Source organism: Nostoc sp. PA-18-2419 (genome assembly GCF_005869855.1).
Taxonomy (GTDB): domain Bacteria; phylum Cyanobacteriota; class Cyanobacteriia; order Cyanobacteriales; family Nostocaceae; genus Nostoc.
On record NZ_SZNH01000012.1, the window covers coordinates 57,672 to 115,342 of the forward strand.

General features: G+C 40.9%; 52 protein-coding genes and 4 pseudogenes (2 of these 56 cut by a window edge). 26 read left to right on the top strand and 30 right to left on the bottom strand.

The features are described from left to right. Positions 1–1,723, bottom strand: the 5' end (the start) of a protein-coding gene (locus FCR06_RS14545) for a filamentous hemagglutinin N-terminal domain-containing protein (RefSeq protein ID WP_138500824.1). 2,030 nt of this gene lie to the left of the window's left edge; only the first 1,723 of its 3,753 coding nucleotides appear in the window; its start codon is at positions 1,721–1,723; the stop codon falls past the left edge of the window. A 319-nt stretch (positions 1,724–2,042) separates the two neighbouring features. Between FCR06_RS14545 and FCR06_RS34270 the strand changes: the two genes are divergently transcribed. After that, the gene (locus FCR06_RS34270) at positions 2,043–2,177 is read left to right on the top strand and encodes a hypothetical protein (protein WP_262984673.1); all 135 of its coding nucleotides are present in this window, start codon (positions 2,043–2,045) and stop codon (positions 2,175–2,177) included. A 290-nt stretch (positions 2,178–2,467) separates the two neighbouring features. Here the strand turns inward: FCR06_RS34270 and FCR06_RS14555 are convergent, their stop codons facing one another. From FCR06_RS14555 to FCR06_RS14585, 6 genes and pseudogenes are all read right to left on the bottom strand, one after another. Beyond that, a complete protein-coding gene (locus tag FCR06_RS14555) occupies positions 2,468–4,384 on the bottom strand; it encodes a ShlB/FhaC/HecB family hemolysin secretion/activation protein (RefSeq protein ID WP_138500829.1) in 1,917 nt (638 codons plus the stop codon). Positions 4,385–4,680: 296 nt separating this feature from the next. Beyond that, positions 4,681–5,764: pseudogene (locus tag FCR06_RS14560) on the bottom strand (IS630 family transposase). A gap of 69 nt (positions 5,765–5,833) precedes the next feature. After that, positions 5,834–6,136 (bottom strand): acyl carrier protein, encoded by a 303-nt coding sequence (locus FCR06_RS34600; protein ID WP_317616823.1) that lies wholly within the window; start codon positions 6,134–6,136, stop codon positions 5,834–5,836. 93 nt (positions 6,137–6,229) lie between these two features. Next, positions 6,230–7,075 (bottom strand): annotated as a pseudogene (locus FCR06_RS14565) (acyltransferase domain-containing protein); the annotation flags it as partial. A gap of 402 nt (positions 7,076–7,477) precedes the next feature. Further along, a pseudogene (locus FCR06_RS33555) lies at positions 7,478–10,256 on the bottom strand (amino acid adenylation domain-containing protein). A gap of 370 nt (positions 10,257–10,626) precedes the next feature. Beyond that, entirely contained in the window at positions 10,627–10,776 is a 150-nt protein-coding gene (locus tag FCR06_RS14585) for a hypothetical protein (RefSeq protein ID WP_223280143.1), read from the bottom strand. 514 nt (positions 10,777–11,290) lie between these two features. Here FCR06_RS14585 and FCR06_RS14590 point away from each other — a divergent pair. From FCR06_RS14590 to FCR06_RS14675, 19 genes are all read left to right on the top strand, one after another. Beyond that, positions 11,291–12,628, top strand: a complete 1,338-nt coding sequence (locus FCR06_RS14590; protein ID WP_189523428.1) for a coproporphyrinogen-III oxidase family protein — start codon at positions 11,291–11,293, stop codon at positions 12,626–12,628. A gap of 47 nt (positions 12,629–12,675) precedes the next feature. Continuing rightward, on the top strand, positions 12,676–12,912 hold the full coding sequence (locus FCR06_RS14595) for an acyl carrier protein (protein WP_138500837.1): 237 nt from the start codon (positions 12,676–12,678) through the stop codon (positions 12,910–12,912). Further along, on the top strand, positions 12,909–13,427 hold the full coding sequence (locus tag FCR06_RS14600) for an SRPBCC family protein (RefSeq protein ID WP_138500839.1): 519 nt from the start codon (positions 12,909–12,911) through the stop codon (positions 13,425–13,427). Before FCR06_RS14595 ends, FCR06_RS14600 begins: the two co-directional genes overlap by 4 nt. Continuing rightward, the gene (locus FCR06_RS14605; RefSeq protein ID WP_138500841.1) at positions 13,424–13,879 is read left to right on the top strand and encodes a hypothetical protein; all 456 of its coding nucleotides are present in this window, start codon (positions 13,424–13,426) and stop codon (positions 13,877–13,879) included. The genes FCR06_RS14600 and FCR06_RS14605 overlap by 4 nt, the downstream gene beginning before the upstream one ends. 2 nt (positions 13,880–13,881) lie before the next feature. Beyond that, positions 13,882–14,355, top strand: coding sequence for a hypothetical protein (locus FCR06_RS14610; protein WP_138500843.1), 474 nt, complete (start codon positions 13,882–13,884; stop codon positions 14,353–14,355). 108 nt (positions 14,356–14,463) lie between these two features. Then, positions 14,464–15,714, top strand: coding sequence for an NAD(P)/FAD-dependent oxidoreductase (locus tag FCR06_RS14615; RefSeq protein WP_138500845.1), 1,251 nt, complete (start codon positions 14,464–14,466; stop codon positions 15,712–15,714). 29 nt (positions 15,715–15,743) lie between these two features. Next, on the top strand, positions 15,744–16,499 hold the full coding sequence (locus FCR06_RS14620; protein ID WP_189523429.1) for a DUF2461 family protein: 756 nt from the start codon (positions 15,744–15,746) through the stop codon (positions 16,497–16,499). After that, positions 16,481–17,236: a cyclase family protein gene (locus FCR06_RS14625; RefSeq protein ID WP_138500849.1), complete on the top strand. Its 756-nt coding sequence runs from the start codon at positions 16,481–16,483 to the stop codon at positions 17,234–17,236. The genes FCR06_RS14620 and FCR06_RS14625 overlap by 19 nt, the downstream gene beginning before the upstream one ends. 87 nt (positions 17,237–17,323) lie before the next feature. Then, entirely contained in the window at positions 17,324–17,815 is a 492-nt protein-coding gene (locus FCR06_RS14630) for a hypothetical protein (protein ID WP_138500851.1), read from the top strand. Positions 17,816–17,847: 32 nt separating this feature from the next. After that, a complete protein-coding gene (locus FCR06_RS14635) occupies positions 17,848–19,128 on the top strand; it encodes a beta-ketoacyl-[acyl-carrier-protein] synthase family protein (RefSeq protein ID WP_138500853.1) in 1,281 nt (426 codons plus the stop codon). After that, positions 19,121–20,323 (top strand): beta-ketoacyl-[acyl-carrier-protein] synthase family protein, encoded by a 1,203-nt coding sequence (locus FCR06_RS14640; RefSeq protein ID WP_138500855.1) that lies wholly within the window; start codon positions 19,121–19,123, stop codon positions 20,321–20,323. The genes FCR06_RS14635 and FCR06_RS14640 overlap by 8 nt, the downstream gene beginning before the upstream one ends. Beyond that, the gene (locus FCR06_RS32640; RefSeq protein ID WP_189523430.1) at positions 20,316–20,453 is read left to right on the top strand and encodes a hypothetical protein; all 138 of its coding nucleotides are present in this window, start codon (positions 20,316–20,318) and stop codon (positions 20,451–20,453) included. The genes FCR06_RS14640 and FCR06_RS32640 overlap by 8 nt, the downstream gene beginning before the upstream one ends. Positions 20,454–20,493: 40 nt before the next feature. Continuing rightward, the gene (locus FCR06_RS14645; protein ID WP_138500857.1) at positions 20,494–21,129 is read left to right on the top strand and encodes a glutathione S-transferase family protein; all 636 of its coding nucleotides are present in this window, start codon (positions 20,494–20,496) and stop codon (positions 21,127–21,129) included. Positions 21,130–21,238: 109 nt separating this feature from the next. After that, positions 21,239–21,964, top strand: a complete 726-nt coding sequence (locus tag FCR06_RS14650; protein WP_138500859.1) for a glutathione S-transferase family protein — start codon at positions 21,239–21,241, stop codon at positions 21,962–21,964. A gap of 283 nt (positions 21,965–22,247) precedes the next feature. After that, a complete protein-coding gene (locus FCR06_RS14655) occupies positions 22,248–23,249 on the top strand; it encodes an acetylserotonin O-methyltransferase (protein ID WP_223280144.1) in 1,002 nt (333 codons plus the stop codon). A gap of 14 nt (positions 23,250–23,263) precedes the next feature. Then, complete coding sequence (locus tag FCR06_RS14660; RefSeq protein WP_223280145.1) at positions 23,264–24,178, top strand: glutathione S-transferase family protein; 915 nt, start codon at positions 23,264–23,266, stop codon at positions 24,176–24,178. Positions 24,179–24,449: 271 nt separating this feature from the next. After that, on the top strand, positions 24,450–25,661 hold the full coding sequence (locus FCR06_RS14665; RefSeq protein ID WP_223280146.1) for an ABC exporter membrane fusion protein: 1,212 nt from the start codon (positions 24,450–24,452) through the stop codon (positions 25,659–25,661). Positions 25,662–25,687: 26 nt separating this feature from the next. Continuing rightward, entirely contained in the window at positions 25,688–26,869 is a 1,182-nt protein-coding gene (gene devC / locus FCR06_RS14670; protein ID WP_138500861.1) for an ABC transporter permease DevC, read from the top strand. 6 nt (positions 26,870–26,875) lie between these two features. Beyond that, a complete protein-coding gene (locus tag FCR06_RS14675; protein ID WP_138501053.1) occupies positions 26,876–27,604 on the top strand; it encodes a DevA family ABC transporter ATP-binding protein in 729 nt (242 codons plus the stop codon). Between the two features lie 301 nt (positions 27,605–27,905). On the opposite strand, the gene FCR06_RS14680 is transcribed toward FCR06_RS14675, so the two are convergent. Further along, a complete protein-coding gene (locus tag FCR06_RS14680) occupies positions 27,906–28,661 on the bottom strand; it encodes a DUF1822 family protein (protein ID WP_138500863.1) in 756 nt (251 codons plus the stop codon). Between the two features lie 3 nt (positions 28,662–28,664). Further along, positions 28,665–30,203, bottom strand: coding sequence for a hypothetical protein (locus tag FCR06_RS14685; protein ID WP_138500865.1), 1,539 nt, complete (start codon positions 30,201–30,203; stop codon positions 28,665–28,667). A 616-nt stretch (positions 30,204–30,819) separates the two neighbouring features. Here FCR06_RS14685 and FCR06_RS14690 point away from each other — a divergent pair. Continuing rightward, positions 30,820–32,172 carry an AAA-like domain-containing protein gene (locus tag FCR06_RS14690; RefSeq protein ID WP_138500867.1) on the top strand — a complete coding sequence of 451 codons (1,353 nt, stop codon included), beginning with the start codon at positions 30,820–30,822 and terminating at the stop codon, positions 32,170–32,172. A 135-nt stretch (positions 32,173–32,307) separates the two neighbouring features. Here FCR06_RS14690 and FCR06_RS14695 read toward each other — a convergent pair whose 3' ends face one another. The 6 genes from FCR06_RS14695 to nifH all read right to left on the bottom strand — a co-directional run bounded on the left by FCR06_RS14695 (position 32,308) and on the right by nifH (position 39,420). Further along, positions 32,308–33,315, bottom strand: coding sequence for an LLM class flavin-dependent oxidoreductase (locus FCR06_RS14695; protein WP_138500869.1), 1,008 nt, complete (start codon positions 33,313–33,315; stop codon positions 32,308–32,310). Positions 33,316–33,493: 178 nt separating this feature from the next. After that, positions 33,494–33,700 (bottom strand): molybdopterin-binding protein, encoded by a 207-nt coding sequence (locus FCR06_RS14700; RefSeq protein ID WP_138500871.1) that lies wholly within the window; start codon positions 33,698–33,700, stop codon positions 33,494–33,496. Positions 33,701–33,713: 13 nt separating this feature from the next. After that, positions 33,714–34,781 carry a type I restriction endonuclease gene (locus tag FCR06_RS14705; protein WP_138500873.1) on the bottom strand — a complete coding sequence of 356 codons (1,068 nt, stop codon included), beginning with the start codon at positions 34,779–34,781 and terminating at the stop codon, positions 33,714–33,716. A 530-nt stretch (positions 34,782–35,311) separates the two neighbouring features. After that, the gene (gene nifN, locus FCR06_RS14715; protein WP_138500875.1) at positions 35,312–36,622 is read right to left on the bottom strand and encodes a nitrogenase iron-molybdenum cofactor biosynthesis protein NifN; all 1,311 of its coding nucleotides are present in this window, start codon (positions 36,620–36,622) and stop codon (positions 35,312–35,314) included. Next, entirely contained in the window at positions 36,622–38,040 is a 1,419-nt protein-coding gene (nifE, locus tag FCR06_RS14720) for a nitrogenase iron-molybdenum cofactor biosynthesis protein NifE (RefSeq protein WP_138500877.1), read from the bottom strand. Before nifE ends, nifN begins: the two co-directional genes overlap by 1 nt. A gap of 411 nt (positions 38,041–38,451) precedes the next feature. Then, on the bottom strand, positions 38,452–39,420 hold the full coding sequence (gene nifH, locus FCR06_RS14725; RefSeq protein ID WP_138500879.1) for a nitrogenase iron protein: 969 nt from the start codon (positions 39,418–39,420) through the stop codon (positions 38,452–38,454). A 91-nt stretch (positions 39,421–39,511) separates the two neighbouring features. On the opposite strand from nifH, the gene FCR06_RS14730 reads away from it, so the two are divergent. Then, positions 39,512–39,733, top strand: coding sequence for a hypothetical protein (locus FCR06_RS14730; RefSeq protein ID WP_138500881.1), 222 nt, complete (start codon positions 39,512–39,514; stop codon positions 39,731–39,733). Between the two features lie 251 nt (positions 39,734–39,984). Here the strand turns inward: FCR06_RS14730 and FCR06_RS14735 are convergent, their stop codons facing one another. After that, entirely contained in the window at positions 39,985–41,118 is a 1,134-nt protein-coding gene (locus tag FCR06_RS14735; RefSeq protein WP_138500883.1) for a substrate-binding domain-containing protein, read from the bottom strand. Between the two features lie 719 nt (positions 41,119–41,837). Between FCR06_RS14735 and FCR06_RS14740 the strand changes: the two genes are divergently transcribed. After that, positions 41,838–42,203, top strand: a complete 366-nt coding sequence (locus FCR06_RS14740; protein WP_138500885.1) for a hypothetical protein — start codon at positions 41,838–41,840, stop codon at positions 42,201–42,203. Positions 42,204–42,398: 195 nt separating this feature from the next. Next, a complete protein-coding gene (locus tag FCR06_RS14745; protein WP_138500886.1) occupies positions 42,399–42,773 on the top strand; it encodes a hypothetical protein in 375 nt (124 codons plus the stop codon). Between the two features lie 447 nt (positions 42,774–43,220). On the opposite strand, the gene FCR06_RS14750 is transcribed toward FCR06_RS14745, so the two are convergent. Further along, the gene (locus FCR06_RS14750) at positions 43,221–46,367 is read right to left on the bottom strand and encodes a pentapeptide repeat-containing protein (RefSeq protein WP_223280147.1); all 3,147 of its coding nucleotides are present in this window, start codon (positions 46,365–46,367) and stop codon (positions 43,221–43,223) included. A 398-nt stretch (positions 46,368–46,765) separates the two neighbouring features. Continuing rightward, a complete protein-coding gene (locus FCR06_RS14760) occupies positions 46,766–47,812 on the bottom strand; it encodes a phosphotransferase enzyme family protein (protein ID WP_138500888.1) in 1,047 nt (348 codons plus the stop codon). Positions 47,813–47,861: 49 nt separating this feature from the next. Between FCR06_RS14760 and FCR06_RS14765 the strand changes: the two are divergent. Beyond that, positions 47,862–48,225, top strand: a pseudogene (locus FCR06_RS14765) (IS4 family transposase); the annotation flags it as partial. Between the two features lie 69 nt (positions 48,226–48,294). On the opposite strand, the gene FCR06_RS14770 reads toward FCR06_RS14765, so the two are convergent. From FCR06_RS14770 to FCR06_RS14790, 5 genes are all read right to left on the bottom strand, one after another. Then, a complete protein-coding gene (locus FCR06_RS14770) occupies positions 48,295–48,483 on the bottom strand; it encodes a hypothetical protein (RefSeq protein WP_138500892.1) in 189 nt (62 codons plus the stop codon). A 48-nt stretch (positions 48,484–48,531) separates the two neighbouring features. Then, positions 48,532–48,891: a hypothetical protein gene (locus FCR06_RS14775; protein ID WP_138500894.1), complete on the bottom strand. Its 360-nt coding sequence runs from the start codon at positions 48,889–48,891 to the stop codon at positions 48,532–48,534. Positions 48,892–48,961: 70 nt separating this feature from the next. Then, positions 48,962–49,444 (bottom strand): hypothetical protein, encoded by a 483-nt coding sequence (locus FCR06_RS14780; protein ID WP_138500896.1) that lies wholly within the window; start codon positions 49,442–49,444, stop codon positions 48,962–48,964. Between the two features lie 41 nt (positions 49,445–49,485). After that, complete coding sequence (locus FCR06_RS14785; protein ID WP_138500898.1) at positions 49,486–49,719, bottom strand: hypothetical protein; 234 nt, start codon at positions 49,717–49,719, stop codon at positions 49,486–49,488. A 2-nt stretch (positions 49,720–49,721) separates the two neighbouring features. Further along, positions 49,722–50,309, bottom strand: a complete 588-nt coding sequence (locus FCR06_RS14790; protein WP_138500900.1) for a hypothetical protein — start codon at positions 50,307–50,309, stop codon at positions 49,722–49,724. 138 nt (positions 50,310–50,447) lie between these two features. Here FCR06_RS14790 and FCR06_RS14795 point away from each other — a divergent pair, with 138 nt between their 5' ends. Beyond that, complete coding sequence (locus FCR06_RS14795) at positions 50,448–50,948, top strand: hypothetical protein (protein WP_138500902.1); 501 nt, start codon at positions 50,448–50,450, stop codon at positions 50,946–50,948. Here FCR06_RS14795 and FCR06_RS14800 read toward each other — a convergent pair. The 7 genes from FCR06_RS14800 to FCR06_RS14830 form a co-directional block, all read right to left on the bottom strand. Continuing rightward, positions 50,923–51,801, bottom strand: coding sequence for a hypothetical protein (locus tag FCR06_RS14800; protein ID WP_138500904.1), 879 nt, complete (start codon positions 51,799–51,801; stop codon positions 50,923–50,925). The two genes, FCR06_RS14795 and FCR06_RS14800, sit on opposite strands and share 26 nt — an antisense overlap. After that, on the bottom strand, positions 51,773–52,678 hold the full coding sequence (locus tag FCR06_RS14805) for a hypothetical protein (RefSeq protein ID WP_138500906.1): 906 nt from the start codon (positions 52,676–52,678) through the stop codon (positions 51,773–51,775). The genes FCR06_RS14800 and FCR06_RS14805 overlap by 29 nt, the downstream gene beginning before the upstream one ends. A gap of 104 nt (positions 52,679–52,782) precedes the next feature. Continuing rightward, positions 52,783–53,418 (bottom strand): hypothetical protein, encoded by a 636-nt coding sequence (locus tag FCR06_RS14810; protein ID WP_138500908.1) that lies wholly within the window; start codon positions 53,416–53,418, stop codon positions 52,783–52,785. 1 nt (position 53,419) lies between these two features. Then, positions 53,420–54,205 (bottom strand): hypothetical protein, encoded by a 786-nt coding sequence (locus FCR06_RS14815; RefSeq protein ID WP_138500910.1) that lies wholly within the window; start codon positions 54,203–54,205, stop codon positions 53,420–53,422. Positions 54,206–54,245: 40 nt separating this feature from the next. Next, positions 54,246–55,037, bottom strand: coding sequence for a LamG domain-containing protein (locus FCR06_RS14820; RefSeq protein WP_138500912.1), 792 nt, complete (start codon positions 55,035–55,037; stop codon positions 54,246–54,248). A 9-nt stretch (positions 55,038–55,046) separates the two neighbouring features. Next, positions 55,047–55,793: a hypothetical protein gene (locus FCR06_RS14825; protein ID WP_138500914.1), complete on the bottom strand. Its 747-nt coding sequence runs from the start codon at positions 55,791–55,793 to the stop codon at positions 55,047–55,049. A gap of 393 nt (positions 55,794–56,186) precedes the next feature. Then, on the bottom strand, positions 56,187–57,671 hold the 3' portion of the coding sequence (locus FCR06_RS14830; RefSeq protein WP_138500916.1) for a VapE domain-containing protein. Its footprint extends 1,080 nt past the window's final position; the window shows 1,485 of its 2,565 coding nt (coding positions 1,081–2,565); its start codon lies off the right edge, out of view — the gene reads right to left on this strand; the stop codon is at positions 56,187–56,189.

The following is a 57,671-nucleotide window of genomic DNA, read 5'->3' on the forward strand; positions in this document are numbered from 1 at the left end:
CGATTGTGCCTGCATCCCCCTGTCCGGAAGTACTAGCACTGAGTTGAGCGCCATTGGTGATGGCAACACTACCCGCGTTAATCTCAATACCGCCTGAGTTGCCAACAGCATTTTGTTGCACTTGGCTAAATACTGTACTCAAGAAATTTTTCTGGGATTCGCCATCTACCACTACCCCATCGCGGGCATTAATGGCAATTGTGCCTGCATCTCCCTGCCCAGAAGTACTAGCACCAAGTTGAGCGCCGTTGGTAATAGCAACACTACCCGCGTTAATTTCAATGCCGCCTGATTTACCAACAGCTCCGTTTTCCACTTGACTTTGTACTGCACTTAGGGAATTGTAACGAGATTCTCCCCCAAAGACTGCCTGACCTGCGGCAGTAATGCGAATCTTCCCTGAATCTCCTCTGCCTAAAGTGTTGGTATCGAGGAAACCACCATTCGTTACTTGAACGCTACCCGCATTAATCTCAATCCCGCCGGAATTGCCTTGGGCATTTTCTCTAACTTGACTCAGTAGCGAGCTGCGCGGATCGATGACAGATTGCCCATCAATAACCACTCGATCACTGGCGATCGCTCGGATTGTACCTGAATTTCCCTGACCTTGGGTACTTGCATTCAGTTGAGCGCCATCACTCACTTCCAGAGAATTAGCTTTGATATTGATGTCACCAGAGTTACCTTGCGCTCCAGCCTCTACTTGATTGAATGCTCCACTAATCGACCTATTGACAGATACGCCACTAAAGACTACGTGATCGCTGGCATTAATTTCAATATTTCCTGCCTCAGTTCCAGGTGAACCTAAACCTGGGGCTATTCCGGCTAATAACCGACCTCCTCCCTCAATATTGACGTTACGACTGTTAATTGCAATACTACCGCCACCTCCAGCGGCAACATTCACCACTGCTTCTTTAGAGAGGGACACATCACCTCGTTCAACATTATTGGGAAAACTTAGAGAAGCAACTCTTGGTATTCCTTGGGACTCTTGAATATTAAAACCAACTGTTCCCGCACCAGTCAATCCTCCTAACTCAATGCGACCCCCAGCTACCTGTAAGTTTCCCCCATCAAGAATGACATTTCCACCGACTAGCGCTAAAGTATTTTCCGGCAGTAAGTAAAGACCAACAGATTGATTGACGATGCTTTCGGGATTTTGTCTCAATTGCAAGGCTACAGGAATATTTACTGTTAAAAGTGGTGGGGCTTGGGGGTTTGTAGCGCTAAACTTCAATCCATTATCAAACACTAGACTATCTGCACTAGAAGCTACAAACGAACCTCCTAAATCCAAACGAGCATTGGGACCAAAGACAATTCCATGAGGATTAATGAAAAATAAATTGGCATTGCCTAAAACTCCCAGAGTTCCTAGAATATTCGAGGCATTATTCCCTGTCACCCGCGTCAAAATATTACTAATTCCACCAGGATTTGTAAAATAGGCTTTTGCTCCGTCGTTAATGTTAAATTCCTGGAAGCTGTGAAACAAATTGCTTCCTTGAATTGCTCCCCCATTAATTCTATCGATGGGACTGCCGTTGAGATTATCTGGTACTACAACTGAATTTTGATTGCCTAGAGTTCCATCAGGGATGATTTGTGCTTTTACCGAACAAGAAACAATACCAGACAACAAAACCAACACAAGATTCACCTCTAGAGTTAGAAGTAGATGAGACAGGAGCTTACGCTTGAGGTATTGCATAACTTTTGACTAAAAATTAAGGGTGTAGGGGTATAAGGGGGAAGAGGGAATTTTCTTTTTGGCGCACCCTACTCTCGAAACAGAGGGGTACAATACTAAGTTACAGGGATTCTTATTTGCATGAAATACAAGATACTTTAAGTAAGTAGCTAGGAAAATTTATTGTTGAGGTAAGGCAGGAGGCAGGGGGCAGAAGGCAGGAGGAAAAAGAGTTTTAGTCTAGTTAATCTTTGTTGGCATAGTTTGGTTTTATTCTACCGACTTACTTACTCTGTTTTATCCACATACCTCTATTTTTGGAACTAAGGTGAGTTAAATTTTGCAAGCCAATGCATTAACAATGCAAGCTAATACATTAACAATGCAAGCCGATGCATTAACAATGCAAGCCGATGCATTAGCAATGCAAGCTAATACATTAACAATGCAAGCCGATGCATTAACAATGCATTGACTTGCATTAACAATGCAAGCTAATACATTAACAATGCAAGCCGATGATTTCAAACAACTGAGAAGCGCTATAATCGCATCCCTTATACCAAGTCCGGCTAATTAGTTATGGCTAATTAGTTATAATTCCCGAATCTATGCAGAAAGCTCAAAAACCTTTCCCCTGTACCCCTCTGCTCCCCTGCCCCTAGAGCGGTCTAAATGATAAGTCTTTAACCGGACACGATATTACATCTCTAGTTTGTTGACTCTTAAACTTTTGCTAATCAGAGATTTCTAGGCAAAAAATTTTTAGAAAGGACTTCCCACTATTGAGAAATAAAAACCGTCTTCTTGTAAAGTCCTGCCTGTGTCTTGAATATCAGTTAATGGAATCCCATAATCAAGACGAGCATTGAGGCGATCGCTCATTTGCCATTGTAAACCCAATCCCAACCCCAGCAAGGTATTAGGATTGGGGTTGGGATTGCCGGAACTATTCCAACCCACACCAAAATCAATAAACGGCACTACTTGCAAAACTCCTCCAACATTTTTTACCCGCAGTACTGGTAATTGCACTTCTGCTGATGCAAAAAAGCCGTTATCTATCAACAGAACATCCTGTCGATAACCCCGGACACTATATAATCCACCCAGCGCAAATTGCTCTAGAGGTACAAGGGCGCGAGTTGACAATTGCAGGTCAGAACGTATCACTAGTAAAGTCTGTGGTGCTAAAACTCGCACGTATTGTCCTTGCCCTCGCCAGGAAAAAAACCGAGTATCAGGAGGGTCATTGTTGACTGTAGCATTAAAGATATCTAAACCCAAGTTAAATTGAGAGCGCAAAGCTAAGGCTTGTCGAGAATTCCGCTGCTGATATTCCTGGTAGAATTGCAAGGCTGAGATCCGAGTCTCTCCTTTTTCATCAGCACCCGCTGAAAGAGGAAAACCACTACCTAGCAGTTGAGATTTGCTTTGTTGTCGTAACGCGGATAGACCCACAGCAAATTCTTTGTTGGGAGATAAGATTAAAGGTTGGCGAAAACCTAACTCGAAGTAATTAGAATTACCAATAATATCTATGCGGTCAAAGGGTGGTTCGACAATTTCGGTATTTGTCAATCCACCTCTAACGGTAATTGTGCCATTACGAGCATTAACAGGTATGTTGTACCGCAAGTCAAGAGCGTTGCTACCATCAGTATTGATATATTCTAAATTCAAGGCATCCCCAAAACCGAATAAATTTCCTTGGTTAATCCGGACACCACGGCGTAAGCTACCGACGCTAGGCGCACGACCATTATCTATAAAAAATTCTGTATGAAATGAGTCTGCTTCTACTACCTTGACTGTCAGTATACTTAATTCGGGACGCGACCCAGCAGACAATTCGGCTGATATATTCTGAATTAGGGGGTCGAGTTGTAATAGTTGCAAAGCTGAGAGCAAACGCTTTTGATTTAGGGGTCTAGTTGTGGCTAATGCTAATCTGCTCTTGATGTAGTTCGAGTTCAACCGTCGTGTACCCGTGACCGCAATTTCTTCTAGTCCTCCTTCAATAATCTGGATTTTGACGACAGACCCTTGTTGAGACAAGGTTTGACCAGCTGGAATCACAGCACCGCAATTAATATACCCCGCATCGGTATAGAGTTTAGTAATAGCAGCCTCGACTTGAAGTAATTCTGCAAAGGTTAGCGATCGCTTGGTAAATTGAGCAGTAACTTCGGTTAACTTTTTGTCACTAAATGCTGTATTTCCATCAAACTCGAATTTGCTCACAATAATAGTTTGGGGAAGGTCTAAGCGTTCTTCAGAAGGGGGAGTTTGAAAAGGAAGCTCAAGGTCAGGTTTTAGTCGTGGTTGCGGGATAGGGATTGGCTGTTTTGGCGGTTTTGAGTCGAGAACCTGAGACAAAATTGGCAATGATGTCAATTGATTCGATTTTAATGAGCCTATTGTTCCTACTTGGCTGTGATGGAGTTGAGGCTTGCTAGTTAACAAGCTTTCTCGCACACCTACGTTTTCAATTTTGTTAACAGACAGTCCCTTGCTTTTAACGTTGAAACTGAAGCGCGAACCGTTAGCACTTTGGAGTTTATCAAGCGAAATATGAGCCAAAGCGCCACCTTTATCGAAGGCAATTAACACTCCTAGTATTACCAACATTTTTAAAGCTAGTGTTAAACACCAGAAGGATGGACACCATACTTTCGTCATTATTAATAATGCAGAAGTTTTGTACTGTACAAATTAACCAAAGTCTGAATGATAATATTTGGTCATTGCCAGCGTCATAACAAGTTTTATCATGATTTTGCAGTCCTTGTATTAACAAGTTGATGCATTAGGGCCAGTTAGATTGGAAAGTGCATTATTTTGACAAATCTAGTAATCTTAAATCATTTATGATAAATTTAGAAACAATTAGACGAATATAATTCGCTACTTAATAAAATTTTACTATATTATTATTCGTATTTTTTCACAATTAATTTAGAACTGCTATAGGACTCCTATTTGATTTTTGAAAAAACACCGTACATCTGGAGAGTAGCGAAATCAAAGGYAGTGTGTCGGATAAACCACTTCTTCCATCCACTTTAAATGAGAAAATGTTGGAATTAAAGCACAAAAACGTCGAACCCATGTTTTAGCCTGCAACCAAATATCCTCAATGGGATTTTGTACTGGGCAATTAGGAGCAAAGCGAACGCAATGTATTTTCCATTGTTCAGATGACAACCCAAGATTTACCTCGTCCAAAAAACCTCGAACTTCTTTAGAACGGTGGTAACTAGCGCCATCCCAAAAAATTAGTAATTGCTGGTCGGGAGAGTCAGCTAGCAGATATTGTAGGTAATCAATAATATTTTTGGAATTTCCGGCATCATAAGCTTTGAGAACTAATTTTCCTTGCAGATAGTCAATTGCCCCATAGTATGTCTGCTTATCTCGCTCGTTAACAACTGGGACTGCTATTTCTTGGTCACTTTTTCCCCATACGTAACCACTTAAATCTCCCTACATTAAATGGCATTCATCAATTAGCAGTACTCTCAACTTTCCTGTTTCGATTTCCACGCTTGTGATGTGCCAGCAATGTCTCAATCTCTTTTTTTTTGCTGCAACAGCATCAAGGTCGGCTTTGGGATTCAGCTTTGTGGTTTTCTTCCAACTGATGTCAGCGGCATCAAACAAGTCATAGTAACTTTGTTTTGAATCATAAACTACGTCGTACTCAAAAGCTAGTTTGTACTCCAGTTCACTCAGTTCCCAACAGTTCTTAGTTTGCAGCCAACTCAATACTTCTTCTCGCTGTTCAACACTCAGGTAGCTTTTTCTTCCTTTGTAGTTCAAGCACAGTCCATTAATTACATTCTGCTCATAGGCTTGTTTCCAAGCTGTTATTCAGCCTAAAGACACATCTAAAATAGCTTGAATTTTTTCGTACAAGTAATCTTGGTAAACCAATTTGACTGCCAAAGCTTTTCTTGCTTCACGAGCATCACGACAAGCTGCTATAAAATCTTGTAATTCAGCGATCGCAGTTGCCACTCCTCTAGGTAGTGTTGCCGTTTGTAGATGCTGATCGTTCATTGTCTTCTATTACACTTTTACACTCATCCGTATTATCTCGTAATTTTTTTCAAAAATCAAATAGGATTCCTATAGCTTTAATTCAGCTTGAATGCGGTCTTTTAATTCCAGACACATTAAGGAATCCATTCCCAAGCTACTTAAAGATTGCTGTATATCTAGTTGAGCAACAGGAATCTGTAAGGTTTTTGCTATTTCTGCCAACAAATAAGAACGTAATGATTGAGGGCGATCGCTATTATTAGGTATTACTGTATGAGAAATCAAACTATCATTTCTTGCTACTGTTTGATTGCGCTCAACTTTTACTGTTTCCACCCAATAGCGTTGACGTTGCCAGGGATAAGTCGGTAAATTAACTCGTTGTCGCACATACTCTTGGTCAAAACCCAACCAATTTACTGATACCCCCCGGACGTAAAGTTCTGCCAAGCTTTGGAGTAAAACTCGCCATTCCTCTTGTCCTTGACGCAAGCTAGGAAGCCAAGTTGCTGTCACTTCTGCCAGACAATGACGACCCATACCTAATAATATTGGTTTTGGCCCGATCTCTACAAACACGTCATAACCATAAATATGCAATGTTTCCATACTGCGGGCAAATTGTACTTCCTGACGTAAATGACGACACCAGTATTCAAGAGCAAGCATTTCAGTCGTTAGCTGTCCAGTAACATTAGAGATGATGTCGATTTCTGGAACGTTATAGGTAACAGTCGCAGCAATCTGACAAAACTCTGCTAACATTGGCTCCATCAAAGGTGAATGAAAAGCGTGGGAGGTTTGTAGCTTTTTAGTCTTAATCCCTGCGGCTTCTAACGCTATACAAATTTCTTGAATTGCCTGTTTTTCTCCAGAAATTACTGTGTTTTACAGTCCATTGCAGGCAGCAAAGCTGACTTTTTGCTCATCGATTGCTGTAATTGTCTGAATGGTTGTCTTGGAAGCAAATACTGCTACCATCTCTCCGGCTTGCGGTAGGTTCTGCATCAGGCGTGCCCTTTGTGCAACTAGCTTCAGTCCATCCTCCAAGCTCAAGACTCCTGCCACACAAGCCGCTATATATTCGCCGAGACTATGACCCATGACGGCACTTGGCTCGACTCCCCAAGACTTCCAAAGTTGCACCAGGGCGTATTCTAGAGCAAATAAGGCAGTTTGAGTATACGCGGTTTGCTCTAGAGGTGAAGAAGCCTCTTCTGGATAAAGGACTTGTAGCAGTGGTTTTTCTAAGTAGGGACGCAGAATTTCATTACAATAGTCCAGGGTTTGTTGAAAGAGCGGCTGGGTTTCGTATAATTGACGACCCATGTTTAAATACTGAGAGCCTTGTCCAGTGAATAGAAACGCTACTTTTGGGTGTTTTTTAGCGTTGTGACTAGTTTCATTTCAATATCCTTGGTATTAATTATACCTATTGCACAAATATTAGAAAATAAGAGTTTCAGGTTCAGAGGTACGCAGAGTAATATCGTGTTCAGTTAAAGACTTATCATTTTGACCGCAGGAGGGTAGAGGGGCAGAGGTGCAGAGGGGAGGGGTTTTCGGGTTTTATGCATAGATTCGGGAATTATAACTAATTAGCCGGACTTGATATAACAAGAATCTTCTAGCAATCCTAAATTATTTATGAAACACTTTCTTTGTTTGGCGGTTCGTGAAAAAAGTAATTTTTCCAAATGACATAGGATTGCTATACCTGTTAAGCCTTTATTATTTGCTCAACAAACGATTTTGAGACCTTAACTGCCTTTGTTGATTCATAGAAGTTCTGCGAACATGACGATTATGAGATTGTTCGTAACTTGGCACAGAAACAGACTTTTCATTTAAATTCTGGGTTAAGCGTTTAGCTAAAGAGTGAATAGTCGGGTATTTAAACATTTCAACCATCGATAATTGAGAAAAAATCTTTTCCAGTTTGTGATGAATCTGCACCATCAGTAATGAATGACCGCCCAAATCGAAGAAGTTGTCATTAATACCCACCTTTTCTAATTGAAGTATTTTTTCCCAGATAGCTGCAATCAAGATTTCGGTTTCGGTTTGAGGCATTTGATAATTAACTGCTATCTCTGGGCGCAAACTTTGAGGAGCTGGTAAAGCACGGCGGTCTACTTTGCCATTAGGTGTCAGTGGTCAAGCTTCCAGCATGACGAAAGCGGATGGAACCATGTAATCAGGCAGTTTTTCTTTGAGAACGCGACGCAATTCAGTAGTTGTTGGTGCTAGTTCCTGCGGTACGATGTAGGCGACTAAGCGGCGATCGCCAGGAACATCTTCGCGGGCAATAACTAGCGTCTGGAGTACACTTGGCTCTTGACTGAGTACAGCCTCTATCTCTCCTAACTCAATCCGGAAACCACGTATTTTTACGAGAAAATCGATACGTCCCAGGTATTCAATACTATAGTCGTTCAGATAGCGAACTAAGTCCCCAGTTTTGTAAAGCCGTGCGGAATTAGAGAATTGGTCTTCTCTTACCCCTCTGCTCCCCTGCTGCCCTTTCCCCCCTATTCCCAGAGGGGACCCCGAGTCCTCCCTGCCTCTATAGAAGGGATTGCGGATAAATTTGTCTTGTGTCAACTCAGGACGGTTAAGGTAGCCTCGCGCTAAACCTGCGCCACCGATATGCAATTCTCCAGGTACGCCGATGGGAACTGGTTGCAGGTGCCGGTCTAAGATATAAACTTCAGTGTTGGCAATCGGATGACCGATAGAAATCAATTCTTCTTGAGACTCGACTTGAGAAACTAGCGACCAGATGGTAGTTTCCGTTGGGCCATAAACATTCCACAAGGAAGTACTCCTTGCTTGTAATTGATTGGCTAGCTTTTGAGGTAAAGCTTCACCCCCGCAAAGTATTTTTAATTTATGGGAGTCTTGCCATCCAGCTTCTAGCAGTAATCGCCAGGTTGCTGGGGTAGCTTGCATAACTGTAGCGCCGGAGTCGATTAGCAAATCTAACAACTGTTTACCATCAATTGTGACTTCACGCTTTGCCATCACTAAGCGGGCACCTACAATTATTGGCAGAAAAATTTCTAAAGCAGCAATGTCAAAGGTAAAAGTCGTCACTCCCAGAAGTACATCGTCTGCCGTCATTCCTGGCTGTTGGCGCATACTACATAAGAAATTGACCACAGCACTATGTAAAATTTGTACGCCTTTGGGTTTGCCTGTAGACCCAGAAGTGTAGATGGTATAAGCCAAGTTGTGGGATGTCACCTCAGCGATCGCATTTTTCTGACTTTGCTGGGCGATGCTAATCACTGTCTAGACAGACAACAGCCTCATGCTTGGGTAAACCTGCCACAAGGTGCTGTTGCGTCAACAGTACTGACACTTGAGCATCCGATAACATGAAACTCAAGCGTTCATCTGGATAATCTGGGTCTAGAGGTACATAAGCTCCACCCGCCTCGACCTGAGAAACTATCGGTGGTGATTTTTTGCCACCTCCAGAAACAAATAAAGTGCTTTCAGCCATACCATAACAGGGGTAAAACGCTTCTCGACGGAAACCGCAAGCTGCGAAAGTGGCTGCAAATCGATCTAGCGTTTGGGCACGAATGTACTCAGCACCATTGAAAGCTAAACTCCAACTGCTCAAATCTAGACCCTGACGCTGTTCTGGTGTAATCTTGTGAACGCACAAGTCATAAGCAAAATTAGGGCCGCCACTGGTAGTTGCTTTGTAGCGAGAAATTGCTTTGAGCCAACGCAAAGGTTGCTGGAGAAATTCTACAGGTGACATCAGAATGCTTGGTACCCCTAGATACAGGGGTTATAGCACATTACCAATCAATCCCATGTCATGGAATAGCGGCAACCAACCAACAACTAAACTTTCTTCTGTATGTTGGAATGACCTGCGGATCATTTCCTCGTTGTGTAGTAAATTACCATGAGTAAGCATTACACCTTTTGGTGTACCTGTAGAGCCAGAAGTGTACTGGAGAAAAGCTAAGGTGTCGGCATTCACTTCTGGTTTTTGCCAATTTGATGCCAATTGACTGTTGACATTATCAGTAGCCAACCATTGCAGAGATGCCAATTCTGGACTTTCAGCCAACCGACCTTGCAAATTAGTCAACACTCAGGTTGTGGTGAGTGCTACCTTTGCATCCGCATCTGAAACGATCGCTTGCAGCCTTGATAGATTCTGATTGCGTCGTGGCGGATAAGCCGGAACAGCCACCGTTTGAGAATACAAACATCCAAAGAAAGCGGCAATAAATTCTAGTCCTGGTGGGTAGAGCAACAAAGCACGAGAACCTGCAACTCCCAAGGATTGTAATTGTACTGCGAGCGCTCTTGCCTGCCGATCTAATTCTTCATAAGTCAGGCTTGCTTTTTTTATTTCTCCATCCTCTAGAAAGGTAAAAGCTACTTTACTTGGTTGAACAACAGCTTTATAGCGTAGAAGATTTACGAGAGTGGTGATGTCTTGAGAAAATTCTAAATTCAAGTAATGAGATGTAATAATCATATGCGATTTCTCTAAAAATTGAATACAAGGTAACTCTGGACTCTCCATTTTAAGAATTAGTCCAAATAATATTKAGGRAAATGAGATTACTACTAGTACTAAATCAAGTTAAATTTGACAGCGAACATTTATCATTACTCAGCTTATTCTTATTCCCAGGCTGTTAACACCCGTTCCAGAGAATTAACACAGGACTTACGCAACTGGCACAAATAGCGGGCGGGGCTACACCCCGCCACACAACAATTTAAATCAAACCAAGCACATAGGAATACTTGGGCGTTTTAGTTGCTGAATTAAATAATTAGACAGCAAATTATGCTTGATTTGATAAACAGTTTGGCCAGTTTGATAGGGGAAATTCTTTAATCTAACCCAAACCAACATAACCATTGGTATCAGGCTCAACTACCTCTTTCACGTTATCCCAAAGTAATCGAGGTCTTAATTTTTCTCTCTTCAAATAGTAGTTAATTGCATCATGACTAATAGTCTCTAAATCCTCTGCCAAATTGGTCATCGTATAATTAATTTGACTACTTAATAAGTATTGGCAGTAATTAAGCTTGAGTTATCTCATTACCGTAAACAACATTTATCTCATACAACCTCTACCTATTTTCTCATGAATATTTCATGCTTTGCTTTCAATACACCAGCTTCTATTACGAATTCAAGACTTTTAAAATCAGATTAAACTAATACCTATGTACTATTAATTAGCGATCGCTCTGTGCCAGTTGCGTAAGTCCTGGAAATAATGCGACAGTGACAAGCCGACAACACTAACTTTTTGCTGGACTATGTAAAGTTATATTAATTGCATAAAAAAAGCTATAAGTCAAGCTCTGTACTAGTTTCAGCTATTTAAAAGGTATAAATAATGTTTCTCACTCTGTGCATTAAATCTCTAGATTATTTCCAATGCTGTCTATAGAAATAAATCATTGATAGTTATGTTGACCTTAGACAGTAACAGAACCAAACCTTATCCCGAGAAATGTAGACTCCCATTTATTTTATACCCTCCTGCCATGTGGGAAAATCCCTTAGGCAGCAATTTTGTTCAATCGCACTTAGGATTAAACGAATCGGCAGGAGACTATGTTGTTTACATTTCCATTCCCTTCTGTCGAGTTCGCTGTAAAGCTTGTCCCTACTTCGTGCAGATATTAAGTGAAAACGATTCAGCTGATTACGAAGAGCGGTATGTAGATGCGCTCATTAAAGATATTCGTCGCTGGGGTAGTTATCCACGCTGGCGTGATGGTTCCTTACGAGCGATTTATATTGGTGGTGGAACTGGTTCAATTCTCAAAACCTACAACCTTAAGCGCGTTGTTGATGCTTTGTTTGAAAGCTTTCCGGTGGCAAATGACTACTCTTTGACATTAGAAGGCAACGCCAGAGACTTCACCGAAGATAAGCTAGATTACGTTGCCAACTCACCCATCAACCGTGTAAGTCTTGGTGTGCAGTCTTTTGATGAAACCGTATTGCGTATTGTCGGGTCCCCCCATGCGGCGGAGTCCAGCCTTGCAACCATCAATGGTCTCAATAAGCGTGGCTTCAACAATATCCAGATGGACATGATGTACAACATGCCAGGTCACACCATTGAAGCCTGGAAACGTGATTTGAAGATGTTGGAGAGTCTCGATATTAAACATTTCACCATCTATCTCTACCGCATCCATGAAGGGACACCGCAGGATATGTTAATCAAAAAGGGAGAAGTCCCTCCTGTGTTTGACCCCGATTCTGAATATGTAATGAGTATGTATCAGGAAGCGGTGAAGTACGCTGACAAGCTGGGGTACAAAATGTACATGTTCGACCATTTTGCTCAGTCAGGGTATGATAACCCGTACAATTGGTATACGTTCAAAGAAGCTCGTGATGCTTTAGGCATTGGGGCGGGAGCATATAGTTTTATCAACAGTTACCGCACCGGCACCAAAAAAGACGTTGACAGTTACATTGAGACGGTCAATCGAGGTGAGCACATGATTACGGCGGTTTCTAACCACATGTCTCCTAGAATCCGTAAAGAGCGTTACGCAATCTTTGCCTTCCAATATTTTGACATTGAGTTTGCCGCTTATCGCCAACAGTTTGGCTGCGAATTTTTAGACGATTTTGGCGATATCGTTACGAAATTGCAAAATAAAGGATTAGTCGAAATTCTCAGCGATCGCATCATCATGACCGAATTAGGCAAAGAGTGGCGTATGAACGTCTTACTAGAATTTGTCAACCCCAGCTTCTGGGGAGACATCTCAGCCATTGAGCAACCCAACTGGGCAATGAATATCTCTATGGTCGATTTAGTTGCCAGTAAACGTGAACGCTGGCTAGGTGAAGTATTTTAATAACCTGATTTGACTATTTCACAAATAAATCAGACAAGGAAAACAAGATGAGCATCGCAGAGATTTTGAGTGTTCTCAAAGGAATGGACATTGAAACAACCGATCTAAATGCTTCTTCTATGCTAGGAGAAAACATCGGTATGGATTCTCAAGAGATTGTAGAGTTGCATTGCAATCTAGAAGAATATTTTAGTGTTGAACTTCCTCCTAATATTTTGAGCAAAAGCTTTTCTCTAGGAGAATTAACTCAGTTTGTCCAACAGTTTATCGGAGTTCCCCAATGACCACAGATAAGGGTTTTGAGTTCAATTGTCAAACTAGTATTGTCATTGATCGCGAGGTTGAAACAGTTTATCAAGCACTATTTCACCTCCAAGACTGGCCGAAATTACTGCCCCACGTTAAGCAAGTGAATGTGCTTTATGATGACGGCAACTACCAAGAATTTACCATGACTGTACTCTCTGAGAAAGATGCTGGAGCTTTAAAAGTCAGGTCAGTACGGTTGTGCGATGCTGACAAGCGGCAGATTGGATTTTTCCAACCAGAACCACCACCATTTCTTAAACACCATGCCGGCGGTTGGCAATTTATTCCTCTAACAGACAAACAATGCCAGGTAATAACCTTCCACAACTGGAATCTCAATCATGAAAAGTCCGCAGATATCTTTGGACAAGATGAAAGTAACTATGAACAAAGAGTATCTAGCCTACTGTTAAATCATGCTAACTTTGCTCTAGAAAACTGGAAACGCATTCTCGAAACTGACATAGTAGCAAACGGGAGACAATCGTGATTGCTGAAACCATTTTTATTGAACAAACCATCGACAAGGTGTTTGATGCATTTGCCAATTTGAGTAATTGGCAAAAGGTACTTCCAGATGTCTTAGACGTGCAAACTCTTTACGACGACGGCTATCATCAAGAGTTTTTAATGACCGTTGATCGTCCTAACGGGGCTGAGACAATCCGAGGTATCCGCTTTTGCTGTCCTAATGCTCGCATTGAATTATTTCAGCCTGTCCCACCACCTGGTTTTAAAAGCATGACAGGTTGCTGGACATTCGAGGAGCATCAAGGTGTGGTTCAAGTCACAGCCCAACGCTGGTTTGAACTCCTACTTCCCGACGCAACTACCAAAGATGAGGACAAAGCAACAGCTTATCAAGACGTAGAAACAAAATTACGCGGCTATCTACACCACAATCTGGGTCTGTTTAAAACCAGTTTAGAGGGGGTGAGATAAGAATGAAAACCTTGTGTGTCAAAGCTACTGTCGCTGCACCCGTCTCTCAGGTTTTTAATGACTTGTGGCAGATGCAACAGTTCCAAAATATTTGGCAGCCAATCACACAAACAGTTATTAAATATGACGATGGAACCCATCAAGAGTGCGTGATGTGGGTAGAGCGAGCAGGGCGACAAGAAAATCTGCGTGTCATCCGCTTTCGTTGTGGACAAGACATTCTCTTTTTTAATCCTGAGCCACCACCAATGATGAGTTTTCATCAAGGTGCTTGGCGATTATTCCCAACCTCAGATGGGGGATGTGTGATTGTTGCCGAACGCAAGTATGAATTGCTGTGCCATCCCACAGAAACAGATGAAGAATATTTGGGCTGGACAGAACAATTTCACGCATCTTTTCAGGTACGCCTAGAAACCTTGCTGAAGACTTTTCAGCATCACTATGAACAATATTTCAGTAGTAGAGCGGCATAAAATCTACTCGGCGAAGTCGGCATTAGTTAACTAAGGTAGCATCCCAGTTTCAACCTAAATATTCCAAAATGGGATGCTCCCATTCATATACACTATTAGTGCTTAGTTATGTCTAGTGAATTTCATGATGTTATTGTCATTGGGGCTGGGCCAGGCGGAGCGACAGTTGCCAATCTTCTTGCCCAACAAGGGTTAGACGTGCTGATGATTGATCGGGGTGTCCAACCCACTCCTCAAATTCCTCAAACTTGCTTTGGTCTGCGATCGCCATTATTGTCACGTCTAGGCATTGCTGAAAAGTTTCCAACAGCTATTAAAGAGCCTCAGCCAGTTCGTTTTGTGGTCCCAGATGATACCTGTGACATCCAAATGACAGTCAAACTGAGTCAACCCACTAATGACTATCAAGGGATGTGTCTTAATCGGTCAGAATTTGACCAAATGTTGGTGAATAGCGCGATCGCTCATGGAGTTACCTACGCCTCAGCCAGCCTAGTAGAAGCATTGATCTCAACAGACAAACAAATTACTGGTGTTCGTTGTCGAACATCAGAAACTGTACAGGAATATCAAGGCAAGGCTGTAATTGATGCTAGTGGAAAGTTTTCCTTAATCCCTGCTTATCTGGGTTTGAAAGAAGAAAGCAACCAACTTGATGAACGGATTGCTGTGTTTTCTCACTTTGTCCATCCGGCGTTTCAGGAATTGCTTCCTGATGGGGGAATGACAGTGATTGCTGTCGATGGTGGCTATATTTTAATTGCTCCATTGCTTGGCGATCGCGTTAGTGTGGTGACAGTGCTAGCTCAAGCCAAAGCTACTGCTTATGACAGCGATCGCACCCAATTGTTTTATTCTCTGATTGCCACTTGGAAGCCATTAGCCCAAGCGATCGCTGTTTCTGAGCAAGTTCTGCCAGTCTTACCTGTGATTAATAAAACTTGGACGTGCCGACAATTTTCTGGTTCGGGGTTTCTCATTGTGGGAGAAGCAGGCGTATTTGCCGATCCTTTCTTCTCCAATGGGGTAGCCGTGGCGATGGATAGTGGAGAAATAGCCGCCGACACTTTAGCCGCTTGTCTTAAACAAGGTAAGGCTTGGACACACGAGGGTTTTGCCGCCTACGACGAACAACTACGGACACTGTTCCAGCAGCGACAACAAGAAGCAAAAACTTGGTTAGATAGCTTACCATTGCAGCAATTAAGAATGTCCTGTGCCGATCCGCATCTGCCTTGGGGAGTACCTTTGGCTTTCCTGAATTTAATTGCAGGTATTGGCTCTACAAACCAGACAAGGCTAACTACACCAACTTCCGCTATGACAGTAGCGCGTCAAGCTTATGCAACTATTAGTTAAAGAGAGTTTTTGTAGTAGGCCTTATATCTGTGTATCAATCTGTACCAACTGCCTTCCCGCTTCGTCAGCCAACATTTCAATTCTTGCAAGCATTAGCTGAAAATAATTCTAAAACATGGTTTGATGAACAGCGTCAACGCTACCAGTTTGAAGTTGTTACCCCTATTCGCAATTTGATTGAGTCTTTAGCACCGTTTCTCACCAAGCTCAATCCTGATTTGGATGTTTCCTATCGCGTCAATACCACTGTGATGCGGATCAATCGCGATCGCCGTTTCGCCCCAACATCTCCTCCCTATCGCACCTATATCAAAGTCTCCTTTCCCATTCGAGGGCGTAAGTGGTCAGAAGACCCCGTATTTGGATTTGGGATCTTCCCGAATTATTTTTATGTAGCTTTCCGTAATGCTGGCAAACAAAGAAAATCTTTTATACAACAATATGCTCACAATCTGACAGCCCATCAACAACTATTTGAGCAGTGGTTAGAGTGCTGTCAAGTCTCTCAAAAACTGGCTTTCTTAGGCGGTGAGCATGATGCTATTGAAGTGCTATCTCCCTGTAGCCCCGCATTTGAGGATTGGCGTCAGCATTTAGAACCTACAGTTGGACAAGTGTGGACTTGGGAAAAATTGAGACAGGCAGAGGGGTTGTCTCTCAATCAAGTTGTCGATCTTTTGGTAAGGCTTTACTTTCTCAAGTTAATGGCACTTAGCGACAATCTTGAACAAGATGCTGACCATTATTTCACTGTGGTGAGGGAATTATGCAGTTCTTCGATTTAAGTGTGACTTTAGAACCAACCCCTAGTGAACCAGTTCCGGTTGAAATCGACTATGTTAGTCATGCTGAAGGAGCGGATATACTAGGGAAACCGATTGGTATTGACCGACAGGCATTCCCTGACCAAATGGGCTTGTCCTTGGAATATGTGCGGTGTACCACTCACTCCGGTACTCATTTAGACGCTCCTGCCCACTACGGCCCCCTTTGTGCAGGAGAAATAGCCAAAACGATTGAAGAATTACCTCTAGAGTGGTTTTTTCGAGATGGTGTACTCTTGGATTGTTCTGGAGGCCCTGCTAATCAGCCCGTGAGTTGCAGTGAAATTCAACACCAGTTGGAAGCGATCGCTTACTCACTCAAACCCTTTGATATTGTTTTAGTGCGGACGGGTGCTGAACGACTTTGGGGCAAGGCAGAGTATTTTACAGATTTTCGGGGAGTTAGCCGTGAGGCAACTGCTTGGTTAGTCAATCAAGGCATCAAAGTGATTGGAGTTGATAGCTTTGGGTTCGATCCACCCTTTCACCGGATGCTAGAGGACTATCATCATACCCAAGATTCTGATGTCTTATGGCCAGCTCATCTTTACGGACGCAAACGGGAGTATTGCCAAATTGAGCGGTTGACTAATTTGGAGAAGTTGCCTGTCTATTCAGGTTTTACCGTGGCTTGTTTCCCGATTAAGTTGCGTCGCTGTGGTGCAGGTTGGAGTCGGGTTGTTGCAATGATTTGTTGAGTGTCATTTTGTGTTTAAAAACACAAAGGTACGCAGAGTTTGTTTCAGAGTCAAAATTACAGATTTTTGAGTTGAGAAATTGTAATTATGAATTTTACCGTTTATTTTTGTTCTGTCTCGATCGTGGCAACTGCTAATTCTGTTGCCAATTTTCTCTGCCTTGTTCCCAATTTACCCCGGTGGACGAAGTTTTTCTTGCAAGTTGGTTCGGCTAACCAGGGACGTTATGCTGTCCAAACCAAGTTTGGTGAAGCTACAACTTGGATCGAACAAGTTCAGACTGAAGCTGGAAAACAACTGATTATTAACTCTTTAATCGGAAATCGACTGGAGTCTGCTTATATCAACCTGACTGGAGAGAATGACAACACTCAAGTAACTTTTGAAATTCGTCTACCAGCAAATTGGACATTTGAACAGATTGAATCTCAGTTAGATCAATTACAGCAGGAATTATACCAACTCAAAGCTCTTGTTGAAATTGAGTATGGTTTAGCCCAGGTGAGCCGAGAAATCAACAAACAAGAGCGATTACTTGCACTTTCAGAAAATCGTCTCAACCCTACCCTTTTGGCTTGATTTCGTATAACTGCTAAGGAACTGTAAAGACTATGAGTCAAAAAGTTGTGATTACAGGGATGGGAACTCTTAATCCCAATGGTAAAAGTGTAGGGGAGTTTTGGAAAAATTGTTGCCAAGGACGTTCTGCTGTTCGTCAGATTACTGCCTTTAAAATCCCCCAAACCCAAAGCCAAATGGCAGGGATTGTTGATGACTTTGATCCTTGGGAAAGTATTCCTCACTTACCCCCTACCCTAGATCGGAGTACGCTTTTTGCCCTAGTTGCCACTCAAGAAGCCCTCAAATCAGCAGGGTTGTTTAACCTAGAGCGTTCTTGGAATCACCAACGTTGTGGTGTGTTTATCTCGACAGCCATTGCTCAGATTACCAAAATGGAGCAGTCATTTGTCCATCAAAGTCGGGGAGGACACAAGCCTTTACAAGCTATACAGCCCTTTGCAGCATCTCGCTCTCTATTGGATGCCTTTGGCTTCAATAGCACGGCTAAATGTCTCGCTCGCCACTTTGGTTTGGGAGGGGGATACACAACAGTGACCACAGGTTGCACAGGTGGACTGGATGCCATTGGCTACGCCCTAGAAGCAATTCGCTCAGGAGTAGTGGATGTGGCAGTAACTGGCTCTACAGAAGCTCCGATTACCCCCCTAACCGTGGCTGCCTTTGGTAAAATTGGTGCAACCTCCCTACGTAACGCTGAACCCCAGCAAGCGAGTCGTCCCTTTGATTACGATCGCGATGGCTTTGTTTTGGCTGAAGGCTGTGGCATCTTAGTAGTGGAAAGCTTAGACCATGCCCAGGCGCGGGGAGCCACAATTTTGGCTGAAGTTGCTGGCTTCGGCAGTGTCAATAATTATTATCACATGACAGATATTCCCCAGGATGGACTGCGGATTGCTAAATCAGTACAATTAGCGCTCCAAGATGCAGGTATTACTACTGATGAAATTGACTCGATTAATGCTCATGGTTCTTCTACGCCTCAGAATGATGTAGCGGAAGCCAATGCATTTAGACATCTGTTTGGAGACCGTGCCTCTACAATTCCAGTCACATCTACTAAATCGCAAATTGGTCATCCCCTCTCAGCTTCTAACAGTATTGAAGTCATTGCTTCGGTTCTTTCTCTGAGGACAGGTATCATTCCACCAACGATTAACCTAACGCAACAAGACCCCCTCTGCCCTCTGAATGTGGTAGCCAATGAAGCTCGTCAACAATCGAGCCGTTGCCTTCTCAAAACTAGTAGTGGATTTTCAGGTATTCATTCGAGCTTAGTAATCCGTAAATATGAGGAGGTAGGTAATGTCTAACCAACACCGTTGCGTTATTTCTGGAATTGGTTTGGCTACACCTGCTGGTAGCGATTTAGAAACAGTTTGGCAAACTCTGGCTAAAGGTACTCCTCTTTTTCAACCTCTAAAAATATTTAACGACGAGCCAGCTGAGCAATGGGTTGCCTGTGTCGATGATGACCAATTAGACCACAATCTGAGCAAGCGTCAGTTAAAAAAATTGGATCGGTTTACAATTTTGTCTTTAGCTGCTGTCAATGGAGTTTTACAAGATTCCCAGTTTCCTTTAAATGACCAAACGCGCGATCGCCTTGGCATTTTGATGGGGAACTGCACGGGTGGGTGGTCTTATGTCGAACCGATGATGTACCCGCTTTACACCGAGGGTATGCAAGCGATTAACCCTTATGTGGCGACAGCTTGGTTTCCCGCAGCTCCTCAAGGTGAAATCTCGATTTTGTATAGCATTGGCGGTTACAGCAAGACGATCGCCGGGGAACGGATCAGCGCTGGTCTAGCCCTCGAACAATCGATGTGGCTGATTGAAAGGCAGCGATTGGATGCCCTGTTAGTAGGCGGTGCGGAGTCCCCTTTGAGTGCCTTAGTGTTAAACGCCTTTCGAGAAGATGGGCAAACCTCAGCACAAAATCAATATCGACCTTTTAGCCAAGAAGCAGATGGCTGTTTGTTAGGAGAAGGCGCAGCGATCGTACTGTTGGAATCTCAGGAACAGGCGCAAGCACGGGGAGCCAAGATTTACGCAGAAGTTCTAGCAATCGCTAGGGGAATGTGCCTAGAAGGGTGCTTACGTCGTTGCTTAGAAATTGCCCAGCTATCCCCCCAAGACATTGATTATGTTTTGTTGGATGCGTTCGGAACGCCCGAAAAGGATGGTGAGGAATACCATGCTCTCCACGCAGTCTTCGGAAACCATGAGCAGTTGGCTATGAGTTCCCCAAAATCCATGTATGGCAATTTAGTGGGGGCAAACATGGCATTAGACCTGGCGCTAGCTTGTCTGAGTTTAGAGCGGCAGACTGTTCTACCGACTTGTTTGCAGACAGGTTCGCTGAAAGTACCACCTCTAGGTCAGCATATCGTAGGAAAGTCTCAGCCTCGTCTGTTAAATCATATCTTGGTCAATGGACGCGATCGCGATGGACAGAGTGTTGTGGTTCTTCTGGGGCAACCAGCCTCTCAACCCCTTGATTAAACAATTCGCAATTACGTTTTGTGATAGCGAAGCGTTAGCGAGTCTTGCCTACGGCACGCTGCGCGAACGAGCGTCTGGGGATTTAGACCCCAACACAAAACAAGCTTTGGCATTGGGGATGGGGTTTTAAACCCCTTTTAGTAGGATAATTTTCATTACAAAGAATTGCAATGCATCAACTTACCCTCCACTACTTTCCTAAATCTTCTTGCAGCCGTAAAGTTCTTTTAGTTCTGCTCTATAAAGGTATCCCTTATGACGAAATTATTGTCAACCTAGAACAGGGACAACAAAAAAGTTTAGATTTTCTACGGCTGAACCCCCACGGTCAAGTGCCTGTCCTTCAGTACCGTGACCACATCATTTACGACTCAGCCGTCATCAATGAATTTTTAGAAGAAAAATTCCCCGAACCTCCGTTATTACCACAAGATGAGGTTGAGCGAGCCAAGGTACGGATGAGTACGGTATATGCCGATCAGGTTTTTTATCCTCACATTTCTCGAATCTTGCGCGAGTTCCGCAAGCCAGTTGAGCAAAGAAACCAACCGTGGATTGAGACTGAACTAGCTCAATTTAAAAATAACGCCTTGTTGTTTTTAGAACAGAGTTTGCAAAAGCAAGCTAACTCCTTCCTGTTTGGCTCGTTTACATTAGCAGATATTGCTTATGCACCGGGTTTGGACACCTTACTTTGCATCAGTGGACTGACGCTAGAGGCTTACCCTGCTACACGGGTATGGTTACAAACAATAAGGCAATTGCCTGCTTTCAGGAAAACCTTGTCTTTAAGTTGTAGCAATTAAGGTTCACTGAAACATTCACTGTTGAGGCTCTGTGTAAAACAATCTTAAGAAATTCAACAAAGGGTTGTAGAAATAAGAAATGTGACGATACTTTCTAGGAAGATTAGCCATGAAAAAAATTGAAGTGTTTGTTTGGTCTGGAATTAATGGCCTCCCCTCTTCTTCTCCTTTTTGTTTGAAAGTCATTGCAGCTCTGCGTTATAAGCAAATTGACCATCAGATCACCGTTGTTGATCGCCCTCCTAGCTGGCTCAAACGAGGTAAACTTCCTGCGATTAAAATTGATGGCCAAATCGTTGAAGATTCTACCAATATCTTAAACTTGCTTGACGAGCTAGTCCCTAATCGCGCTCTGTTGTATCCAACCGATGAACAAAAACGAGCTGAAACGCTCTTATTAGAAGACTGGAGTGACGAATCTTTTTACTGGTTTTTAGTCTATTCTCGCTGGGTCATCTTAGAACATTTTAACCAATTTAAGGCAGCCGCTTTTAAAAACCTTCCTGCCCCACTACGCCCGATTATTCCTACACTTATCCGTCAGAAGGTACTCAAACGACTTGAGGCCCAAGGCATTGCTCAACTACCTTCATCAGAGCGGCTGAAGCGTTTTCAAGAAGCCTGTTGGTGTTTGGAACAGAAACTTGGCGAGCGATCATTTTTAATCGATGAAGCGATCACCGCCGCAGATTTGGCAGTCTTTTCGATTCTGCAAATTATTAAACAGTCCCAACTCGATGATTTATCAGCAGTGTTGTCTGAGTATTCGTTACTCACTCGGTGGTTAGACCAAATCGACACGACGATCAATCAGCCTACTCTGGCTTCTCTTTAGAAGATTTCCGATAGCTGAAGAAGCAATTATGAGAATCATTGGAACAGAAAACCGAGTTGATCTGAAAAATCTTATTGCATGGGGATTTTCTGAAGGGTTGTAGTAGCTCATTTGGAAAATAGCCAAGTAACTGCATAACCATAAAGTAAGGGTTTGAGCGTTTAAAAACTTTTGTAGTGTTCATGTAATATGACTTATCCCGGTTTTCTGTTCCGATGCTACTAATACCCAAATTGAATTACTTAGTAAAACAACCAAAAGTTACAAGAGGCAAGGATTTGTAATGGAAACACGTAATGAATTTGAACTGATCAAAATGATTGCGGCTCCCTGGATCTCCCAATCTATCTACGCTGTGGTCAAGCTGGGAGTGATTGATTTGTTAGTAGATGCGACAGATTATCAAGCTCTAGCTCAGAAAGTAAACGCGAACCCAGAAGTACTGTATCGCCTTCTTCAAGGACTGGTAAGCGTTGGGATTGTATCTGAAATTCGTCTTGGGACTTTTGTCTTAACTGATATTGGGTCACTGCTACTTTCAGGAGCAGCAGGAGGACTAAGTAGCCTTGCCTTACTGTGGGGAGAGGAGTTCTATCAAGCTTGGGGTAACGTGTTGGAGACTGTGCAAACAGGAAATACTGCTTTTGATCGCGTCTACAATACCAACTTATTTCAGTATCTCCATAGCAAACCAGAAGTAGCCAAGACCTTTAATGATGCGATGACGGGACTAGCTGCATTCCTCTACCCAAAAGTACTTACCACCTATGATTTTTCCAGTTGCAAACGACTGGTGGATGTTGGTGGCGGGTGCGGCACTTTGATCGGGCTAATCCTGGCCGCAAATCCTAGCCTCAAAGGAGTTCTATTCGATCAACCAGATGTCGTCACCCAAGCAAATACCGTATTGTCAGCTTACGGTGTCTTAGATCGCTGTGACATTGTTGGTGGGGACTTTTTTGAAACAGTTCCTACCGGAGGTGATACTTATGTGTTATCAAACATTATTCACGATTGGGACAACGACCGATCTCTATCAATATTAAACAATTGCCGCCGTGCAATCGATGAACAAGGACGCCTCTTACTGGTGGAAATGGTTTTATCTAATCAGCAAGAGCCAACATTAGCCCGGATGACAGATTTGAATATGCTTGTTCTGACTGGAGGTCGGGAGCGAACTCAAGAAGAGTTTACTTCTCTGCTGAGTAGTTCTGGCTTTGCTTTGAAGCGATTTTTACCTGTAGAGCAGGTAACTTGCATTGTTGAAGCAGTCCCAAATTAATCAGAGGACACAAAGTGGGTTACTTTGTTGACGGAAAGTGGATTATTGAAAGTAAACCTCCTAGCAAAAAAGGTGAGTATATGCGTACTCCGACAACTTTTCGGGAGCGCATTACCGCAGACGGCTCATCATCTTACCCTGCGACACCTCATCGTTATCATCTCTATGTAACTCTGTCTTGTCCTTGGGCGCATCGGGTTTTGTTGATGAGAAAGCTGAAGGGGCTTGAGAAGGCGATCTCGGTTTCCATTGCAGATCCAGTTGCTAGCAAGGATGGATGGGAGTTCACTGATCGACTAGGGTGTTTACCGGACACGGTGAACAATGCTAGGTTCTTGCGGGACATTTATATTCGTGCAAATTCTAATTATACAGGCAGAGCAACGGTTCCTGTTCTCTGGGATCAATTGACACAAACGATTGTCAATAATGAATCTCTAGAAATAATGAGAATGTTGGATTTGGAATTTGATGCTTGTGCTGAATCGTCAGTACATTTTTGTACTCGTGAGACAGAAGCGGCGATCGATGAGACTATTCAAGCACTTTACCCAATCAATAACGGTGTCTACCGTGTAGGCTTTGCCCAAACGCAGTCAATTTACGATGAAGCAATCGCCCAATTGTTTGCTGCTTTAGATTACTGGGAACAAGTTCTGGCTCACAATCGTTTTATTGGTGGTGAGGCTATTACTGAAGCAGATTGGTGTTTTTTTGTGACCTTGATTCGTTTTGATTGCGCTTATTATGAGGCATTTGAGTGCAACCAACGCCGAATTGTTGAGTATCCCAATTTGTGGCGTTACCTCCAAGAGTTATTTGCTATGCCTGGGGTAGCGCAGACATGTAATTTAGAGCATATTCGCCAGCATTATTTCCTTTCTTATCCTATGCGGCGCGATCGCTCTGTTACTGTTGGAGCTTGGTAATGATGTTTGATGTTAGTTAACAGATGCAAGAAATACAAGTTTTTTTGTTGCAGTATTTGTAGTTGCACTGTATTAGGAGCAATCTGAATTCTCACTTATTCAGGACTTATGCAAAATCATGAAAAAACGAACCACAGAGGGCGCAGAGGACACGGAGAAATAAGAGTTTCAGAGAGTGATTGCGTAAGTCCTATTCTTTACGAATGATGATTGCTCCACTGAGACGTTAATCGAGAAATTTAAAAGTTAAAAGCATAAAGGAGATTGTCTTGTGAAAAAGGCTACCATCTCACAGACCCCTCGCCTCAGACTGGGATTTTTAATCAATTTGATCGCACTAATTGGGTTGATTGGTGGTTTGTCAATTGTTAGTTTATACTATTTTCTGACTCGTTCTAGACCTGTAGAATCTAGCCTAGCCGCTAGTGCAACTCCTGTGGTTGTACCTCATAAAGTCACCGCTTTAGGTCGTTTAGAACCGCAAGGGAAAGTAATTGCTTTGGCAGCTTCCCCAGCAGGTGGAACCCGAATTGCTCAACTTTTAGTTGAGGAAGGCGATAAAGTTCAAGTTGGTCAAGTTGTGGCTATTTTGGATGGACATGACACCCTTGTTGCAACACTTGAGCAAGCTAAACGTCAAGTCAAGTTTGCCCAATCTCAATTAGCGCAAGTAAAGGCAGGGGCAAAAACAGGGGCTATTGAAGCACAGCATAAAAAAGTGGCGAGTTTAGAGGCAAATCTCCAAGGACAAATTGCCACTCAAAAAGCCAAAATTGCGCGTTTAAAAGCTGAATTTAGCAATGCAAAAGCTGAGAATCAACGTTATGAACTTTTACATCAAGAAGGAGCTATTTCTACGTCTTTATCGGATAGTAAACGACTAACAATGGATACCTTTAATTGGCAAATTCAAGAGGAGAAATTGAGTCTTGAACAAATGGTTAATACTTCCGAAAAGCAGATTCAGGAAGCTAGTTCAACTTTAGATCAGATTCGTGAGGTTCGTCCTGTTGATGTTGCTGTTGCTCAAGCTGATGTGGAAAGTGCGATCGCTGCTTTAAAAAAAACCGAATCTGATTTGAAGTTAAGCTATGTTCGTTCACCGATTAATGGTCAAGTTTTAAAGCTCAATACGCATCAAGGAGAAGCTATTAACAGTGCTACCAATACCACCAATAGCGGAATCATGAAGCTGGCCTATACAGAGCAAATGAATGTTGTTGCCGAAATCTATGAAACTGATATTCATCAAGTTCATCTAGGTCAAAAAGCCACAATTACTAGTGATGCTTTTCCACAAAAATTAACCGGAACAGTTATTTCTTCAGGTTTAGAAATTGGTAAACAAGATATTTTTAATGCTGATCCAGCAGCAGATGTTGATGCGAGAGTTTCAGAAGTGAAAATTCGTTTGTCTCCTAAAGATAGTCAACAAGTCAAAAGTTTAACCAATCTCCAGGTTGAGGTTAGCATTAATCTTTAAATTTCTATTAAATAGGAGGTCTAAATATGATAAATAGAATTTATTTGCCTTGGTTACAACTAACCTATAATAAATTCAAATTTGTAGTAGCTTTATCAGGAATTAGCTTTGCTGTTCTGCTCATGTTTATGCAACTAGGGTTTCGTAGTGCTTTATTTGAAAGTGCCGCTCGTTTACATAACGTTTTGCAGGGAGACATCATTTTAGTCAGTCCTCAATATATTTCTTTAGTTTCCTTTCGTCCTTTTTCAGAGCGAAGACTTTATCAAGCTCGTAAGTTTGAAGAAGTAGAATATGTAGCTCCTGTGTATTTAGATGCAGCACAGTTAACCAACCCAACTAATCGGTTAAAATATATGATTCTGACGATAGGATTCAATCCTGAGCGATGTATTCTAGATTTACCTGAAGTCTGCAAAAATCTCAAAGAAATTCGTCAAGAAGATAACCTACTTTTTGATGCCCTATCTCGACCTGAATACGGGATACAAGCTGATAAATTTAATCCGCAAAAACCGATTCATTTAGATGTAGGAGCGTCTGGTGGTGGCCCCTCACGGGAGGTAGTAATTAGTGACCTGTTTAAGTTAGGGCCATCTTTTAGTTATAACGGTCATTTGGTCACGAGCGATTTAAACTTTCTGCGGATTTTTGGTACCCGTTCTCAAAAAGGGTTGATTTCTCTTGGCATTATTAAATTGAAACAGGGGGCTAATGTTGAGCGCGTACTTAAAAATATGAGGACAACTTTACCTCATAAAGATGTCTTGATTTTATCCAAGCAAGAATTTATTGACTTGGAAAAGAATCATTGGAAAAATAACACACCTATTGGCTTCATTTTTGGTTTGGGGGCTGCTCTTAGCTTCGTTGTCGGTACGATTATTGTTTATCAGGTTCTTTATACTGATGTCTCAGATCATTTGGCTGAATATGCTACTCTCAAAGCGATTGGTTATAGAGATATATATCTTTTAAAAATTGTTTTTCAGTCATCTATTATTTTAGCCATATTAGGGTATATCCCAGGTTTAATTATTTCTTGGGGTTTATATGATATGGCTACACAAGCTACGAAATTACCTATTTACATGAACTTTGATCGACTTGTCTTTATTTGTTGCTCAACTATTTTTATGTGTTGTATTTCCGGCGCACTTGCTGTTAATAAACTCCGTTATGCTAATCCATCAGATATCTTTAAATAAATTATGATGTCTTCTCAAAAAATTATTGTTGCGACTGGGCTTAACCATTTTTTTGGTCGCGGTTTTTTAAAACAACAAGTCTTGTTTGATATTAACCTAGAAATTAACGCTGGAGAAATTATTATTCTGAGTGGGCCTTCTGGCTCCGGAAAAACCACGTTACTGACTTTAATTGGTGGATTGCGTTCTCTCCAAGCAGGAAGCTTGAAAGTGATGGGACAAGAACTCTATAGGGCTAGTAAAAATCAACTCATTCGTAACCGTCGCAACATTGGTTATATTTTTCAAGAACATAACTTATTGCAATGTTTAACGGCTCTGCAAAATACTCTAATGTCTCTTGAACTTCATCCCTCTTATTCTCAAAGAACTGCTTACGCTAGAGCCGAGGCGATCTTAAAGGAAGTTGGGTTAGCCCATAAAATACATCACTATCCCCGAAATCTCTCTGGTGGGGAAAAGCAAAGAGTCGCGGTAGCACGCGCTCTTATCACCTATCCTCAGCTTATTCTAGCTGATGAACCTACAGCTTCTTTAGATCGCAAATCAGGACGAGAGGTAGTAGATCTATTGCAACATTTAGCGAAAGAGCAAGGGTGTACTATTTTGATGGTGACTCATGATAATCGTATTTTGGACATTGCTGATCGCATTATTTATATGGAGGATGGTCACTTAATTGAGACAGGCTCATCTGTCAGCTATCATCTATCAAATTCAGTTGCAAATACTTGATGTTAAATAACACATTATTCTTGAATAATTCTTGAAGAGCTTTAATCCTGGCTCAAACAGAGGAAAAGCAGGTTCAGTTGCATTTAATCCTGGCTGAAAACAACGATGATTGCAGTTCGCTACAGCTACACCTAGTGAAGCACGAGTCAAGAAACATCGCCCCAAAGCTTATCCCTTAATGACAAAATCCCGGCATGAATTACGTAAACAATTACAAACTGCTTAATTGATAAGCGTTTCTGCTTTTCTTAGTGCCATTCATCTCACAGTGAGCCGGACAGCGAGCGCAAAACTATTCGGTCTACTGACATTCTTTTTTGCCTTTCAAACGTAATTGATATAGCTGCTGTCTCCATCGCTCTTCCGCTAGTAGTATTGCCCACTGTTCAAAAGACACTTCTAATCTGAGAGAATGAAGAGTTAGTTTACCTAGTTTTTGTAACAAAATCTCTACTTGATAAGGAGGCAAAGTAGGTAAAGAAGCAACAAACGGTTTTTCTTCTGGGCAAAGCTCCATTCCTACCCACATGACATTAAGATTTTCTATTAAATCCTTGCGTTCTAAAGAGTAAGTTCGTCTGATATTGTCTTTCTTGCCTTTCTTAATACTTCGATAAGTTGTAAATCCCCATACTCGCAGCCAAGATTCATCCTGCTCCAAATTCATCTGCACAGCTAGATAATAATTACCTGCCCAACTTGCAATATCTACCCATTCAAAAGGAACGCTAAAATCATCAATTTCTGTTGATTCACTGGGAATAATAATTATTTGCGTTTGCTTAAGTTCAACAACACTACCATTTACAAATTCCCAAATACTTAATCTACTCTGATAGTTTAAGTGTTCTAAAAAGCTGTCAGAGTCTAACTTATTTTCCTCATCCAGATAACTGATGATTTTATTAAAACATAAATAATTTACATAAGCATTTCGACAAGCAACATTATTAGAGTTGTTTTGACAGTGCTTTTCGGCTAGCTCTTGCTCTTGGTGAGATATTTCTAACCATAAATGTTTGGGAAAATGATAAATTAATTCCTTTAAACTTTGCATTCGTTAAAGACTTCGTTTTATTGTTGAATTTATTGAACTATTTTTTGAGTCATTAATCAACCATTTTTCAATAAACTTTTCAATGTTTTTAAAGTCACAATTATTACATAATTCTAGTTTATTTTGAGTTTTGAGCCAGTCAATCAAGTAGGTGGTTAATTGCTTTTTGGCATAGTCTATCATTAAAGTCTGCTCCTGCTTGCTACTAGTTTTAGATTTGACGATTTGCTGGTTATGGTTTACGTCATAGAAATATTTAGCTTCCAAAACTTCCCTTGTATCAGGATTGAGACTGTTTTTAAAGGCTTCTTGAATTACTAACTCAATTTGATTACTATAATAATCTTTTAACCATTTTTCGATGTAATCATCTAAATTTTCTAGCTTGATGAGATCGATGGAAAACCGAAGCTTCAACCATTTAGCAGTAGACATTAGTAACTGTCTTCGTAAGCGGGAACAGCGACGATTAACTGTAGCTTGATTAATACCTATTTTAAGCGCAATGCTTGCTTCACCTAGTTGCAACCCATATTTTAGAAGTAACATTACTTTGTTATCAGTCTCTTGTTTTAATAATTGTAGCTCATTCAGAAGTACTCGATTAAGTTCTATAACATAGTCCGATATGCTCTCAGTGGTAACTTCGGATTCTATTGGAACTAGATAACTTATATTGTCTACCTTATTAGACTCAAACAAATAAGTTTCAATGTCTTCACCAATATAACTGACTTTAAAAGAATATTGTAAAGCAACAATACACATATTAATTAACTTCTTAAATTTTGCTAGCCCAATCTGGAAGTAATGACGCTGGCAGAATTCAGTAGCCATTTTATAATTAATTTCGTTAGGACACAACCAACGCTGACCTGATTTACTATAAACTTCAAACAAGCAATCTCTGGCAACTAAATACGGTTCAATTTGCGAATTGCTTATACCTAATTCCTTCAATTTCTTAGTTAATTCTTTTTTGCCAGTTTTTTTCAGCAAAAACCATGTTGAATACTTACCTTCACCTGTTTCTTTATAGTAAATATCTCTAATTTTATTGAAAAATGTTAATTGAAAGTAATCTTGTAAAGATTGTAAATCCTTGTTATAATTTTTAAAAATCTTTAAAATAAAACTCATATCATTAGCTAATAACTTAGCTAAATAAAAATAATAGTTCCAAGTCTCTTGAGGATTTTCAAAGCTCTTAAATTTTAAACTTCTAATAGCTTGAAAAGCTGGAGTTTCTAAATATGCTACTAAATGCCATTGTGCTAAAAGTTTCTGATTTTTAATAGTAGATTGAGATTGATAAATATTCAAAAAATATTCAAATAAATAGGTTTCATTTTGATCTAAACACATCTTTTGAACCTTTTCATTATTTTGTTGAAGAAATTTAAAATTTTGAGATAATTTTTTTTCAATTCCCCAGTTAAAAATAGCAAAATTATTTTGATTATTTTCAATGGGAACAATAAAAGTATAAAATTTCTCACTGAAATTCCGCGAACTTAAAGAAGGAAGATTCCAGTTAACCATTATTCAGACCTCAAATATTTATTAATTTAAGTAAAAATTGCAATTTTTTGGGGATAGAGGTTATTCTTCCTTTTTATCCCAATCTAGAGAGGTTAAAAAATGATATAGAAGCTAAATCTGTGGCTATTTTACACAACTTTACATCGTGGTAAATTTTGCACGTATCTTGTCTTTACCCCCATAAGCGATCGCTGTGCCAGTTGCGTAAGTCCTGTATTTATGTAATTGAGTTTCTTATTAAATTCTGAATAGTGCAATGGGGAAAAATCAGGTGTTTTTGGGCTGAAGTAGCTAGCTTTAAAAGCCTATAAGGATGAAAATATTCGCTAAAATCAGGGGTAGAGGAGCAGATTTGAGAGGCTGTGTTGCTACCAAAGTACGAAAAAATACGGATTTACAGTTATTCTCTGGCTAAAAAATAAATAAAAGTAGGAAAAAATGGGTAGCGAAGAAAAATTACCAGGGATAGGTAGTACAGTACAGCGCCAATCAACAATATTAATAATCAACACAAAGCTCGTATTACAGACTTTTATGCCTTCTGCCTTCAGCCTGCGGAATTCCGCCATCTTACTTTAGGATATTGTTAGAAGTTATTTTTGCTTCCTCAACATCCATGAACTCAACATCAGCCTTTACCTGGAAAAAAGCTAAACAAGTTGCCGAGCAAATTGTCTTCAAAAATTTTGGAGAACATCCCAAAGATATTGAAATAGATGTGCTTCTAGGCTCGTGGGACGGTCTGACCTATGAAAAGATGGCAGAGCAGTATCATCTCTCTGTAAACTACCTGAGAGGAGATGTTGGCCCTCAACTGTGGCAAAAGCTTTCAGAGGCATTAGGGGAAGAGGTAACAAAGAGTAATTTTAAAAGAGCGCTAGAAAGAGCCTGGAAAAAGCAACAATATCCACCAATCGATTCCAATGTCCCGCTAAAATCCTCGTTGGCGGAACTATCATTTCCAGAAGGCTCGGTTCCTCTAGGTTCTCCTTTTTATGTAGAGCGAGATAGCATAGAGTCTATTTGTTACGAGACAGTTGTCAAACCTGCTTCTTTAATTCGGATTAAAGCGCCGAAGCTAATGGGCAAAACTTCATTGATGACCAGAATTTTGGCTCATGCTGAATCCCAGAATTATCAAACGGTATATTTAGATTTAAATAGTGTAGAGCGTGCAATTTTAACAAATTTGGATAAGTTCGTGCGCTGGTTGTGTTTAATGGTTGGTCGGAAATTAAAGTTAGAAAATCGATTAAAAGATTATTGGGATACGGAAATTTTAGGTAGCAATGATAACTGCACGGTGTATTTTGAGGAATATTTATTACCAGCAATAGATTGTCCTTTAGTTTTAGGATTAGATGAAGTAGATAGGATTTTTCCCTATAATCAAGTCATTGAAGACTTTTTAGGAATGCTGCGAAGCTGGCATGAAAAAGGAAAAATTTTTGAGCAATGGAAACAACTAAGGATAGTGATGGCACATTCTACCGAAGTTTATATTCCCTTAGATATTAACCAATCTCCCTTTAATGCAGGACTACCAGTAGCGTTGCTGGAATTTGAAGACAAGCAAGTGATAGATTTGGCTCGCCTTCATGGAATGAATTGGGATGATATTCAGGTAAAGGAATTAATGAATGTAGTAGGAGGACATCCTTATTTGGTGCGGTTAGCAATGTACGAAGTTTACACTCAAAAGACAACACTAAAACAGCTATTAAAAGATGCTTCAACAGAAGCAGGAATTTATAGTAATCATTTGCGGCGTTACTTGGAGACGATGCACTTGGAAGAGACTCAAGGTTTAAAGGAAGCGTTAACAAAGGTGGTCATCTCACCTGAGCCTGTGGAATTAGATTCGATGCAGATTTATAAGTTGCACAGTATGGGATTAGTTCAGCAACAGGATAACAAAGTTATACCCAGATGCAATTTATATCGTGAGTATTTTAGGAGGGTATTGTAACTCACCATTTGCATAAATATTAGTTTTTGCTATGCCCCAACAAATGTCAAAAATCAGGGCGTAAACATTGCCGGATCATTTTGTCCACTACCAATTGAAAGTTTAGTTTTTAGGAATTAGGCGATCGCAGCTTTTTTAGACATAAGTTTGCACCTCTTGATTATAAAGTGTCAAACTTTGTAGTTTTTTTTGTAAGTCTAACGAGCAGGGATTGAGTGCTAGAGTGTCTAAATTAAGTTCATCTTGAAATCGTTTGATTTTGTCACGACAGGTAGTTACATCACCAATAATTGAGTTTTCCAGCAAATAATTTTCATCAAAAGAGCTTTTTTGCCTACTAATTGGCATTACATGTTGACTGTGATTCTCAGAATTTTGAACTTTATTTTTAAAAGCTTTCATTCTCTGGTTAAAAGTGCGGAGAAAAGGCAACGCTTCACTGACTGCTTCTTCATTTGTGCGAGCAACAAAAAAGAACCGTGCTAGCATCAGTCGATCTGAACCGCTGGAATTGATAGTACGATATTTCGTAACATTTTTTTTAAGAGTATCTAAAGAAAACTGTGTTCCTCCCATTAAGCCAAGAGAATTCAGGGCGCTAAACTTAAGTGCGTGATCATCGCTGGTTGCTACATATACTGAAATCGGTTTCTGCAAAGGTTTTGGATAAATATTTACCCCTTCGCACTGGTAATATGTACCGTTAAATGACACATCAGTATGATATAGTAGCTTATGAATCAGTGTCATTGCTTCTAGAGTTTGAGAGCGAGATTCACTCACAGAAGTACCAAAATGCTTGTTTTGTTCCGGAAACGGCCCACCCTTAGCTATTCCAATGGAAAGTCGCCCGTTGCACAGATTATCGAGTGTAGCAATGCTTTCAGCAATAGTGATTGGGTTATGAAATGCCAGCAATAATGCTGCTGAACCTAATCGAATTTTGTTAGTTACGCCTGCTAAGTGTGCCATTAATACTAAAGTTGATGGGCTGACACTGAAATCATTAAAATGATGCTCTGTGACCCAAGCTTCTTCAAAATCCAAGCTTTCTGCGTGTCTTACCAATGCGACTTGTTCAAACATGGTGCGACGAGCATTTTGATGATGATTTTCGTAATTACAAAAAAGTCCAATTTTCATAGTCACTGTTCTTATTGTTGTATTGCAAGGGATTGCAATTTTAACCACAAGCGGGTAAATATCTATTTAATTTTTGATAGGAAAATACACAAAAAATGTGCTGCATTAACTCAAGATTTCAAGTAACTTAAAATATTAAGTTAATGCTATATAAATGTTCAACTATCAATACTTGTCTTTATACAGCAATTATCACATCTGATGCTTTAATAATTGCTTGTGCTTGTTTTCCTGGTTGAAGCTGAAGATTATCTACAGACCCATTGGTGATGATTGCAGTTATCTCTATACCTGGTGAGATTTCAAGGATGACTTCACTATTAATTGCTCCAGTGTTAACTGCCTTAATAGTTCCTTTGAATGTGTTACGAGCGCTAATTTCCATATTCTAGTACTCCTTATTCGTTGAACGTTTTATTGGGATTTGGTGTTGTACAAAAAGGTCGGCGAAGCAACTTTTTACTGATGTCGGTTCCGTTTAACTCAAATACTATAAAGTGCAATACTTGCTCTAGGAAACGCCGTTTATCAAAAATACCTTGAATCAACACCTCTAGCTCAGTTGTGCCCTTTGCAGGAAAATCTTCACCATCAATCGTCTGCCACGGTAAAAACTCTTGCCAGTCCGAGGTTAATGTACCTACTCGTGCCTGATTTTGGCAAGTAATAACTAATAATGTATTGTAGTAAAACAGCTTTGGTATCTCTTGCAAGTAGGCTTGGATTCGCTCTTTGCCTGCTTTGAACGTGGCTTGTTCGTAACTTGGATCGATTAAGACAATAACTGCCAAGGGTAAACCGTTGACAAAAACAACCACATCAGGACAATGAGCATGGCTCCCCTCAACTACAGTCAATGGATGAATAACTAGCCAATCATTGTTTAGTAGGTTAGATGCATCGATGAGCCGTACTTGATCACAAACTATTTCTTTGTTCAAGAGGTACTCAACTTCAACACCATCGGTTAGAAGTTTGTGAAAGCGGTAGTTGTTTTCCAACAAGTCAGAACTCTGTGTAGAAGTAACTTGAGAAATAGCTTTGGCGATCGCTTCAGGCGGTTTTGTGGGGTTAATTTTTTGTAAAGCGCTATCAAGGCGATCGTGCAAAATCACCTCTTTATAGCTGCTGCGCCCGATCCGATACTTACCCAAAGCAATGTCTGGCTCTAATAAAACTGTGTAGCCAAGAACCTCGAACCAGGTAAGCAAAGATGGTGCAATGACAACTTTTGGAGACGGTTCTCTACCAAAGGCTGGCGCTCGTTCGCGTAGCGTGTCGCAGACAGGATTCGCTACCACTTCTCTACGAGACGCGCAAGGGACGCTAATGCCAACACCTTGCTTGTTTAAGAGTAGGGGTATGCCCGCCGCAGGCACCACAGATTTTGTAAAATCAAGGCGGCGAAGTTTTCTTCTAACACGACTCGCCTTCACAATTATTTGCCTTAGCTGTACTGGATTCATCAGAATGAAAGACTTAATTTTGAGTCAATGCAGAAGCTTGCGCCTAACTTACTGGCATTGGTTGGTATATTCACAAATAACGTATACGGCTTGATACTAATTATCAAAGCTAAAATTGTTCTAAAAGATTGTATCTACTGCTACATCTTACCAATATTTTTGGTAAAAAAATTTTTGTTTCTGACTAATTGAGGACTCAGTGAAGGGGGCGTTAATTCTAGGCTTTGGTTGTTTAGTGAGCAGCAAAACTATTGTAATCAGTAGTTTGACCACTAAAGGTGCAAAAATCAGACTTAAACTCAAGAAAAATAAGATAATCAATATGCTTATTAGCTGATCTATCTGATCGAGAATATTCGCACTGATACGAAAAAAAACTAGAGCGATTGCCAAAGCAATTAATGACAATACAAACATAACAGCTATTATTTGTAATTACTGGTAACTAACCTTGGTCTAGAGACAGCAAGCAAGTGTCTTTCAAGGCACTATTACTGAAAACTGGGATGAACACTTAGAGTCGGCTCCATTTAATGCTTAACTATTGCCTCCTGTTCTAAAAACAGGTTGCCAATCTCAAACAAAACCTGCATTGTGCCTCGGTAGCCAACTTTGGTAGACTGATTGCAATCTAAACGGTCAAAAATGGGAATTCCCTGACGGTAGAGAGGAATTTTTAAGCGTTCGGCGATCGCAACTGCGTGAGAATTGCTGATCAGCAAATCAGAACCAACCGCCAGCTGCTCAAAATCTTCTAAGTCACCAATGGTAACACTAGGAATCGGCAGTTTTTCCAGTACAGGAGAGCGGGTTGTCGTGACTGCGGCGTGAATTTGAACTCCCAGCGATTGCAGGAAATAAACCGTTGACCATAGTAAGTCTGGTTCCAGCGCTAAAGCAACTCGTTTACAACCAAAGTAAAAGTGATTCTCCAACATCACATGTTGCAACTGACGCCGCTGATAGCGGTATTTCTCTGGTACGCTGACACCACTGATATCTGCCAATGCTTGCAGAAATTTATCTACTGCTGTTATTCCTGTTAATTCGCCAAACACCTCGTAAGGTATATTAAATCTCTTTTCTAAAATTTGCGCCCCAGCCCGCATACTTTCACCTAACGCTAAAGTGAACACAGAACTATCGATTGAACGCAACTGTGACAAAGTAGTGCCATTGGCTGCGATGATACCAGAGGAATCTTGTATCTGACTATCTAGAACACCGGAAAGGTCAGGGACAACAATCGGTATCAGTCCAAACGAGGTGACAATCTCTTTAATTTCTTGTATATCTCCGGGAGTAAAAGCAGAACTCGCCAAAATTGTGATTTGTGTGGGACAAGCCTTTTGCTTTGAGGATTCTTGGGGAATTTCCTTAACTATACTTTCGACTGCGGCAGCAAAACCATCCTGTAATGTACCTTTAAAATCTGGTGTAGAGACAAGTACAATTGGTAAATAATCCAGTTCTGGGTGACGGTGGCGAATCTCTTTGATAAAACGTTCCATGTCATCGCCTCTGGTTTCCACAAGTCCACTGGTACAAAGACCGATAATTTCCGGTTTCGATTTCTGTACCAAAGTCAGAATTGCTTGTTCAACTCTCTCCTCACCACCTAAAATTGTTGCAACTTCCGTCATTGCTGTAGTCGAAAGCGGAATCGTCTGATGAAAATGCTGTACTAATACCCTCTTAGCCAAAGCTGTACAACCTTGAGAACCGTGTAATAAAGGCATCATTCCCTTCAAGCCTAAAAAGGCTAAGGTTGCACCTACAGCTTGGCTTTGTTTGAGAGGGTTAACTGCAACCGATGTACTTGTAACGCTAACAATTGCCATTAGATTTCCTCCAATGAAGTAGGGGATGCTCCCGTAATTTCTTTGGCTGTTTTTCCTACATCCCACGGAACTGGTCGGCATACTTGTTCCCACACAGGACTGTAAAAAGTGGCATACAATTCTCGTGCCATTTCTAATATTCCTCTATAGCACGCATAGGCATGATTGCGTTCGATATCGATGTCTAGGAAAGGAATTCTGGCTATTAGGGCAGTATCTCGATAACGAGCATCACTAATTAAAATATTAGCTTGATTATTATTAATTAGTTGTAAGATAGCTTCTGGGCTTTCTGATTCTAAAACTATGCCATCTTGACCCAAGAAACTTTTGATTCTAATTAATTCATCTTCAGTATTATTTTGGGTGCAGATAGCAATAATTTCCATACCTAATTTTTGAGCAGCAAAGATAATCAACCAACTCTTGAAATTTTTAATCGAAAGGATTAAGCGTTTACCTTGCAATCGAATGCGATAAGGGGTGAGTTTTGCTTCTAAATCACTAGTTTCTTCTACAATCAGGTTTTCAGTACGTTCTATTAAATCAGGATGACCTAATTTCGCCGCAATATTTCTTAAACACTGATTGATTTGCTCTACTCCATAAATAGACTCTTCAATATAAGGAATACCATAGAGTTTCTCCATCTTTTTTGCTATGTTGATTAAAGCTATTGAGGAGAGTATGACATTAAGCTTGGCACGATGAGCATAGCAAACTTCTTGATACACGGCATCACCTGTAATTTTTGCTAAAACTCGGATACCTAATTTCTCCAATAACGGTAGAACATTCCAGATTGCACCTGCAATATTATATTCACCAATCAAGTTAATATCTAATGGTGTGGTAATATCTGGTTCGGCAGTTCCAATAACGTGTTCTAGTAACGCTTCACCAGCAACGCGGTTACCTAAATTTTGGCTACCAATAAACCCAGGACAATGTACGGGAATAGTGGGTATTCCTGTTTTTTCAGTAGCATCTTTGCATATTCCTTCGATGTCATCACCAATTAAAGCGGTGATACAGGTAGAGTAAACAAATACCGCAGTCGGTTTGTAGCGTCTTTGTAATTCTAAAATACCTTTGTATAGCTTTTTTGCTCCACCAAAGATAATATCACTCTCATCTGTGTCACTGGTAAAGCGTGTTTTATACAGCATTGAACCAGAAGAGAGACTAGTGTAGTTTCCCCAAATACTAGCAGCACAACCACTCGGCCCATGAACTATGTGAGCAGCATCAGTGATTGGTACTAGAGTAATCATTGCACTATCAAAAGCGCAACTTCCTTGAGCAGTTCCCGGCTGGGGTAATTGTGTAGAAGGCTTTTTTTTCTTCTGCTTTTGCTGCTGGTTTTCGTCGTTTGATTCACTGAATGAATCATTGATTTTTCTCGGTTGAGGATTCATTTTTTTAGTGAAAATAGATAGAGTTATCAGGTGTAGCGAATTTTCCAAATTGAGAAATAATTTTAGTTACTTGGCTGTCTGCTTCTAGCATGAAATAAAAAGGAATGAGAAAGAGAATTCCTCATTCCCTAATGACCAACCAATTGATACAAGGAGTAAACAAAAAACCACAAGAGCGGTTTTACCATGTAGATATCAACAGATTAATTGCTCTGAAAATAACTTGAAGAATTCACAAGTCACAATTGAGATTGATTAATCTGTTATTTGCACAGAAAGTTTTTGCTGATTTATTTATAGAACCTCCATATCCTTTTAATGGTTAGAGAAAGTGGGCTAATTACCCACTTAATTTCTTCCGTTCCTCAGTCAGTTCTGCTATTTCATCAGCAAGAACGAAAGTCTTTCTTTTTAGCTACCAGAAACTATTTCCACATTGCCTTTGGCAAGTGCTTCTAGTGCTTCGCCTTGGGCGTCTTCTTGCCTTTTAGCAGCTTCTTGTTGGGCATCAGCTGTAGCAATCATTTTTGCAGCATTTTCTTCACTTTCAAGAATACCGAACTCAATCAACAACTCTTCTAATTCATCCATCTCGATGGGTGTGGGAACAGCGAGATTTGTATTGTTGATAATCTTGTCTGCTAATGTGCGGTATTCGTGAGCTTGTCCACTATCAGGTGCATATTCGTTCACTGTCATCCGGCGCAATTCGGCGTGTTGCACGATATTGTCACGGGGGACGAAGTGAATCATCTGGGTACTTAATCTGGCTGCTAAGGTGCTAATCAGTTCGTCTTCCCGGTCAGTTTTCCGGCTGTTACAAATCAGCCCACCCAAACGTACACCACCTGTGTGAGCATATTTGAGAACACCACGAGCAATGTTGTTAGCTGCAAACATCGCCATCATTTCACCAGAAGTAACGATGTAGATTTCTTGGGCTTTACCTTCACGAATTGGCATGGCAAAACCACCACACACAACGTCACCCAACACGTCATAGGATACAAAATCTACGTCTGAGTAAGCGCCGTTTTCTTCAAGAAAGTTAATGGCAGTGATGATACCCCGACCGGCGCAACCTACACCAGGTTCTGGCCCACCAGATTCTACGCATCTGATATCCCGGAAACCAGTGATTACCACTTCTTCGAGTTCGATGTCTTCGACAGCGCCTCGTTCAGCAGCTAAATGTAGCACGGTAGTTTGAGCTTTACAGTGCAAAATCAAACGAGTGGAGTCAGCTTTGGGGTCACATCCGACAATCAAGATGCGTTTACCCACTTCTGCCATAGCGGCTAGGGTATTTTGGGAGGTGGTAGATTTACCAATACCGCCTTTACCGTAGAAAGCAATTTGTCTAATTTTGTCGTCGGACATGATGATTTTTCCTGCAATTGTTTGGTGGGTCTTTTGATTCGTTTTTGGGTTCACACTGTCGAGTTACAGTTGCGAACGGTCGTTGGAGGCGATGTCTACGGTGGACTTCGCCCACCATGCTGTACAACAAAATCATTTAGTATTGAATACATATGATTGGCGATCGCATTTCTGGTTATCATTTGTCTTGATTAATGACAAAACTGTATCGAATGTACGGTTTGAGGTGATGCGTCACCGTACCTTTATTACTCCAAAGAGATTTCAATCACAAATGATTAGAGAACTCCAACAAATAAATTATTCGGTTTGAAGTTGATGACTGTTGAGTGCCAGTTGCTACAACGGGGGAACCCCGATAACGCACTGGCTTTTGTTGACTATGAACAGTGGGATATTTTTTATTTAGAAGTCTTAGCCGGACATGATATCAGATGATTTCTGGGGAAATGGAGGCAATTTCCAATTCAAAATCTAAAATTGTACAAGAGCGATCGCAACAGGAATTCAAATTTACGCAAAGTTTTCTTGAAACCACACAACCAACCATAATTGCAATCTACTCTAGACGGTTGCTACAATTTCTCCAATTTTGCTGATGTCGTAGCCGCCGAGAATTTCAAATTGTGAGTGAACCATCCGATGGCCCAAAGTACTGAGTAACTGCTGCACTGGCGCTTCTTCCAGATATTTCTTAAGAATCACTAAGTCATATCGTGATTGATGTAGAGGGATAAATCCCAGTCCAAAGGCGGTAGCTACAGATGCGGTACTCATACCTGCATCCGCGACTCCTAATGCTACTGCTTGGGCAACATCTTGGTGACTTTGAACAATATGGTCAAAACCTTCAACAGTATGAAACGGTATTTGTTGCTGTTCGAGTTTTTGTTCCAGAAGTAAACGAGTACCAGCACCTATTTCGCGGTTAACAATACTAACTCCCGATTCCACTAAATCAGTCACTGTTCTGATTCCCATTGGGTTACCAGACTTGACTAGAAGTCCCTCTTCCCAAACACCGAGAGTAATTAAAACTCCTTCTCTTCCTGCCAGAACATCTCGAACAAAGGGAGTATTATACTCACCAGTCTGGGAATCGTAAAGGTGCATCCCAGCGATGTGTGCTTCACCTCGGCATAAACTGTGCAATGCAGACATGCTGTTGGCAAAGTTAAATTGAACTCGCAGTTGGGGATGCCAGCGTTCGGTGGCTCTAGCCCATAGCGAAATCACAGGCGCACAACCGGCAATCACAACAGTGTTGTGCAGTGTTTCTAGATTATCATCTAAAAGACGGACTCGAACTTTATCTGTACCGATTTGAGTCTTACCCTCTCCATCAGCAGGAATCATATCTTGGCGAAAAGCATCGTTGCCAATTAAAGGGTAAGCTACCCACTGTCCTGCCACACGAGCCAGACTGACTCGCGTCTGCTGAGCGGTAGGAAGAGGTTTGGTAAGTACTGCTTCAATTTCAGGTAAATCTCGCTCTAACCAGAATAGATCCTCTACTTGACAGCCAAGTGCCTTTGCTAGGCGAAGTGTGATGGCCACTGAGGGAGCGTATAGTCCCGACTCTACACCACTTATAGTTTGACGGGTAACACCAGCTAGGTTTGCCAAATCTTGTTGACTCATGCCTAAGCGGGTTCTAATTGACTTCAAGTTGTTACGGAGATCGTTATCCTGCTTCATTGGCTTGAGCTTCTGTGAGTTTCAAAAAGCCGTAGCGGATTTAACTAAATCTGCCAAGGCGAAAGCACGGTCTTTGAGTTTATATTATTCCTCTTCGACGACATTACTGTGCTTTCGCTGTTTTGATTCCCTATATTCAAAGAATATCACACTTTTTGCCAAATTTCTTGCAAGATGCAATTTTTTTTGCTGAAGACTGTTTTTTGGCTGTTTATATATGACTCAAAACTCCCTAATCTCGCTACTAAAGGACTTTCAATAAAAAATATCCCATTATTTTGAAGGCAGGGGAGCAGTGAGAGAATAAATGCTTATCTCAACCCTATGCCAACAAAAGACTTATTTCATATTTGGACTCTTACCAACTTTTATGGTAAAAAGTAGCACTGAATACAGTTTTAGAAATTGGTTTAGGATTTGATTCTTGATAGACGAGTTATAGGAAAGTGCTAAGTGCCCAGTGCCGAGTGCTGAGTATAAACACAGTTGCATTGCTTTGAGCAGTTAACACTGTCCCAATATATGTGAGCTATATATGAGCCGTAAGGAATATATGACTAAGCAATTTCACTTTTTGAGGTAAATTTTGCCTCAATAAAAATTACGGTTTTCACTTAAATAAATATGCAGATATCTATTGCACAATAGACTATTTATCAAAATGTGCAATAGATGAGAGGCAATTTATAGTTGTTTGTGCTACAGAAATGGAGAGAATAATGATTACTGAGGAAGACTTAGCCCAACAATTTAGCGTAATTATTGAACACGCTCACCCACGGGTATGGGCATTACTACGTCAGTGCTATGTAAAGGTAATTAATCCTAAACCTTACTTAATAAGAGCAAATATCAAAACGTGTATTTGTCATACAAGATATATTGGTATTTACTGTCCTGACAGACTAATGAATGCAATAGTAGCAGAGAAAAACCTACTTCGAGAAGTAGCTGAATACGTTGGTTTAGTTGAGGTTGTTTGTTTAAATGCCAACAATTTGATGCGCGATCCCCTATCAAATTTGAAAGAAACTTATCCGCGCTTGTGGTTAGATTTACTTTGGCTTGTAACTCAAAAAGAATAACACTAACTATACTAATCACCTTTAATTTTTAAACTTATTTGCTCCTGTCAATAAGCAGAGAGTAAGGAATCAGCTTTTTCCAGTTCAAGGCCGGTGAGTCACACAATTGAATAGAAGTCCTAATATTAAGACCGAATTTTTTTGCAATATTTGTGCAAAAAATCGCTGTTGTATATTGCCACAGGCTAAAATTCTATGACTAAATCTTGTCTACCTCCAGATGATTTGCCTTCAGTTCAAACAATAAGAGTCAGTGAAATACTATTCAGGCAACTTGAAGAAGCAACTAAAAAAAGCTTTTTCTTGTCCTGCGACAACATGACACGTGTTTTGTTATGTCATTGCCATTGGTATTTCCAAATTAATAGTGGCATTCTGACATTAATTATGATTTGTCCCGATATGGAAAGTTATCGCAACATCATGAAAACTGTTCCCCATTTTACTGAGAAATTGAAACAATTTACTAACAGAGCTAAAATTAGTGTTAGTTCTCCAATTGACAAAGGTATACCGTGGGTACTCAGTATAGATAACATTTTACCTGAAGGAGACTTACCTAGTATCTAATGGATTAGACTTCTTGCATAAGTCGGGAAAAGGGGGAAAGGTTTTTTTGTATTTTCCCTTCCCCTTTAAGATGAGTCCCTTTTCCCACCTCTTGTAAAAAGCAATAAGTGCAAGAGGTCTATTAACCTTTTGGCGAACAATCGCGTAGGGAACTTAGCAATGTGGTTTTTACACCCAATTTATCTATAAAGCTATCTAAAAACGTCAAAAATTGACCTCAAGACTAAAAGATTTGTTCTCTATTTTCAGGGGTGAGAAAGCAAAAACCCTTGAAATCTTTGGATTTCAAGGGTTTTTGAAAATGCCAGGAACCAGACTTGAACTGGTGACACGAGGATTTTCAGTCCGAACGAAATTTGATTAATTCCCTGCAAATACGCTAAGGTTTTATTTTTATGGTTATTTTTTGCCTAAACCTTGCCTTTGAAGTGCCTTGAAAGTGCCTCTTCAAGCTGAAGGCGGAGTGTTTGGAAGGGCAGAGGGTTGAGCAGTTGAGTTTGCTATATTAAGCAAGCCTTCAGGTATGTTTTGTGCTTTATCCAACCCTCGCGCATCCTTCCAATTTGTATGCTCATCCCAAGTAATATTGCTAAGTTTAGCACCGTCGAGGTTAGCGCCTCTTAGGTTAGCGCTTGAGAGGAGAGCGCCTCTTAGGTTAGCGCCATCGAGGTAAGCGCCTTCGAGGTTAGCGCCTTCGAGGTTAGCGCCATCGAGGTAAGCGCCATCGAGGTAAGCACCTTCGAGGTTAGCGCCATCGAGGTTAGCGCCATCAAGGTTAGCACCTTCGAGGTTAGCGCCTTTGAGGTTAGCGCCTAAGAGGTAAGCGCCTTCGAGGTAAGCGCCTTCGAGGTAAGCGCCTTCGAGGTAAGCGCCTTCGAGGTTAACGTCTTCGAGGTTAGCGCCTCTTAGGTAAGTGCGTCTTAGGTAAGCGCCTCTTAGATGAGCGCTTGAGAGGTGAGCGCCTTCGAGGTTAGCACCATTGAGGTTAGTACCATTGAGGTGAGCGCCTTCGAGGTGAGCACCATTGAGGTTAGCACCATTGAGGTTAGCGCCTCTTAGGTGAGCGCTTTTGAGGTTAGCGCCTTCGAGGTGAGCGCCTTCGAGGTGAGCACCATTGAGGTTAGCACCATTGAGGTTAGCGCCTCTTAGGTTAGCGCCTTCGAGGTGAGCGCCTGAGAGAAAATAACCAACAGTTGCTGAAAAAGTATTTAAAGTAATGCTGTTGCTGTAATTAACAATTAGAAGCAATCGCTGATTATCAAAATTATCAGTGTTCTCTTTACCACAGGGATAAAAAACAATATTGTCTTTTAATTCATCTTTATTTTTGACATAACGATGTAACTCTAAAAGTAAAATAATCACATTTAGACCAGTGTATATATCTACTTCTCTTAATCCCAACGTTATATTGTGTGTTTGAAATTTTCGCATCTGGTTTAGAGGCAAACTTTCAGACTGTGCATTAATAAATTCTCCTCGATACCAACATTCATAAAAATATTCCAAGCGTTCAAATAATTTTAGATGCTGAAATTGCTTATTTGCATCAATTAAAGCAATTAAATAATCAACAATTTCTTGTGTTAATCCACCATAACTTAGTAAGTCATAAATTTCTTTTGCTACCTGCTCATCATCGTTAATGACAAATATTTCCCGCTTACCTTTCTGTTCTACTTTTATCCATCTCTCAAAACTTTCTGCTATCTTTTGAGCGCATAAAAACTCACCAAAACTTTTGTGAATAAATTCTACAGCACCCTCTGTTGACTCAGACGCTTTTGCTGGTCGTAAATAAAATGCTGCTAGCGCGTTTCTTAAGGGATTTTCACCAAGATTCTGTTGAGCTTTCTCCAACATCTCTCGTGCTGATTTATCACTTTTGAGGCGTTCCTCGATTGTTTTAATTGAAGTCCATTCTCTCCCTGATTGAGTAACACATAATCCGGCTTCAGTTAAAATAAGCCGCAAGTCTTCTGTATCAAATTCTGTAAGTTGCTGATTAAGTTTTTCTGGGCGCTGTTTTGTTAAAACCCAATCCAGCATCGTTTGATAAATTATTATTTTCGCCTGAGTGCCGCTAGCACCTTCAAACATTTTAATCGTTAATTCATTATCTCGGTGCATTGCTGCTAAAAGGTATAATAGCAGTGGTTCTCGCCCTAATTCTTTAACACGCTCAGGACAATTTTTAGCTTCTATAAACTTCTGAAATCCTTCTGCTTTATCTTGTCCAAATAATGCACCCCACTGTTCTAACCACTGCTTTTGGAGTCGGTCATCCATTAAAGCAATTTCTACCTTTTCTAAATTGGTAGGAATCCGATTCTCAATACCATGTAAAGCCGATTCTCTACCAGTTACTATAAATTTGTGCCTACATCCTGTTTGTGCTTGGTAATTTCCGACTTGCCCGATAAAATCTTCAATTCCTTTGGCTGTTCTTCCTTCAAAACGTAATTCATCAAAACCATCTAGTATAAATAAATATCGAGTATTGCGGTCGCTCAACCAATCATCGCGATTGGTAAAGCTTTCTCTAACAGCTGCACGAAGAGTATTTTCAATATTTGGTTCAAAAGCATCTATATCTCTTAGTCTAATTAATAGTGGTGTCCAAACTGGGTGAAGGTGTTCTCTGACCCAATTTGCAAACATTTTACAAAACACACTTTTCCCTCGGCCTGGGCCTGCTTGAATAAAAATAACTTGGTCATTTTTTTCAGCTTTATTCAGTTGCTCTTTTACCCAATTCTCTAAATTAACAGCCGATTTATTTTGTTTAGGTTTATCATTGCTATCTAACAACTCAGCTTCCAAAGATACATAAATCTTAGGAATTGTAAAATCTTCACCTATTACCTTCCACCGCTCAATTAATATTGGATCTCTTGGTGAGGGTGATATCTGCTCCTTCAGGTATGACTCTATGCTGGCGTATTTCTCATTAGCCCTTATTTCTGGTGCTGCCGTTATAGCCAAATTTAAAGCTTGGACTACATCTTCTGGCTCGTATGATAAAAGTTGTTTTATATAGTTATACGTGTCCCATGCAACCCACCCTGTAACTAGGGAAGCAACCTCCGAACTAATTCCTTTTATTTCTAGGTAAGTGGATAATTCTTGATTTAATGCTTGCCCTAATATTGAATTTGAAAAATCCGTCAGTGCTTCTTTAGCTTCACTATTACTTAGTTCTACTTCTTTGAGTTGATTAAACTGAGGTTTAACTTCCTGCTCTTTTATCTCTGCACTCAGCTTACTTTTTAACCAAACATTTCTCTGTACTAAAGCATTAAAACTATTTATATAAGCTAATGGGCAAGCAAGAGCTACCCATTCTTCGATCTCAAACTCTTTATTTGTTTTCTCGCGCAGTGATGTCAAGCCTTTTCGGGCAATACCTACAAACGATAACCCAGCAGCGATTACTGGTGCTGCTGGGGCAGTAGTTAGTACACCGAGGGCGATCGCAAATTCTAGGACAGCTTTAGAAACCTCTGCCCCAGACTCTACAATATCTTCAGCTTTTTCTAGCTGCTGCTGGGGCTTAGAAATCAAACTCTGCCAAACTTGCTTGATTTTTACCACTGCTCAATTTCCTATGTGAGGTTTTGCTACTGAAACTACATCGTATGCGCCTTGCCGGACTGTAGCACAACCTCTATCTGACTTTTCCTGTTAAGTCTTGAAAAGCTTGCTGGCAAAGGATTTAAGAAACAGCAGCGCAAATACGGTAAAGTAATTGAAATTGGGTGCTAAAGGTGACAAGCAATGCTGGATTAGTGGGAGAAAAATTTTGCAACCTGTGATTTAGGCGATAAGCCTGACGGCATGGCTTCGCTTACCGCCGATTGAATGAGTGCGCAATGTCGATAGGTTATGCTCTTAGTTTTGGATTTGGCAAAGCACTGTCAGAAATTTTTAGCAGTGGAACCGCATTTTCTTTTCCACATCCCCTGAAAAGTTAGGGAGGTTGACGAGTCAAGTTAGATACAGAAACGAGAAGAGCCATCGAGATACGCATTCAACTGCTCCATAATCGACTGAACTCGGGGTGGTCCCCAAGCGAGCACCTCAGAGTTTGTAGAGCTGAGGATGAAGTTGAGGGTGACTAGGTCTCGCATCGCTTTAAATATCATGAGCTGTGCCGATGTCGTTGTGGGAAGGGGGCGAATGCGATCGTAGCTGGTCAGATAGGCATCACGCAGCTGTTGGTACTCCCCTAGATTGCGAGCAAGGCGACGGTAAGTCGAGTCGAGCACTGAAGCCACGTCATAGAGAAAGAAACCCCAGCCGCAATCGTCGAAATCAATCACACCTGTCTCGCCATCATGAATAAGGATATTATCGCGATGCAGATCACCGTGGATAAGGCCCCAAGCATCTTCGCTTGATCTAAGCTTGTGCAGGTCGTTCAACAGCACGTTGCGTACAGACGCGAGTATATTGAGTTGCGCATCTTCGAGAGGGACACTACTAACCTCAAGAGATCCGCCTCCTGACAGCCTGGATTCGAATACCGAGAAAGGACCGAACAGTTGATGCCAATCCCAACTTGGTCGGACAAAGCCCACAGGTACTGAGAAATGCGTAGCGAGGAGATGCATATGTCCAGTGATCTCGCCAAGTTGGGAGAAAAATGTAGGTTCAATGGGGGGTGACGGATGTTCGCCTTCAACCCAGCGCAGGACTACTGCGAGGTGTGGCTCGCTTGGATCAGCGGTGGGTAGATCTGTCACTAGCTGACCGTCGCAGTTGACGACCGGCAGCGGAACTGGAAATTTCGCCTTACTCCCAAGCCACTCCAGCCACTTCATCTCAGAGAGCTGTCTAGCAGAATCGTGTCCGGCAAGGGCACCGAGACGAAGAACGTAGTCTTTCCCATCGCCGTCTGTAAGACGGTATACCGCGTTGTCCTCGTATTGCAACAGTCGATAGCGCACCCCGTAGAGAGGGTAGCCTGCAATAGCTTGGGCAACACGCTTCTCAAGCTGGCGGAGTTGCCCGTCATGATTTAGCTCAGTAAAGTGCACTTCATGCCTCCTTTATGCCTCAGCAGCAAAAACAGATATCCTCCAGGCGAAAGTTTTAAAATCAGGGTGTCAAGTAGAACGATACAGACTTGCCGCTGATGGGATCAAGACAATACTATTGTTTTTTAAGTGTAATTGCTGTTGAATTGTTGCAATTGACTTATCTACACCGCACTCAGCCAACTGCCGATGCAATTGTTATCCTCAATCCCCTTGAGATCCGCATTTTGAAAGCTAAATCACCCAAACTACCCAAGACATTTACAGTTAGTTGGGCTGTGCAAGCGATCGCTCGTTTAGGGGGTTACTTAGAACATCGACATAAAACCCCTATTGGTATCCAGGTACTGTGGCGAGGCTGGTTAAAATTGCACGACCTCTGTGAGGGTTGGCAGCTTGCAAAAGAGACTTAACGGGAAAAGATAGCAACCTCTATGACCACTCCCCATTCCCACAAATTGCTAGAGTGAATCCCCGGCGACTTATTTTTGGGGTTGTTGCTCGCCACCAGAAGCCGGCTGTTGCACTAAATAGCCCAGCACGGCTGTAGCAAGACCAGTCAACGTTGAGGCTAATTGATGATTAATTACACCAGTACCACCGAGCAAAGTTGACCCGCCGGCAACTAAACCCAAAATTGTACTGAGAGTGTTGAGAGTTGATTTAGACATTTGAATTACTGCTCATTAACGTGTTGATAGTATTCCCAGGCTCAGAAGTTAATTTTCGTTTTCGTCTTCGTCTGGGTCAGCGACAGGCTGAGAGCGAATAATAAACCCAGTATGTTTTTCTAGGTGGCGTTGGATATCAATAATGTGAAAATTCAGCCTGCTGGACTTATGCTTAATCATCTGCTTTAGTCCGCGTGCTATATCAGATTGCCATTCCTTACGAACTGTATAATCAGTCTTGTGTGTAAAGAAATCCATCTGAATTAAATGAACTTCCTTTCTAAGTTCATCTGAAACTTTATCGATTTCTCGATAAATTGCTGCTTCCATATGGCTAATGCGATAAACAATAGCAACCAGCGCAAAAATTCCTAAAAGTACATCAATTGAATTTTTTAAATCAATCATTGTATGTAGTGGGCATTGGCAAAAGTTATTGAGTATTAGAAAACAGCAAATTGATGCTAAATATGAGAATTTAAAGAGCATCAATTTTGCTTTCAATCCGTGGTAAATCTACGTTGATAATTTGATTAATTAAGTCTTCAGTAGTATCAGATTCAGTGCCAATATATTTAAAGACACTAAAACTGACATCTTGAAACCACTTAGGAACATCAAGCGAAAGTGAATACGTTTGTGTCAGCTTCGGAAAGATAATTAAAGTAATTCGATTGAGCCAGATTTTGCGCTTCTGCACAGCTTCCGAATCTGGCAATCCTCCAACCAGTATTCCTAAAGCAATTTTTTGGTTAATAAAACCGCCAAAATACCAAGTCGGCTTGGCAGTACTACAAGTAACTGAAACTGCGATGATGTGCTTATCCAGCAGTATTGGAATTGTAATTGTGGGAATTGGTCTATAACTTTGACCATCAGCACTAACTACTGCATTCGCTGAACTTGTATAAACGCTCTCCCAGTTATTCGAGTTACCAAGTTGTAAAACTGGGTCGCCCATACTAACTACTTTTTAAGCTTAGTTGCAGTTCTGAATAAGTCTTAAAGTAAGATTTTTTCTCCTTCAAGATTTTCCTCGACTATTTCCAAATAATCATCAATATCAACTTCACACAGTTCTAAAATGTCTAAATAATCTTCAAAGCTAATCGAACCTTCGATAAAACGTTTTTGAGCAAGCTCTGCACATTCTAATTGCTCGATTAGTTTTAATGATTCACTCTCGGACATTCCCTCAGTTGTGACAATCCTCAGTTGGAGAATGTCTTCAAGCATAATTAAAATTTCTCAGGTTTGAAAGAAACACCACGATTAGTCCCTGGAGCTGTAACCTTAGTAATAATTGCAGCCTTAACACTTTTGTAGGTGTTATGTGTTGTACCAATACCAAAAGGATAAGTATAGGTTTTTATTGCTTTCTTTTTGTAGCTATTTCCAGTTATTTTCGATTGAATTGGTGAACCGGCACCTGTTGGGACAACTGAAACAGTAGCTTTAGCTGGCACAAAACCTTTAACTTTCTCCAACCCCACATTATTTGTTGGAGTCGTATCAATATTTAAATCATCTGAAGCATTTAAGCCTGTATTTGCAATACCGGATAATGCTCTGCCTGAAATATTAACCAAGTATCTGGTAGTAGAGGTACTCAAATCAGCGAAAGCTTTGAGAGAGCAAGAGGTTTCGTCACCAGGGAGGCTGTCTGCATTGCGAGTAACCTTAACAACTACCTTGCCCGCTTTAAAGTCCTGAAATTTCCTCAATTGGGTTCCTTCTGGTGCATCTGGAACTACAGAGTTTTCATTAGCTCCTGGTGGACGCAGGTACTTTAAGGCTGATTTTAAATTATTGAATCGTCGAGCCATATCTTTAATCTTTCAAGTATGAGGGTCTAAATTAATACTGCCCAAGAAAAAATTGAATATATAATGTTTTTCAGCCTCGCGTTATAACATAAACCCTTTGGGTTTKCATTTTTATTAGACGATTTTTCAAAGATAATCATGACCTCCGTAACACCTGGAACTAACGGCACTTTAAAATCAACCAGCGCCGAAAATGCACTGATTGAACTCGTAACTTTTCTTAAAAATGGCGAAGCGGATACAACAATTAATCCTAGTAAGCGTAATTACGTAACCCTTGATTTTAATGTGAACACGGGTTCGGTCGCGATTTCTTTTAGTATTCCTTCTGTCCCAACAATTACGGCTACAGGCAGCATAGAACTAACCGCTAGCGAATATCTCACAAATTTAGGTTTTAGTAGTGGTACTAGTGGAACTTTTAAAAGTTCTACCGCCGCCCAATCATTAATAGAAATAGCATCTTATTTACAAAGCAAAGAAGCTGATAGTACTAGCAATTCAGCCGCAAATAATTATACAAACTTTAATTATGATGGAGACAACGCTGTATTTAGTGGTAGCGCAACTATTCCCTTTACAGTTTCCATCAATTCTAGCGGTAAACCAATTATTAATGTGGTTGAATATTTACTGTAGTAACTTCTCTAACAACAGGATTATTATTGTTGTCAAATTGGATTTCAATTAGATTTTCGTTAGTCGCAAGCTTCTTTTGATAAATATAAGAGTCCAAAGCACCTGCCACTACATAGCCAGCTTCCGTACAAGCTACACCAAATTCTTGGTAAGCCTGGTCAACAAATGCTCTGGTCTTTTTACCCCCAATTGAGTCAATACGCTCTTGTATCTTTTGGGAAAGAACAAACGGTTTACTTCTAGCTTCTAGTTCTTTTTTGATTTTCTCTTCATTGGCACCAGCTGCTACTAGGCGATTTTTCAAATCGTTATCGCTGCCCCGGAAAGCACGGCGAATACTACCATATAGCCACAAGAATCCAGAGTTTAAAAGCAGTCTAGAGCTTTGATAGATAATTATTGAATATTCGCTCGCTAGCTGTTCTAGAAGCTCCTCTGTTATTTTTGGGGCAATTGCCTCAAAAACTGTAGGACTGATGGTGAAAACTCCTAAAGCAGGCAAAGCACCACAGGCAAGATATCCGAGCGTCTTTCCTGCTGCCTGACCTAGTAAGCCAGCGATGGTGACAAAGCTATTGTCAATTTGGGCTTGGATTTCGGCATCAGTGATGTTGAAATTAAAATTAAAGATGAAACTGGTAGCGACTACTATTGCTGTCCAAATAGAGGTAAATGTCCAAGCTAATCCTTGGGAGATCAGAGAAAATAAACCTTTTAGTAGCGATTGGGCATTAGACCCTAGAAAACCAAAAAATCCACCTTCACCGGATGCTGAATTTAAAACGACTCTTTTGCCATTGGGAACAGCAGTAGCACGGATAATCCTACTGCTGAGGTTGATTATTGATGCCATCGTAGACCTGATCCAGATTTTTAATGAAGGCTTTTACTTGGTCGGTGATAGTGCCACTTTCACCCAGCAGTGTCAGTAAATCACTTTTTAGTTTGCTAGCAATCTGTTGTTGATTACCACCCGTGCGTTTGTAATGCACGGCTCTAGTGATTGCAGCTGCTTGCAGAAGGGATTGCATTTTTGCAATTAGAGTCTCTTTCTCGTTGTAGGTTAATACTGAGACGTTCTGCTCTGATTCTTTCAAGAACTTGTCAAAAGATTTTTCTCCAACTGTAAAACTGAGTGGCATTTTTTGAACTTCCGAACTGGTGTGAAATCCCACGTAATCTATAAGTGCATTTAAAGCGCTGTAAGTCTTGAATTCACTTTGCTTAATTTGTCCAGATTCTATCAACGTGCGATTAACAATATTCAATATCAATTCATTATTAATATTGAAATGAATCATCATTGAAAACATTTCGGCAATTGATTCTGCTAGATTTGGCAGCCGAATAGTTTGTGTTTGCTTACCTTCTTTGGTTAAATCGGCATCGTCTACCTCAATAGTAATTTCAAATTCGCCTACAGTTTCATCAAATCTTTCAGCAAACCAAGCAATAAAATCTGTGAGGCTTTCAACTTTTTTGATTTGTGCTGGTTGGACTCCTTTTTTAGTTAGAAAGCTGGCTGGCACATCTGCGGGTAAAGACCCAATGCGTTTTAGTATGAGCTTGAGTAACGCATCGTTATTTTGCTGCCCTGGACAACACATACAACAGTCCTTTTTCTTGGGTGGTCGTGGTGGAGGTGGTGGTGCTGGAGGCTTTTTGTAGTTGCCACAAAAACTCTCAATAATCCATACTTGGCGATAAATTCCGATTTGACCAGTTAACAAATCGTCATTGTCAACGTAGGCAACTTGATAATACTGTTCGCGATATTTCCAGCGGAAGTTTGATACTGGTTGAGCGTTATATCTTGCAAAACCGACGACGCTACCTAGTACGCCAACAAATCCAAAAAGCGTATATTCTTCTGTGCCTTCGTTGTAAGAAGCATAATTATACGGGTCTCTGGAATCATCGGTATTTGAACCTGGATAAATATTGTGTATGTTTGTTTGATATTTTCGGTTACATCCCCTGTAGTTTGAATTGTGACGCCTACAGTAACTTTTGCCCCTTGAAAAACAACTTGGTGATTATCAGAAATATAGTGATATTCTTTTGGGTACTCAACTTCAAGTATTTCGCAATCTATTTGTCTAACAATGGAATTGTTATATTCAGAGTTTTGAAAATGCTGTAAGTGAGAAATGCTCAATGCTGGTAGTCCTGAACTACACGAAACTGGACTAAAGTCTTCTTGTACTGGTTGTGAAGATGGGAGAGGCAACGGTGGTGGTTGGCGTGGCTGACATGCTGGATTTCGCCAAACAAGCAACCTGTCATTAATTTCTACGCCTACTGTGCATTCGTCGTATATCAGTTTGGCAATTGCTATGTCTTGTAAATATTCATAAATCGATGGTGCTTGGTCGCGAAAAAATTTATTAGCAGGACTGTTTTGCACGGCATCTATAAAAAAGGATTTCGCTTTTTCTGCTAATAAACCACCGGGACTATTTGCAAACATCTTAGACAAACTCCCTGATATCTATTGCAGTGCTACCAGAATCCACAATGCTATAGTAAGCACCTGTATAGATTGGTGCGGGAGATTCCCAATAATCCCCAGGTTCAAGTTTTACTAGATAACTGCTAGTGCTAACACTTGAAACACTATCTATAAATACGTTCTTATCGCTGCTATTAAACAACGTCAAACCTTTTCTATTAGCATTAGTGTTGATAATTGTTGCTGCAATAGTGGTGATGTTATTCGCTATTTTGACGGATGTATCTACTAATTTTTCAATGGTTATTTGACGTGTTAAATCACAAAAAGCTACTACCTTATCTTCTCCAGCCGTAGTACTTTGCAGTAAACCATAGTTGGCGTCTCGGATTTGTAAGCCAATCATTGCATTGTTGCCTAAACTATGGTCGCCTAGAGAATATTCTCTGTAGGGGTAGGGGTCGGGATTTAATAGGGAGTAGGCTGCTATTCTTTGCCAGTCTTGAGCGTTGCCTATTTGACAAACTACATCAAGTTGGATTCGTGGGGAATTCCACTCTAAGTTAATCGCTGTAAGCAATTGTTTAGATTCACTATCGTCTAACTCAAAAACTGGGAATGCAACTGGAGTCAGATTATAAATCCAACTAACTGCTTTTAAATTATTGATTTCCAAGTATTCATCAATTAGTCTGTAACCTGATTTACTGTAAGGAACGTAATTAAAGATTGGCACAACGTTAGTTCCACTATTGTGGTCAAGTGTGACAGCTATTTTTTGTTTAATTGTTAATTTTTCTAGCATTACCAGTATTTATCCTTGGTTGCGTTTGCACATTTATCTACTAGATTGTTGGGAATGCTTGAGTTGGAGGCGTAAAATTAGCGCTGTATCGAGCTTGTTTGGTTATCCTCAGGTTACTCATATACCCATTAGCACTTCGACCATTAATCGCAGTTCCAATCAGAATATTCTCAGTGAAAGATTGTGGAGTAATCGTACTAGAAGCAATTGAAATTCCATCAACAAAAGTCTGAATAGCTGTAGCGTTGCGAATAAATGCTAAATGATGCCAGCCATTTGGAGTTAAGTTATTAGTAGAAGGATAGAGATTAGTGGAGCCATACTTAAAGCGTAATTTCCCTTCGCCTCCGTCCCATTCTATTAACAAGCCCAAGTCACTTGTTGCGAATAAATCTTGGTCTGCTGTCCCTAAAGCGTTGAAGTAATACCAGAATTCTAAAGTTAAATTGTTATTTAAGGCTCCAGTTTCTAATACTGTAGATAATTTCGGATTACTGCCACTAAATTTAATACTAGAGCTTCCATACTTAATTTGTTCTGTACTGATTACTGCTGAACCATCTACAGTAATAGCCTTGCCTTTTATATCGACTATGGAGCCATCAAAAGGCATCAATAAAGATACATCACTAAAATATGGATCGTCACTGCTAGTATTTCCATTTCCGCCGCTACTAGATAACCCTGCTAGGAAATTGGCTTTAGTGATTTTATAAGGTATCCCATTACTATCAACCATCAATACGTAATCATTATTTCCAGCAATAGTTTTGATGGAAGTTGGTATTTGAAGACCGCTATTTGTTGTTGGCTTTTTTTTGGATAATGGCATATTTAATCGCTATTGCTGGTTTACTCCTCTAACTCGGAGCGCTTCAATAATAATTGCTCTGGCGGTTGAAGGCTCTTTATTCACCCAAAGGGGTATTTTTTTTGTCCGGCTACGCCGAAAATCTCCGGCAAGAGTAGCATTAAAACCTGAGTATTCTCTTTGTTCCTCTACTACTACTTTTTCAAAATTCAAAACACTAAAAAATGCCGGATATACGCGTGTTGTCTCTTTGTACATTCTTTTATTTTCTGCCCGTCTCCCCTCTTTCTTTTCCTCGGCTACAGTCATGGTGAGTATTTTGGCAGTTGAGAATGCTGCCAGCGACCGCAACATATTTGCAGCTGTCTCGTCACTGCCGCCGTAGACTTGCATCTGTCTGCCATTGCTTAGATTTGCAGTGGCTCGGAATCTTCCCCAGGTGTAACCCTCTGCTCCTCCACAGGCATTTTTAATTGTCAGCCAATCTAGTTTGGCTCTGTTTACATCGGGGATATTATAGGTTACCCGAACAAATCTAAATCCTTGTCTTTCTCTAAATGGTGGTTGTTGAAAATTGAAGAAAAATACGCTTAATTTTATTGTTTCTACTTTGGCGCGAACATAGTCTTCAACTGGTAAACCTACGAAGTCTCCAATATCTCTAGTTTCAATCAAGTTTCTATTTGCTAGGACTTCGGAAACTACTGACCTGTAATTATTCCTATTGACTGCTAGGACTATCTTTTCTTTATTAGCTAATACAATTTCACCTGCCATTGATTTAACCGCGAATTTCGGTGCAATAAATCTGTTGTATGCGGAGGTGAAAAATTCGTAAATCTTCCTCTTTTATGTAAAAAAGGAAGTAATTTACTGAATCAACATACTGTAAAGACTGGATTCTGTGGACACTGCTGATTTTTGAAATTTAAAATATACCTGTTTTACCTGCTGTAAGGGTAAAACCGGAAGTCATACCCCCAAACTATTTTTAAAAACCTGAGTAGCTGTACTGAATATATTAGAAAAATAATTTATACAAATCTTTAAAATCATCAGCAGGACAAAACTGCCTATGGGCAATATGCTGAAAATTATTACAGGATTTGTTACCTCATCGCGATCGCCCCACTTCCAAGTCGAAGGCGACCGCGTTTTTCATCTTCCTTGTCATTGACGGGCGCGTACCAGCTTCAAATCATCGCGGTCAAACGGGCCAAGCCTAGACTGGAAGCCTTTGGCTGATTTCTTGAGCCAGTACTCACCTTTGTCTATGAAATCCACTATCAAAGTCTGTCCTTTATGCTTTCCGCGCAGTACTTCAACCTCATCAGCAGGCAGAAACTTAGGCTGAACGGGGCAAAGGTCGCTAAATGGCAGCCGGAGTTTGTCGAAAGGTTCCCCAGGAATGATTACATCAGCTTTTTTAACAGAGGGGTAGACCCGATAAATCCGTACCTCTAGAGCAAGTGAGAGTGACCAAACATACTGTTTTTTATAGAAATTCTCCTGAGTAATATTTTCTAAAAATTTTGGTAAATTAAGTGGATCATCTGGATCAGTGGTTGGCTTTATCGTCTCTAGCTCTTGTTCTACAGTGTCTCTGGACTGATCCAGATGATCCACTTGATTTTGCTGTTTTTTTGCAGATAAATTACTATCTTCCTGCATAGTAGTATTTGACACTATATCGCCTTCGCTGATTGAAGGTGGTGCTGTGCCTGGTTGATCTGCAAAGAAATCGACTTTTTGAGTTTTGGTGAAGATTCTTACCCAATGACCGGCTGACCTTTTGCGCTCAGTTGCCCACCCCAATCGGTTCATGACAGCGCCAATTCTCTTGGATAGCCCTACATCCTGTCTTGCAACTTCTATGTCTAAGTGGGTGAATAGCTCAGAAAGCGTAACTGTGTTTTTATGCTCCACGTACTCCTGAATCTTTGCCAGCCACGGGTCAACTACCTGGAATTGCTTGTTGAACTCTTCGCGCTGTTCTTCTTGCTCGTCAGTCAGTTTCCATTCTTCCCCAGTTTTATAGAGGGCAAAGGCAGCTGCCCAAAGTCGATCGCGCTCTATAGTTAGCTGTTCTACGGGGATTCTGCCCTTAACTGGGATAACCCAAAATCTTCTGCTGCCTGTCGGGTCGGCGAGTATTTCTTGTTCGTTGGTGGTTCCAACTAAGATAGATCTGCGGGGATATTCCTTGACGGTGCGAGAGTAAGGGGTTCTATAACTGTCAGTGCTAGTGGTGATGAATTTTTTTAAGGCTGAGACATCTTTCTTTTTGTAAACATTCTCGAATTCTGACCACTCCAGACACCAAAACTGATGCATTTTCATTCGCTCGTCTTTCTCGTTGGCGTCTCCCATGTCGTCGCTGAACCAATCATCGCCAAACAAGTTTCGCCAAAAAGTACTCTTGCCTATTCCCTGTTTTGGATTAACTAGGATAGTCACTGCATCTAGCTTGCATCCTGGCTTCATGATTCGCGCCACTGCTGCCAAGAGCGTTTTCTTCATATATATGTTATGCAGTTCGTTATCACTGCCAAAGTAACGAGTAGCAAGATTGTCGAGGATGCTGATGTCAACGTCTGAGTAGAGTTCGGCAACGTTTTCTAAGTAGTCAGCGACCGGGTGATAGGCATTTTGCCC

Bases quoted from the DNA above. Each gene is read 5' to 3' on its own strand.
- FCR06_RS14690 (WP_138500867.1), top strand. From the start codon at position 30,820: ATGAACTCAACATCAGCCTTTACCTGGAAAAAAGCTAAACAAGTTGCC.
- FCR06_RS14790 (WP_138500900.1), bottom strand. From the start codon at position 50,309: ATGGCTCGACGATTCAATAATTTAAAATCAGCCTTAAAGTACCTGCGT.
- devC (WP_138500861.1), top strand. From the start codon at position 25,688: ATGATAAATAGAATTTATTTGCCTTGGTTACAACTAACCTATAATAAA.
- FCR06_RS14655 (WP_223280144.1), top strand. From the start codon at position 22,248: ATGGAAACACGTAATGAATTTGAACTGATCAAAATGATTGCGGCTCCC.
- FCR06_RS14685 (WP_138500865.1), bottom strand. From the start codon at position 30,203: ATGGTTAACTGGAATCTTCCTTCTTTAAGTTCGCGGAATTTCAGTGAG.
- FCR06_RS14740 (WP_138500885.1), top strand. From the start codon at position 41,838: ATGATTACTGAGGAAGACTTAGCCCAACAATTTAGCGTAATTATTGAA.
- FCR06_RS14680 (WP_138500863.1), bottom strand. From the start codon at position 28,661: ATGCAAAGTTTAAAGGAATTAATTTATCATTTTCCCAAACATTTATGG.
- FCR06_RS14820 (WP_138500912.1), bottom strand. From the start codon at position 55,037: ATGCCATTATCCAAAAAAAAGCCAACAACAAATAGCGGTCTTCAAATA.
- FCR06_RS14615 (WP_138500845.1), top strand. From the start codon at position 14,464: ATGTCTAGTGAATTTCATGATGTTATTGTCATTGGGGCTGGGCCAGGC.
- FCR06_RS14650 (WP_138500859.1), top strand. From the start codon at position 21,239: ATGAAAAAAATTGAAGTGTTTGTTTGGTCTGGAATTAATGGCCTCCCC.
- FCR06_RS14815 (WP_138500910.1), bottom strand. From the start codon at position 54,205: ATGCTAGAAAAATTAACAATTAAACAAAAAATAGCTGTCACACTTGAC.
- FCR06_RS14625 (WP_138500849.1), top strand. From the start codon at position 16,481: ATGCAGTTCTTCGATTTAAGTGTGACTTTAGAACCAACCCCTAGTGAA.
- FCR06_RS14825 (WP_138500914.1), bottom strand. From the start codon at position 55,793: ATGGCAGGTGAAATTGTATTAGCTAATAAAGAAAAGATAGTCCTAGCA.
- FCR06_RS14590 (WP_189523428.1), top strand. From the start codon at position 11,291: ATGTGGGAAAATCCCTTAGGCAGCAATTTTGTTCAATCGCACTTAGGA.
- FCR06_RS14700 (WP_138500871.1), bottom strand. From the start codon at position 33,700: ATGGAAATTAGCGCTCGTAACACATTCAAAGGAACTATTAAGGCAGTT.
- FCR06_RS14780 (WP_138500896.1), bottom strand. From the start codon at position 49,444: ATGGGCGACCCAGTTTTACAACTTGGTAACTCGAATAACTGGGAGAGC.
- FCR06_RS14675 (WP_138501053.1), top strand. From the start codon at position 26,876: ATGTCTTCTCAAAAAATTATTGTTGCGACTGGGCTTAACCATTTTTTT.
- nifE (WP_138500877.1), bottom strand. From the start codon at position 38,040: ATGAATCCTCAACCGAGAAAAATCAATGATTCATTCAGTGAATCAAAC.
- FCR06_RS14810 (WP_138500908.1), bottom strand. From the start codon at position 53,418: ATGTTTGCAAATAGTCCCGGTGGTTTATTAGCAGAAAAAGCGAAATCC.
- FCR06_RS14630 (WP_138500851.1), top strand. From the start codon at position 17,324: ATGAATTTTACCGTTTATTTTTGTTCTGTCTCGATCGTGGCAACTGCT.
- FCR06_RS14735 (WP_138500883.1), bottom strand. From the start codon at position 41,118: ATGAAGCAGGATAACGATCTCCGTAACAACTTGAAGTCAATTAGAACC.
- FCR06_RS14705 (WP_138500873.1), bottom strand. From the start codon at position 34,781: ATGAATCCAGTACAGCTAAGGCAAATAATTGTGAAGGCGAGTCGTGTT.
- FCR06_RS14795 (WP_138500902.1), top strand. From the start codon at position 50,448: ATGACCTCCGTAACACCTGGAACTAACGGCACTTTAAAATCAACCAGC.
- FCR06_RS14585 (WP_223280143.1), bottom strand. From the start codon at position 10,776: ATGACCAATTTGGCAGAGGATTTAGAGACTATTAGTCATGATGCAATT.
- nifN (WP_138500875.1), bottom strand. From the start codon at position 36,622: ATGGCAATTGTTAGCGTTACAAGTACATCGGTTGCAGTTAACCCTCTC.
- FCR06_RS14555 (WP_138500829.1), bottom strand. From the start codon at position 4,384: ATGACGAAAGTATGGTGTCCATCCTTCTGGTGTTTAACACTAGCTTTA.
- FCR06_RS14745 (WP_138500886.1), top strand. From the start codon at position 42,399: ATGACTAAATCTTGTCTACCTCCAGATGATTTGCCTTCAGTTCAAACA.
- FCR06_RS14695 (WP_138500869.1), bottom strand. From the start codon at position 33,315: ATGAAAATTGGACTTTTTTGTAATTACGAAAATCATCATCAAAATGCT.
- FCR06_RS14595 (WP_138500837.1), top strand. From the start codon at position 12,676: ATGAGCATCGCAGAGATTTTGAGTGTTCTCAAAGGAATGGACATTGAA.
- FCR06_RS14775 (WP_138500894.1), bottom strand. From the start codon at position 48,891: ATGATTGATTTAAAAAATTCAATTGATGTACTTTTAGGAATTTTTGCG.
- FCR06_RS14640 (WP_138500855.1), top strand. From the start codon at position 19,121: ATGTCTAACCAACACCGTTGCGTTATTTCTGGAATTGGTTTGGCTACA.
- FCR06_RS14610 (WP_138500843.1), top strand. From the start codon at position 13,882: ATGAAAACCTTGTGTGTCAAAGCTACTGTCGCTGCACCCGTCTCTCAG.
- FCR06_RS14600 (WP_138500839.1), top strand. From the start codon at position 12,909: ATGACCACAGATAAGGGTTTTGAGTTCAATTGTCAAACTAGTATTGTC.
- FCR06_RS14770 (WP_138500892.1), bottom strand. From the start codon at position 48,483: ATGTCTAAATCAACTCTCAACACTCTCAGTACAATTTTGGGTTTAGTT.
- FCR06_RS14730 (WP_138500881.1), top strand. From the start codon at position 39,512: ATGTCTACGGTGGACTTCGCCCACCATGCTGTACAACAAAATCATTTA.
- FCR06_RS14635 (WP_138500853.1), top strand. From the start codon at position 17,848: ATGAGTCAAAAAGTTGTGATTACAGGGATGGGAACTCTTAATCCCAAT.
- FCR06_RS14645 (WP_138500857.1), top strand. From the start codon at position 20,494: ATGCATCAACTTACCCTCCACTACTTTCCTAAATCTTCTTGCAGCCGT.
- FCR06_RS14800 (WP_138500904.1), bottom strand. From the start codon at position 51,801: ATGGCATCAATAATCAACCTCAGCAGTAGGATTATCCGTGCTACTGCT.
- FCR06_RS14785 (WP_138500898.1), bottom strand. From the start codon at position 49,719: ATGCTTGAAGACATTCTCCAACTGAGGATTGTCACAACTGAGGGAATG.
- nifH (WP_138500879.1), bottom strand. From the start codon at position 39,420: ATGTCCGACGACAAAATTAGACAAATTGCTTTCTACGGTAAAGGCGGT.